The organism is Lutimaribacter saemankumensis (assembly GCF_900100005.1).
GTDB lineage: Bacteria > Pseudomonadota > Alphaproteobacteria > Rhodobacterales > Rhodobacteraceae > Lutimaribacter > Lutimaribacter saemankumensis.
Genome location: NZ_FNEB01000007.1, coordinates 168,609 through 223,954, shown reverse-complemented (window position 1 = coordinate 223,954; position 55,346 = coordinate 168,609). Strand labels below are relative to the sequence as shown.

The 55,346-nt window shown below is 62.9% G+C and carries 54 protein-coding genes and 3 tRNA genes (1 of these 57 only partly in view); 30 read left to right on the top strand and 27 right to left on the bottom strand.

What is annotated here, in order from left to right:
* The 3 genes in view from thiB to BLT50_RS14250 are tightly spaced (each overlapping or abutting the next) and all read left to right on the top strand, a layout consistent with a single transcriptional unit that may run on beyond the window.
* A protein-coding gene (gene thiB, locus BLT50_RS14260) for a thiamine ABC transporter substrate binding subunit (protein WP_090029375.1) crosses the window boundary here: on the top strand, nt 1-594 show its 3' portion. Its footprint begins 390 nt before the window's first position; only the last 594 of its 984 coding nucleotides appear in the window; its start codon lies beyond the left edge, outside the window; its stop codon occupies nt 592-594.
* The gene (locus BLT50_RS14255) at nt 554-2,143 is read left to right on the top strand and encodes a thiamine/thiamine pyrophosphate ABC transporter permease ThiP (protein ID WP_090029374.1); all 1,590 of its coding nucleotides are present in this window, start codon (nt 554-556) and stop codon (nt 2,141-2,143) included. Before thiB ends, BLT50_RS14255 begins: the two co-directional genes overlap by 41 nt.
* Nucleotides 2,130-2,825: a thiamine ABC transporter ATP-binding protein gene (locus BLT50_RS14250; protein ID WP_090029373.1), complete on the top strand. Its 696-nt coding sequence runs from the start codon at nt 2,130-2,132 to the stop codon at nt 2,823-2,825. Before BLT50_RS14255 ends, BLT50_RS14250 begins: the two co-directional genes overlap by 14 nt.
* Before the next feature lie 65 nt (nt 2,826-2,890).
* On the opposite strand, the gene BLT50_RS14245 is transcribed toward BLT50_RS14250, so the two are convergent.
* From BLT50_RS14245 to dapF, 7 genes are all read right to left on the bottom strand, one after another.
* Nucleotides 2,891-3,679: a cytochrome c1 gene (locus BLT50_RS14245; RefSeq protein ID WP_090029372.1), complete on the bottom strand. Its 789-nt coding sequence runs from the start codon at nt 3,677-3,679 to the stop codon at nt 2,891-2,893.
* A 16-nt stretch (nt 3,680-3,695) separates the two neighbouring features.
* Nucleotides 3,696-5,018, bottom strand: coding sequence for a cytochrome b (gene petB / locus BLT50_RS14240; RefSeq protein WP_090029371.1), 1,323 nt, complete (start codon nt 5,016-5,018; stop codon nt 3,696-3,698).
* A gap of 12 nt (nt 5,019-5,030) precedes the next feature.
* Nucleotides 5,031-5,591 (bottom strand): ubiquinol-cytochrome c reductase iron-sulfur subunit, encoded by a 561-nt coding sequence (petA, locus tag BLT50_RS14235; protein ID WP_090029370.1) that lies wholly within the window; start codon nt 5,589-5,591, stop codon nt 5,031-5,033.
* A 287-nt stretch (nt 5,592-5,878) separates the two neighbouring features.
* Entirely contained in the window at nt 5,879-6,484 is a 606-nt protein-coding gene (locus tag BLT50_RS14230; RefSeq protein ID WP_090029369.1) for a glutathione S-transferase, read from the bottom strand.
* 50 nt (nt 6,485-6,534) lie between these two features.
* A complete protein-coding gene (locus BLT50_RS14225; RefSeq protein WP_090029368.1) occupies nt 6,535-7,155 on the bottom strand; it encodes an FMN-binding negative transcriptional regulator in 621 nt (206 codons plus the stop codon).
* An 87-nt stretch (nt 7,156-7,242) separates the two neighbouring features.
* Complete coding sequence (mtaB, locus tag BLT50_RS14220; RefSeq protein ID WP_090029367.1) at nt 7,243-8,505, bottom strand: tRNA (N(6)-L-threonylcarbamoyladenosine(37)-C(2))-methylthiotransferase MtaB; 1,263 nt, start codon at nt 8,503-8,505, stop codon at nt 7,243-7,245.
* 2 nt (nt 8,506-8,507) lie between these two features.
* Nucleotides 8,508-9,290, bottom strand: coding sequence for a diaminopimelate epimerase (dapF, locus tag BLT50_RS14215; RefSeq protein ID WP_245723396.1), 783 nt, complete (start codon nt 9,288-9,290; stop codon nt 8,508-8,510).
* Nucleotides 9,291-9,426: 136 nt separating this feature from the next.
* On the opposite strand from dapF, the gene BLT50_RS14210 reads away from it, so the two are divergent.
* From BLT50_RS14210 to BLT50_RS14200, 3 genes are all read left to right on the top strand, one after another.
* Nucleotides 9,427-9,502: transfer RNA gene (locus BLT50_RS14210), tRNA-Lys, on the top strand.
* 434 nt (nt 9,503-9,936) lie between these two features.
* Complete coding sequence (locus BLT50_RS14205; protein WP_090029365.1) at nt 9,937-11,061, top strand: Hint domain-containing protein; 1,125 nt, start codon at nt 9,937-9,939, stop codon at nt 11,059-11,061.
* Nucleotides 11,062-11,305: 244 nt separating this feature from the next.
* The gene (locus BLT50_RS14200) at nt 11,306-13,198 is read left to right on the top strand and encodes a glycoside hydrolase 5 family protein (protein ID WP_090029401.1); all 1,893 of its coding nucleotides are present in this window, start codon (nt 11,306-11,308) and stop codon (nt 13,196-13,198) included.
* A 32-nt stretch (nt 13,199-13,230) separates the two neighbouring features.
* Here the strand turns inward: BLT50_RS14200 and BLT50_RS14195 are convergent, their stop codons facing one another.
* From BLT50_RS14195 to BLT50_RS14185, 3 genes are all read right to left on the bottom strand, one after another.
* Nucleotides 13,231-14,616, bottom strand: coding sequence for an aspartate aminotransferase family protein (locus BLT50_RS14195; protein ID WP_090029364.1), 1,386 nt, complete (start codon nt 14,614-14,616; stop codon nt 13,231-13,233).
* Between the two features lie 118 nt (nt 14,617-14,734).
* Nucleotides 14,735-15,223, bottom strand: coding sequence for a flavin reductase family protein (locus BLT50_RS14190; protein ID WP_090029363.1), 489 nt, complete (start codon nt 15,221-15,223; stop codon nt 14,735-14,737).
* Between the two features lie 234 nt (nt 15,224-15,457).
* Nucleotides 15,458-15,534 (bottom strand) — tRNA-Arg (locus tag BLT50_RS14185).
* Between the two features lie 91 nt (nt 15,535-15,625).
* On the opposite strand from BLT50_RS14185, the gene BLT50_RS14180 reads away from it, so the two are divergent.
* Nucleotides 15,626-16,651, top strand: coding sequence for a LacI family DNA-binding transcriptional regulator (locus BLT50_RS14180; RefSeq protein WP_090029362.1), 1,026 nt, complete (start codon nt 15,626-15,628; stop codon nt 16,649-16,651).
* Nucleotides 16,652-16,676: 25 nt separating this feature from the next.
* Here the strand turns inward: BLT50_RS14180 and BLT50_RS14175 are convergent, their stop codons facing one another.
* Nucleotides 16,677-17,048 (bottom strand): DUF805 domain-containing protein, encoded by a 372-nt coding sequence (locus BLT50_RS14175; protein ID WP_090029361.1) that lies wholly within the window; start codon nt 17,046-17,048, stop codon nt 16,677-16,679.
* A gap of 148 nt (nt 17,049-17,196) precedes the next feature.
* Nucleotides 17,197-17,607, bottom strand: a complete 411-nt coding sequence (locus BLT50_RS14170; RefSeq protein ID WP_425433969.1) for a hypothetical protein — start codon at nt 17,605-17,607, stop codon at nt 17,197-17,199.
* 59 nt (nt 17,608-17,666) lie between these two features.
* Between BLT50_RS14170 and BLT50_RS14165 the strand changes: the two genes are divergently transcribed.
* The 6 genes from BLT50_RS14165 to BLT50_RS14140 all read left to right on the top strand — a co-directional run bounded on the left by BLT50_RS14165 (nt 17,667) and on the right by BLT50_RS14140 (nt 23,254).
* Nucleotides 17,667-18,146, top strand: a complete 480-nt coding sequence (locus BLT50_RS14165; RefSeq protein ID WP_139170530.1) for a hypothetical protein — start codon at nt 17,667-17,669, stop codon at nt 18,144-18,146.
* A gap of 95 nt (nt 18,147-18,241) precedes the next feature.
* The gene (locus BLT50_RS14160; protein WP_090029358.1) at nt 18,242-18,874 is read left to right on the top strand and encodes a ribonuclease HII; all 633 of its coding nucleotides are present in this window, start codon (nt 18,242-18,244) and stop codon (nt 18,872-18,874) included.
* Between the two features lie 90 nt (nt 18,875-18,964).
* On the top strand, nt 18,965-20,068 hold the full coding sequence (locus BLT50_RS14155) for a site-specific DNA-methyltransferase (protein WP_090029357.1): 1,104 nt from the start codon (nt 18,965-18,967) through the stop codon (nt 20,066-20,068).
* A 198-nt stretch (nt 20,069-20,266) separates the two neighbouring features.
* Nucleotides 20,267-21,139 carry a glutathione-dependent disulfide-bond oxidoreductase gene (yghU, locus tag BLT50_RS14150; RefSeq protein WP_090029356.1) on the top strand — a complete coding sequence of 291 codons (873 nt, stop codon included), beginning with the start codon at nt 20,267-20,269 and terminating at the stop codon, nt 21,137-21,139.
* Between the two features lie 107 nt (nt 21,140-21,246).
* Entirely contained in the window at nt 21,247-22,041 is a 795-nt protein-coding gene (locus BLT50_RS14145; RefSeq protein ID WP_090029355.1) for an HAD-IIB family hydrolase, read from the top strand.
* Complete coding sequence (locus tag BLT50_RS14140) at nt 22,034-23,254, top strand: glycosyltransferase family protein (RefSeq protein ID WP_090029354.1); 1,221 nt, start codon at nt 22,034-22,036, stop codon at nt 23,252-23,254. Before BLT50_RS14145 ends, BLT50_RS14140 begins: the two co-directional genes overlap by 8 nt.
* On the opposite strand, the gene BLT50_RS14135 is transcribed toward BLT50_RS14140, so the two are convergent.
* The 3 genes from BLT50_RS14135 to BLT50_RS14125 form a co-directional block, all read right to left on the bottom strand.
* Complete coding sequence (locus tag BLT50_RS14135) at nt 23,236-25,005, bottom strand: sugar phosphorylase (protein WP_090029353.1); 1,770 nt, start codon at nt 25,003-25,005, stop codon at nt 23,236-23,238. The two genes, BLT50_RS14140 and BLT50_RS14135, sit on opposite strands and share 19 nt — an antisense overlap.
* Before the next feature lie 186 nt (nt 25,006-25,191).
* Nucleotides 25,192-25,267: transfer RNA gene (locus tag BLT50_RS14130), tRNA-Ala, on the bottom strand.
* A gap of 84 nt (nt 25,268-25,351) precedes the next feature.
* The gene (locus tag BLT50_RS14125; RefSeq protein ID WP_090029352.1) at nt 25,352-25,678 is read right to left on the bottom strand and encodes a TIGR02300 family protein; all 327 of its coding nucleotides are present in this window, start codon (nt 25,676-25,678) and stop codon (nt 25,352-25,354) included.
* 111 nt (nt 25,679-25,789) lie between these two features.
* Between BLT50_RS14125 and BLT50_RS14120 the strand changes: the two genes are divergently transcribed.
* Nucleotides 25,790-26,482 (top strand): M48 family metallopeptidase, encoded by a 693-nt coding sequence (locus BLT50_RS14120; RefSeq protein WP_090029351.1) that lies wholly within the window; start codon nt 25,790-25,792, stop codon nt 26,480-26,482.
* A gap of 31 nt (nt 26,483-26,513) precedes the next feature.
* Entirely contained in the window at nt 26,514-27,161 is a 648-nt protein-coding gene (locus tag BLT50_RS14115) for a GntR family transcriptional regulator (protein ID WP_090029350.1), read from the top strand.
* Here the strand turns inward: BLT50_RS14115 and lpxK are convergent.
* The 5 genes from lpxK to BLT50_RS14090 form a co-directional block, all read right to left on the bottom strand.
* A complete protein-coding gene (gene lpxK, locus BLT50_RS14110; RefSeq protein WP_175491483.1) occupies nt 27,158-28,147 on the bottom strand; it encodes a tetraacyldisaccharide 4'-kinase in 990 nt (329 codons plus the stop codon). The genes BLT50_RS14115 and lpxK overlap by 4 nt on opposite strands.
* Nucleotides 28,147-29,424 (bottom strand): 3-deoxy-D-manno-octulosonic acid transferase, encoded by a 1,278-nt coding sequence (locus BLT50_RS14105; protein WP_090029348.1) that lies wholly within the window; start codon nt 29,422-29,424, stop codon nt 28,147-28,149. Before BLT50_RS14105 ends, lpxK begins: the two co-directional genes overlap by 1 nt.
* Nucleotides 29,425-29,528: 104 nt before the next feature.
* The gene (locus BLT50_RS14100; protein ID WP_090029347.1) at nt 29,529-30,314 is read right to left on the bottom strand and encodes an inositol monophosphatase family protein; all 786 of its coding nucleotides are present in this window, start codon (nt 30,312-30,314) and stop codon (nt 29,529-29,531) included.
* Nucleotides 30,301-31,647 (bottom strand): TldD/PmbA family protein, encoded by a 1,347-nt coding sequence (locus tag BLT50_RS14095; protein ID WP_090029346.1) that lies wholly within the window; start codon nt 31,645-31,647, stop codon nt 30,301-30,303. Before BLT50_RS14095 ends, BLT50_RS14100 begins: the two co-directional genes overlap by 14 nt.
* A gap of 118 nt (nt 31,648-31,765) precedes the next feature.
* Nucleotides 31,766-33,229 (bottom strand): DUF2125 domain-containing protein, encoded by a 1,464-nt coding sequence (locus BLT50_RS14090; RefSeq protein ID WP_175491482.1) that lies wholly within the window; start codon nt 33,227-33,229, stop codon nt 31,766-31,768.
* Between the two features lie 176 nt (nt 33,230-33,405).
* Between BLT50_RS14090 and BLT50_RS14085 the strand changes: the two genes are divergently transcribed.
* Entirely contained in the window at nt 33,406-34,161 is a 756-nt protein-coding gene (locus tag BLT50_RS14085) for an SDR family oxidoreductase (RefSeq protein ID WP_090029344.1), read from the top strand.
* A complete protein-coding gene (locus tag BLT50_RS14080) occupies nt 34,158-34,772 on the top strand; it encodes an enoyl-CoA hydratase/isomerase family protein (protein WP_090029343.1) in 615 nt (204 codons plus the stop codon). Before BLT50_RS14085 ends, BLT50_RS14080 begins: the two co-directional genes overlap by 4 nt.
* A gap of 1 nt (nt 34,773) precedes the next feature.
* Here the strand turns inward: BLT50_RS14080 and BLT50_RS14075 are convergent, their stop codons facing one another.
* Nucleotides 34,774-35,097 (bottom strand): HNH endonuclease, encoded by a 324-nt coding sequence (locus tag BLT50_RS14075; RefSeq protein WP_090029342.1) that lies wholly within the window; start codon nt 35,095-35,097, stop codon nt 34,774-34,776.
* A 50-nt stretch (nt 35,098-35,147) separates the two neighbouring features.
* On the opposite strand from BLT50_RS14075, the gene BLT50_RS14070 reads away from it, so the two are divergent.
* Nucleotides 35,148-36,494 carry a mechanosensitive ion channel family protein gene (locus tag BLT50_RS14070; protein WP_090029341.1) on the top strand — a complete coding sequence of 449 codons (1,347 nt, stop codon included), beginning with the start codon at nt 35,148-35,150 and terminating at the stop codon, nt 36,492-36,494.
* Nucleotides 36,491-37,654 carry a TIGR03862 family flavoprotein gene (locus tag BLT50_RS14065; RefSeq protein WP_090029340.1) on the top strand — a complete coding sequence of 388 codons (1,164 nt, stop codon included), beginning with the start codon at nt 36,491-36,493 and terminating at the stop codon, nt 37,652-37,654. Before BLT50_RS14070 ends, BLT50_RS14065 begins: the two co-directional genes overlap by 4 nt.
* 103 nt (nt 37,655-37,757) lie before the next feature.
* Here the strand turns inward: BLT50_RS14065 and BLT50_RS14060 are convergent, their stop codons facing one another.
* Nucleotides 37,758-38,342: a glutathione S-transferase family protein gene (locus tag BLT50_RS14060; RefSeq protein ID WP_090029339.1), complete on the bottom strand. Its 585-nt coding sequence runs from the start codon at nt 38,340-38,342 to the stop codon at nt 37,758-37,760.
* Nucleotides 38,343-38,428: 86 nt separating this feature from the next.
* On the bottom strand, nt 38,429-39,649 hold the full coding sequence (locus tag BLT50_RS14055; protein ID WP_090029338.1) for an FAD-dependent monooxygenase: 1,221 nt from the start codon (nt 39,647-39,649) through the stop codon (nt 38,429-38,431).
* A gap of 87 nt (nt 39,650-39,736) precedes the next feature.
* Here BLT50_RS14055 and BLT50_RS14050 point away from each other — a divergent pair, with 87 nt between their 5' ends.
* The 5 genes from BLT50_RS14050 (at nt 39,737) to BLT50_RS14030 (ending at nt 44,354) form a co-directional block, all read left to right on the top strand.
* On the top strand, nt 39,737-41,065 hold the full coding sequence (locus BLT50_RS14050) for an amidase (RefSeq protein ID WP_090029337.1): 1,329 nt from the start codon (nt 39,737-39,739) through the stop codon (nt 41,063-41,065).
* Nucleotides 41,066-41,167: 102 nt separating this feature from the next.
* Nucleotides 41,168-42,358, top strand: coding sequence for a dual-specificity RNA methyltransferase RlmN (gene rlmN / locus BLT50_RS14045; RefSeq protein ID WP_090029336.1), 1,191 nt, complete (start codon nt 41,168-41,170; stop codon nt 42,356-42,358).
* A gap of 5 nt (nt 42,359-42,363) precedes the next feature.
* Nucleotides 42,364-43,314, top strand: a complete 951-nt coding sequence (locus BLT50_RS14040) for an amidoligase family protein (RefSeq protein WP_090029335.1) — start codon at nt 42,364-42,366, stop codon at nt 43,312-43,314.
* Entirely contained in the window at nt 43,311-44,030 is a 720-nt protein-coding gene (locus BLT50_RS14035) for a gamma-glutamyl-gamma-aminobutyrate hydrolase family protein (RefSeq protein WP_090029334.1), read from the top strand. Before BLT50_RS14040 ends, BLT50_RS14035 begins: the two co-directional genes overlap by 4 nt.
* 114 nt (nt 44,031-44,144) lie before the next feature.
* On the top strand, nt 44,145-44,354 hold the full coding sequence (locus BLT50_RS14030) for a hypothetical protein (protein WP_090029333.1): 210 nt from the start codon (nt 44,145-44,147) through the stop codon (nt 44,352-44,354).
* Here BLT50_RS14030 and BLT50_RS14025 read toward each other — a convergent pair.
* Nucleotides 44,351-44,779: an META domain-containing protein gene (locus tag BLT50_RS14025; RefSeq protein ID WP_090029332.1), complete on the bottom strand. Its 429-nt coding sequence runs from the start codon at nt 44,777-44,779 to the stop codon at nt 44,351-44,353. The genes BLT50_RS14030 and BLT50_RS14025 overlap by 4 nt on opposite strands.
* A 95-nt stretch (nt 44,780-44,874) precedes the next feature.
* Nucleotides 44,875-45,717, bottom strand: coding sequence for an LOG family protein (locus BLT50_RS14020; RefSeq protein WP_090029331.1), 843 nt, complete (start codon nt 45,715-45,717; stop codon nt 44,875-44,877).
* 81 nt (nt 45,718-45,798) lie between these two features.
* Between BLT50_RS14020 and BLT50_RS14015 the strand changes: the two genes are divergently transcribed.
* The 4 genes from BLT50_RS14015 to BLT50_RS14000 all read left to right on the top strand — a co-directional run bounded on the left by BLT50_RS14015 (nt 45,799) and on the right by BLT50_RS14000 (nt 48,781).
* Nucleotides 45,799-46,722 (top strand): threonine/serine dehydratase, encoded by a 924-nt coding sequence (locus BLT50_RS14015; RefSeq protein WP_090029330.1) that lies wholly within the window; start codon nt 45,799-45,801, stop codon nt 46,720-46,722.
* Nucleotides 46,723-47,078: 356 nt separating this feature from the next.
* On the top strand, nt 47,079-47,906 hold the full coding sequence (dapD, locus tag BLT50_RS14010; RefSeq protein ID WP_090029329.1) for a 2,3,4,5-tetrahydropyridine-2,6-dicarboxylate N-succinyltransferase: 828 nt from the start codon (nt 47,079-47,081) through the stop codon (nt 47,904-47,906).
* A 104-nt stretch (nt 47,907-48,010) separates the two neighbouring features.
* Nucleotides 48,011-48,409 carry a rhodanese-like domain-containing protein gene (locus BLT50_RS14005; protein WP_090029328.1) on the top strand — a complete coding sequence of 133 codons (399 nt, stop codon included), beginning with the start codon at nt 48,011-48,013 and terminating at the stop codon, nt 48,407-48,409.
* Nucleotides 48,410-48,457: 48 nt separating this feature from the next.
* Nucleotides 48,458-48,781: a hypothetical protein gene (locus BLT50_RS14000; protein WP_090029327.1), complete on the top strand. Its 324-nt coding sequence runs from the start codon at nt 48,458-48,460 to the stop codon at nt 48,779-48,781.
* Here BLT50_RS14000 and BLT50_RS13995 read toward each other — a convergent pair whose 3' ends face one another.
* Complete coding sequence (locus tag BLT50_RS13995) at nt 48,782-49,876, bottom strand: Hint domain-containing protein (protein ID WP_090029326.1); 1,095 nt, start codon at nt 49,874-49,876, stop codon at nt 48,782-48,784.
* The gene (locus tag BLT50_RS13990) at nt 49,876-51,456 is read right to left on the bottom strand and encodes a Hint domain-containing protein (protein WP_090029325.1); all 1,581 of its coding nucleotides are present in this window, start codon (nt 51,454-51,456) and stop codon (nt 49,876-49,878) included. Before BLT50_RS13990 ends, BLT50_RS13995 begins: the two co-directional genes overlap by 1 nt.
* Nucleotides 51,457-51,744: 288 nt before the next feature.
* Between BLT50_RS13990 and dapE the strand changes: the two genes are divergently transcribed.
* Nucleotides 51,745-52,911 (top strand): succinyl-diaminopimelate desuccinylase, encoded by a 1,167-nt coding sequence (gene dapE, locus BLT50_RS13985; RefSeq protein WP_090029324.1) that lies wholly within the window; start codon nt 51,745-51,747, stop codon nt 52,909-52,911.
* A 64-nt stretch (nt 52,912-52,975) separates the two neighbouring features.
* Nucleotides 52,976-55,252, top strand: coding sequence for a ribonuclease R (gene rnr, locus BLT50_RS13980; RefSeq protein ID WP_090029323.1), 2,277 nt, complete (start codon nt 52,976-52,978; stop codon nt 55,250-55,252).
* Nucleotides 55,253-55,346: the final 94 nt, after the last annotated feature.

The following is a 55,346-nucleotide window of genomic DNA, read 5'->3' as shown; positions in this document are numbered from 1 at the left end:
GCTGATGCCGATCTGCAAGCGCCCGGCGATTTCCGCGCATTGGGCGACAGCGATACCACGATCGTCATCCAGGACCCGCGCAGTTCCACCCCCGGGCTGGGGCTGGTGATGTGGGTCAAGGCGGCCTATGGCGACGAGGCGGGTGCCGTGTGGGAAGGTCTGGCCGACAACATCGTCACAGTCACCCCCGGCTGGTCCGAAGCCTATGGCCTTTTCCTGGAAGGTGAGGCCGACATGGTGCTGTCCTATACGACATCGCCCGCCTATCACCTGATCGCCGAGGACGATGCCACCAAGACGGCCGTCCAGATGGCAGAAGGGCATTACATGCAGGTCGAGGTCGCGGCCAAACTCGCGGGGACGGACCAGTCGGATCTGGCCGATCAGTTCCTGTCTTTCATGCTGACCGATGCCTTCCAATCGGTGATCCCCACAACCAACTGGATGTATCCCGCCAAAACGCCCGAAGCAGGACTGCCCGAAGGGTTCGAAACGCTGATCACGCCGGGCAAGGCGCTGCTTCTGAACCCGGAAGAGGCCCGTGCAATGCGCGATGCAGCCATCGCCGAATGGCAAGCCGCGCTGGCGCGCTAGTGTGACGCGGCGCACGTCCTTGCCCGATTGGCCCGGCCTGCTGGCCGGGCTGTTTCTGTGCGCGCTGATCCTAGGCCCGCTGGCCGCCGTGACATTGCGCGCGGGCGGCGGGGGCTGGCCCGTGGCGGCGGATTGGGCGGCGCTGCGCTTCACGGTTCTGCAGGCGGTTTTGTCGGCGGTGATTTCGGTCGCGCTTGCCGTACCCGTGGCGCGCGCATTGGCGCGGCGCCGGTTTCCCGGGCGTGGGGTTCTGATCACGCTGCTGGGCGCGCCTTTCATTTTGCCGGTGATCGTCGCAGTGCTCGGCCTGCTCGCGGTGTTCGGCCGGGGGGGCGTGTTGAACGATGCACTGCTGTGGCTGGGTCTGCCGCGCGTTCAGATCTATGGCCTGCATGGCGTCGTACTGGCGCATGTGTTCTTCAACTTGCCGCTTGCGACCCGCATGATCCTGCAAGGCTGGCAGGCGATCCCCGCCGAACGCTTCCGGCTGGCGGCCAGCCTTGGCATGTCGCCCGGAACGGTGCTGCGTATACTGGAATGGCCGATGCTGCGGACTGTGCTGCCCGGCGCGGCGCTGATCGTCTTTGCATTGTGCCTGTCGAGCTTTGCTGTCGCGCTGACACTCGGGGGCGGGCCTCGGGCCACGACGCTGGAGCTGGCGATCTACCAGGCGTTCCACTTCGACTTCGATCTGGGCCGGGCTGCCGTTCTGGCCGTCATGCAGCTTGTCCTTGTTATCGCAGCCGCCGCGCTGGCGTTGCGGGTCAACCCGGCTACGGGTTTCGGTGCAGGGCTTGACCGCATTCAGCGCCGGTGGGAGGCGGAAACGCCGCTTTTGCGGACGCAGGACGCGGTGCTTATCCTGCTGGCGGCCTTGTTCCTGCTGACACCACTTGCTGCGGTGGTCTGGCACGGTGCGGCCGGCCTCATGGAAATGCCGGCGCAGGTCTGGAATGCCGCCGCGGTGTCGCTGGCGGTGTCGCTTGTTGCAACGGTGCTGTGCCTGTCGCTGGCCATGGCGCTGGCAACGCTTGCCTTGCGCAGGCCGTGGGTGGAGGGTTTCGGCCTTATGGGTATCGCGATTTCACCACTGGTCATCGGCACCGGGTTGTTCCTGATCGTGAACCCCTGGGTCGATCCCGCGCGCTTGGCACTGGGTGTGACCGCGCTGGTGAATGCGGTGATGGCCTTGCCCTTTGCGTTGCGGATGATCCTGCTCCGCCTGCGGGAAATCGAAGAGACGCATGGCCGGTTGGCCACCTCGCTGGGGATGACGGGGGGTGTGCGGTTGCGGTGGCTCATCCTGCCAAGGCTGCGCCCCGTGCTGGGCTTTTCCGCCGGCTTGACCGCGGCGCTCTCGATGGGTGATCTGGGGGTGATCGCGCTGTTCGCAGACATGGAGAACGCAACCCTGCCGTTGCAAATCCTGCGGTTGATGGGCGCCTATCGCATGGATGCGGCGGCTGGCGCAGGTCTGTTGTTGCTGGCGCTCAGCCTTGCGCTGTTCTGGGTTTTCGACAAGGGAGGGCGCGACAATGCTTCGGTTTGACGCCGTGCGCATCGAACAGGGCGATTTTCGCATGGATGCGGACTTGTCGATAGACGCAGGCGCGCGCGTGGCCGTGATCGGCCCGAGTGGCGCGGGGAAATCGACCCTGCTGAACGCGCTGGCCGGATTTCTGGAGTTGTCCTCCGGCCGGCTGTCGTGGGACGGAACTGACATCACCGATGCCCCGCCTGCACGCCGTCCCGTTGCCATGCTGTTTCAGGACAACAACCTGTTCCCGCATTTGAGCGTTGCGCAGAATGTCGGGCTTGGCCTGCGCCCGGATCTGCGGCTTTCGCCCGAGGACCGGGCGCGCGTTGCGCAGGCTCTGGGGCGTGTCGGGCTCGATGGTATGGGGGAACGGCGCCCAGCGAACCTTTCGGGTGGGCAACAGGGACGCGCGGCGCTGGCGCGGGTGCTGGTTCAACGCAAACCCATCGTTCTGCTGGACGAACCCTTTGCCGCGCTTGGGCCCGCTCTCAAGACCGAGATGCTCGACCTCGTGGCCGAACTCGTGGCCGAAACCGGTGCGACCCTGCTGATGGTCAGCCACGACCCGGACGATGCAAGGCGGATATGCCCGCTGACGGTGCTGGTGGATGACGGGTGCGCAGCGCCGCCCGTCGCAACCGCGCCCCTGCTGGACAACCCGCCACCGGGGTTGCGCGCCTATCTGGGGAACTGACCTTCGGACAAAGAAAAACCCCGCCGGAACCGGCGGGGTTTCACAATCATTTACCTGCCTGGGGATCAGGCGGTTTTCTTGCCCTTCACCGGCGCCCAGATGCGCTTGTTGGTGAGGTAGAGAAGAACCGACAGCACCACAAGGAACAGAACCGCCACGAAACCGGCCTGTTTGCGCGCCATCATCTTGGGTTCAGCCGCCCACATCAGGAATGCGGACACGTCTTCGGCCATGTGATGGATCGAGTTGTCGTGCCCGTCATCGAATTCCACCGCTTCGTCGAACAGCGGCGGCGCCATGGCGATCCAGCCACCCGGGAAGGCAGTGTTTTCGTAATAGAGCGTTCCGGCCTCTTCCTTTTCCTCACCGGTGTAACCGGTCAGGAGCGAGACGATGTATTCCGGCCCGCCGATACCCTTGAACAGCTGGTTCAGACCCGTGCCATACGGCCCGTGGAACCCTGCGCGGGCCTTGGCCATCAGGCTGAGGTCCGGCGCGTTCTCGAGGCTGGAACCGGGGAAGTGGTCGGTCGGGTTGGCAGGACGGAAATCGTCCAGCTCGGGATCGAACACTTCGAAACGCTCGGCATAGGCGCGCACTTCGTCTTCGGAGTAGTGCGGGCCGCCTTCGTCACCCAGCGTGCGCAGCGGCACGTATTTCAGGCCGTGACAGGCCGAGCAGACCTCGGTGTACACCTTGAGGCCACGCTGCAGCTGGTTCTGGTCGAAAGTGCCGAACGGCCCCTCGAACGAGAAATCGACATCGTGCACATGGCCCTCGGCGCCGGCGGCCAGGGCCGCCCCACCCGAAAGGGCCAGGGCTGCCACTGCGGAGATCGCAAGTTTCTTCAGCATTTCCTTTGGTCCTTTCTTATTCAGCCGGAGTTTCGGCTTTGCCGTAATGGGCATTGAAGTCTTCCTCGATCGTGGCCGGCTGTTCGGTCGGCTTCTCGATCACGCCCAGAAGCGGCAGGATGACCAGGAAGTAGGCGAACCAGTAGGCCGATGCGATCAGCGAGAAGGTCGCATAAGGCTCTTCCGCGGGCATGGCGCCCAGCCACATCAGCACGACGAAGTCGACGCAGAGCAGCGCGAACCACCACTTGAACATCGGACGATACCGGCCCGAGCGCACGCGGCTGGTGTCCAGCCAGGGCGCCAGCGCCATGACGGCGATCGCACCGAACATCGCCAGAACACCAAAGAACTTGGCATCGACGATGCCGCCGGTGATCCAGTTGGCCGCGATCACGACCCAGACATCGCCGGTAAAGGCACGCAGGATCGCGTAGAACGGCAGGAAGTACCATTCAGGCACGATGTGCGCAGGCGTCGCCAGCGGGTTCGCTTCGATGTAGTTGTCGGGGTGGCCCAGGTAGTTGGGCATGAAGCCGACAATCGCGAAGAAGACCACCAGGATCACCGCCAGTGCGAACAGATCCTTGATCACGAAGTAGGGCCAGAAGGGAACGGTGTCTTTTTCCGCCTCTTCCTTGGAACCGCGGCGAACCTCGACCCCGGTGGGGTTGTTGTTGCCGGTGGTGTGGAAGGCCCAGATATGCACCGCAACCAGCGCCGCGATCACGAAGGGCAGCAGGTAATGGAGCGAGAAGAACCGGTTCAGCGTGGCGTTGTCCACGGCCGGGCCGCCCAGCAGCCAGGTCTGGATCGGTTCGCCGATGAACGGGATCGCGCCAAAGAGGCCGGTGATAACCGTTGCACCCCAGAACGACATCTGACCCCAGGGCAGAACGTAGCCCATGAAGGCGGTGCCCATCATGCAGAGATAGATCAACATGCCGATGATCCAGGTGATCTCGCGCGGGGCCTTGTAGGAGCCGTAATAGAGACCGCGGAAAATGTGCATGTAGACCGCGACGAAGAACAGCGATGCGCCGTTCGAGTGCAGGTAACGCAGCATGTGGCCGCCGTTCACGTTGCGCATGATGTGTTCGACACTGGCGAATGCCATGTCCACATGCGGCGTGTAGTGCATCACAAGAATGATGCCGGTGACGATCTGCAGTGCAAGGCAGAAGGTCAGGATGATGCCCCAGATCCACATCCAGTTCAGGTTCTTGGGTGTGGGGATCATGATGGTGTCATACAGAAGGCCGACGATGGGCAGGCGGCTGTGCAGCCACTTTTCGCCACCTGTTTTCGGCTCGTAATGATCGTGCGGAATTCCGGACATGAGCGCGTTTCCTTATCCCAGTTTGATCGTCGTCTCGTCGACGAATTCGGCGACGGGAATATCGAGGTTGCGCGGCGCGGGGCCCTTGCGGATGCGGCCGGCCTGATCGTAGTGCGACCCGTGGCAGGGGCAGAACCAGCCACCGAAATCGCCCGCGCCATTGCCGATCGGCACACAACCCAGGTGGGTGCAGACGCCGATCATGACCAGCCATTCACCGGCTTCGTCCATCGTGCGGTTGACGTCGCTTGCGTCGGTGCCGGGCTTGTTGGGGTTTTCCGAGTTCGGATCGGGCAGCTGGTCGACCTCGACCGAGCGGGCCGCTTCGATCTCTTCGGCGGTGCGGCGGCGAATGAACACCGGCTTGCCGAGGAATTTCACCGAAAGCTGCGAACCGACCGCAACGCCGGACACGTCGACGCGGATCGAGCTGAGCGCCTGCACGTCGGCGGAGGGGTTCATCTGATTGACCAGCGGCCAGACGGCCGCACCGGTGGCGACGGCACCTGCGCCAGCCGTGGCGTAGTAGAGGAAATCTCTGCGGGTGCCTTCGTGATCTTCTGCGTGGGACACGAGGTTCTCTCCTTCTTCAGCCGTAACCGGCCAATGCGGGTGGGGCCGCATGGGCTGCAGCCAATTCCGTGCGCGTGTTTAACCGTGCTTTTCCCTACAGTCCAGCGGACAATGCCGCGCAGTTTGATGCGCCGCACCTGTGTGCTGTCCGTATCAGGCAATGCCCGGTAATTCAGGCGAATTTGTTTCGCCTGAAGAAGGAATAGTCGGGTCCGACCGGGCCTCAAGGGATAGATTGCCGCAGGTGCATATTGCCATGATCAGCCGGGGCAAGGCGTCCGGCGCGATCAGTCGGTGGGTGCGGTCGCCTTCATCGATGGCCGCTGCGCGAAAGCCGCGAACCAATCATCCAAGGCCCCGCGCCCCTTGCGCCATTGCCGTGCGTCGTGGCGGAAATCGAGATAGCCAAGCGCGCACCCCACGGCGACCTGCCCCATGTCGAGAGGGCCGCTCAGATGGCTCATCCACATCTTGCCCAACGCGTCGAGCGAACGTTCGATCTTTGCCCACTGCGCCTCCATCCAATCCTCGGATTGCATGTTCTCGGGGCGAAAGCGTTTCTCGTAGACGATGCCGATCGCGGAATCGAGGATCCCGTCGGCTGTCGCTTCGAGCGTCAGAACCTCCCACAGGCGCGATTCGGGGTAGAGCCCGGCCTGAGCATGGGCATCGAGATACCGGCAGATCACGCGGCTGTCGTAGATTGCCGGGCCTTCGTCACGGATCAGCGCGGGGATCTTTCCCAGGGGATTCGCTGCCGCTACATCGGCGGCCGTGTCCATCGGCGTCGTCTTGACCGGCAGTTCCGTCACCTCGTCGCCAAGTCCGGCCTCGTGGATCAGAACGCGCACCTTGCGCACATAGGGCGATGCAGGAGAGGAAATCAGTTTCATTGGGCCACCCCGTTCGATTTTGTTTGCGAAACCCTACATCGCTTGTGCGCTTATGCAATGGGCTTGGCGTCCGGCGGGCTAAGCATCAGTGCCGACAGTTCGGGATCGGTGCCGGAAAGCGCCTCGGCCGCCCCGAGGCGCGCGGCCTCGGGCTTGTTCTGGCCCAGTTTCCAAGTGCTTTGCACGTCGTCGATCATCATGCGGAAAGGAAGAATCTGGCGCATCATCCTTTCCATGACACCGGGCGTCATCTTGTCGGTGCGCCAGCGCGGCTTGGGGTCTAGCGTGGCTTCGAAATGCTCGGACAGGTCATCCAGCATCGGATGCAGCGCGTCATCGGGCAACGGTTCGATGCGCCCGACGAGGTGCACGGCGACATAATTCCAGGTCGGCACCTGGTCTTCGACGCCATACCAATCGGGCGAGATATAGCCGTGCGGCCCCTGCACGGCGAGACGCGCAGGCACGCCCTGCCCCACCAACCGGCAGATCGGGTTCGACCGGACAAGGTGAAACGCGGCTTCGGTGCCCGCATCGTTCAGCAGAAAGGGAATGTGGCTGATCAGAGGGGCGTCCGGCGTCGACACGGCAAGGAGGCCAAAGCCCTGCTCGCGCGCGAAGGCGATGCTGCGATCGGTCGGCATTTGCCGGAAAGCTGGATTGGGATGCATCTGGGTGGTCCTTTGGCGGTTTGGGGAATCTAGCCACGAAGAAGCGCGCGATAACAGTGCAAAACCGCGCGGTTTCGGCGGGGTGGATCAGACAGCCGTCAGTTGCTGCCCTTGCAATCCGGTGATCGTCGCGGTGACGATCTGACCCTCGGGGCGGTCCTCGTCAAAGGTCACTTCGGTGAACTGCTCGGTCCGGCCCATGCGCGGGTTTTCCATCAGGACGCTGTGAACCCGCCCCTTTTGTGCGGCAAGATGGCGGGCGACCTGCGCATCCCCTGCGGCGCGCAGCCTTGCGGCGCGGTCCTTGATGATCTTTCCGTTCACCTGTTGCGGAATGCGTGCCGCCGGCGTTCCCTCGCGCCTGGAATACGGAAACACGTGCAGCCAGGTCAGGCCGCATTCATCCACGAGGCGCAGGGAGTTTTCGAAATGCGCGTCGGATTCGGTAGGGAAACCCGCGATGATGTCGGCGCCAAAGGTCATGTCAGGCCGCAGCCGGCGCGCCTCTTCGCAAAAGCGGATGGCATCGTCGCGCAGATGACGGCGTTTCATCCTTTTCAAAATCAGGTCGTCCCCGTGCTGCAACGACAAGTGCAGATGCGGCATCAGGCGCGGCTCGGACGCGATGGCCAGCATCAGATTCTCGTCGGCCTCGATCGAGTCGATCGAGGAGATCCGCAACCGCGGCAGATCGGGCACCAGCCGCAGGATACGCATCACCAGATCGCCCAGGCGGGGCCCGCCCGGCAGGTCGGCGCCCCAACTGGTCAGATCGACACCGGTCAGCACCACCTCGTTGTAGCCACGGTCGACCAGCCGCTTGATCTGGTCCACGACCACGCCGGCCGGCACGCTGCGTGAATTGCCGCGGCCATAGGGAATGATGCAAAAGGTGCAGCGATGATCGCAGCCGTTCTGCACCTGCACATAGGCGCGGCTGCGCGTGCCGAACCCGTCGATCAGGTGCCCGGCGGTTTCGCGCACGGACATGATGTCATCCACCTGCACCCGTTCGGTCTGCCCCACGAAATCCGGGGCCAGCCGGGCCCAGGTTTGCGGCTGCATCTTTTCGCTGTTGCCGATCACGTGATCGACTTCTTCCATGGCGGAAAACGTTTCCGGCTCGGTCTGGGCTGCGCAGCCTGTCACGATGATCCGTGCCGAGGGGTTGTCGCGGCGCAGTTTGCGGATTTCCTGTCGCGCCTTGCGCACCGCCTCGGCGGTGACGGCACAGGTATTGACCACCACGGCATCGGCGATCCCGGCCTGTTCGGCCAGATCCTTCATCGCTTCGGTCTCGTAGGCGTTCAGCCGGCAGCCGAGCGTTGCGAAAACAGGTGGCTTGGTCATGATCAGCCCCGCCAGACCCCGTCGAAGACATGCGCCGTCGGCCCGGTCATCCAGACGCCATCCTGGGCGATGCGTACCCGGATTTCACCACCGTCCAGGTGAATCGTGACATCCGGCCCGGTCAGCCCGCGACGGTGCGCGGCCACGGCCACGGCACAGGAGGACGACCCTGAGGCAAGCGTGACGCCCGTCCCCCTTTCCCACACGCGCATGCGCAGCACATCGGGCGCCATCACATGCACGAACTGCACATTCGTGCGTTCGGGGAAAAGCGGGTGATGCTCGATCTCGGGGCCGCGTGACTGAAGATCGACCGCCTCGGCATCGTCCACGAAAAAGGTGCAGTGCGGATTGCCCATGGACGTCGCGGTGGGCGACCCGTCGATCGGCAGGGCCAGCGTATCCACATCCTGCGCAAGCGGAATTTCGTCCCACCGGATCATCGCATGGCCCATATTCACCGCAGTCAGCCCCGCACCCGCATCCTTTGCGCGCAGGGTGCCGCGATCCGTTGTCAGGGTCAGTTCGGTCGCCCCGGTTTCATCCATGAGATGCCGGGCGATACAGCGGGTCGCGTTGCCACAGGCCGCCGAGAAAGAGCCGTCGGCATTGTAGAAAACCAGGTGCGCATCCGCGCTGCCGGAGGGTTCGATCACCGCAAGCTGGTCGAACCCGACCCCGCGATGCCGGTCGGCCATCGCCCGCGCCAGGTCGGGCGTCATGTCGATGCGCCGCGCGCGCATGTCGAGAACCACGAAATCGTTGCCGAGTCCGTGCATCTTCATGAAAGGAATATGGCCAGCGCGCGTAGTCATGGGCCGGCATATACGCCCGGTACAGAAATGAATCCAGAGATCGCGCGAAAAACCTGCTTTTCGGGGTTGACCCGGCAAGCGCGTCTTTCTAATTACGCCGCCTAGTGGGCCGTTAGCTCAGTTGGTAGAGCAACTGACTTTTAATCAGTGGGTCGCAGGTTCGAATCCTGCACGGCTCACCACTTCATACAAGTTGTCATTCCCCTGTTTGGGGTTGGTTTCGGATTTGGCAAGCCTCCCCGAGTGGCCTGCCGAATTGCGCTCGCCATTCGGGCGGGCGATCAGTTTCTCGATGGCGGAATCGGCCATGCCTTCACGGCCAGCGGCCTCGGTGTAGCGCTGCACAAAGGTCAGCGTTTCGCCCCCAGTGACCGCTACTGTGGCGTTGCTACAGCGCCCGACCTTGCTGCGAAACGATTCCGCGGCAGCGCTGGCCCCAAAAAAACGCTTTTGCAACAATATCCTGCCAAACGGATACCACTCCGGGGTGCCAAACCCGCGACATCGAGATGTCTGAAAATCTGGTATCGGCGGGCGCAACCTTTTTTCGACGCCGCGACCGCCGACAGCATCACGATAGTAACGAGTAAACGGTTAAATGGGATAGTTCGGTGCCATGGCATTCATTTCGGAGATAAATTTCGTAGGTCCAAACGGGGTTGCCGGCGGGGAATATGTCGAGATCGTGCTCGGCCCGGGCGAAGACCCGGCTGATTTCACACTAAGCGCATATGCGGACGATGGAACCCTGCACACAACCTCAGGCGGCCCCACAAACGGCACTGGCGAGGTCACTTTGTCGTCCCTCAGCGGGACGCCCGATCCCCAGAACCCCGGATATACGGTTTATGTCATCCCATTGGGTGTCAGGGCCGGTGTGAGCGATATCAACGAAGCTTCGGGGGTTGCCCTTACAAACACGGCGACAAGTACCGTCATCGATTTCTATTCAGCGGATAGGGGCATTGCCCCCATCACGGCGACAGAGGGGGCAGCGGCTGGCGCGACTTCAATCAACACCCTGGACAATACCGTGCCGGGCGCGGGAAACAGCTATCAGTGGAACATCTACGGCACGCTTACCTACGATCCCATTTCCTATGGCGATTCGGTTCTTTGCCTGACGGGCGGATGCCATGTCCGCACACCCAAAGGCAGCAGACGTGCCATGGATCTGCAGGTTGGCGATCTTGTTTGGACCCTCGACCACGGGCATCAGCCGATCATTTGGGTCGGCAAACGCGAATTGTCGGCTGCCGAGCTGGCGCGCAACCCGCGCCATGGGCCCATTCGTCTGGGCCCTTCGTCACTCGCAGAGGGTGTTCCCCGGCGGTCCACCATGCTTTCGCCCCAGCACAGGATCTTGATCGCTTCGCCAATCGCCCAACGCATTTACGGAAGCACCGAGGTGCTTGTCGCGGCCAAGAAACTGGTGAGCTTCGATGGCATCGAACAATTCGAGGCAAACGCGGTCCACTATGTGCATATCTTGTTCGAAAGACATGAGATCATCGAAGCGGACGGGGCACTGGTCGAGTCGCTGTTGCTAGGGGATGAGGCGAAGGGGACGCTCGCGTCCGGTGATTTCTTTCCTGCACTGGGCGATCCGCTTTCGAACAAGGCGCGCACACCTTGTCGACCGATTGCCGAAAGGAAGAAGGCGAAACGCCTTTTGGAGCGGATTCGAAAGTCGGGAAAACAGCTCCAGGAAGAACGGAGTCGGTCCGCGCTCAGGGCGTAGCAAACCTGCTTTGCGCCGGGATACGCAACGCGCCTTTGCGCGGATTCCGTTTTGATGTTTAGCTGGGGATGCTTCTTCAGGTGTCCCGTCTTTCAGACGGCCTGTCCTGCAGTTTCCGAAAGGTACCGCAACAGTGCTGCGCTTTTGCCTCAAACTCCTTGCTTTTGCACTGACGGTTGCGGCGCTCGTCAATTCCGCTTTCGCGCAAAGCGATCAGCACTCCGATGCTTGGCCCACGGACGCATTGGCCGATGACCCTTCCAACCCCGATCTGAGCTTTCTCAACCACGTCCCCGCGGGCAGCAGGGGGCGGGTGCGGGCGGTCGGGCCGGACCTTTTCTTTGAGGACGGCAGCAGGGCGGTCTTCTGGGGGGCCAACCTGCAGGCCTATGCATTGTTTCGGACCAGACCGGACAACATCAGGCGCCATGCCCGGCGCCTTGCGGCGCTAGGGTTCAACCTGGTGCGGGTGCATCATCACGATTCGCGCTGGGTCCGGCCGAACATCTTTGGCGACAAGGCCCCCGCGACGACGCAAATCGATCAGGGCGCGATGGCCAATCTGGACCTTTGGGTCGCCGCACTGAAGGCCGAGGGGATATATGTCTGGCTGGATTTGCATGTTGGCCGCGAAATGACCGCGCTCGATGGGATCGCCGATTTCGAAGAGATCGCCAAGGGCGAGGCCGATATTCGCGGCTTCAACTATGTATCCGATACGATCCGGCAGCGCATGGCCGAATTTCAGCGCGCGTATCTGGAGCATGTAAACCCGCATACCGGGATGCGCTATGCCGACGATCCCGCGATACTTGCCGTGCTGATCACAAACGAAAACGACGTCACCCATCATTTCGGGAATGCCCTACTGCCGAACAAGGGCGTGCCCGCGCATTCGGCCGCCTACATGGCGCTTGCCCGAGATTTCGCAGCGGACCACGACCTGCCCGCGCGGAAAACCTGGAAGGCGTGGGAGTTCGGTCCATCCAAGATTTTCCTAAACGATCTGGAGAAACGGTTTTTCGAACCGATGATCGCCGATATCCGGGCGACCGGGTTTGACGGGCTGATCGCGACGACGAACACATGGGGCGGCAACTCGGTTGCGGCGCTACCATCATTGACGCTTGGGTCGATCATCGACGTGCACGCATACGGTGTCCCGGGGGAGTTGCGGCAAAACCCGCGCGAGGCGGCCAGCTTCATCGACTGGGCGGCGGCGGCGCAGGTCGCCGGCAAACCGTTGAGCATCTCTGAATGGAACATCACCCGCTACCCTTCCGAGGACCGCTTTGCGGGGCCGGTGCGAATGGCGGCAAGCGCGGCGTTTCAAGGCTGGGATGCCCCTATGATATATGGGTATTCGCAAAGGCCCCTGAACGGGCCGACTGCCCACGGGCCATGGTCGGTGGCCTACGATCCGGCGGTTGTCGCGATGCTGCCAGCATCGGCGCTGCTTTTCCGGCAGGGTCATGTGCGCCCCGCGCAAGCCACATACGCGCTGCGCCTGACGCCTTCGCAGTTCTTCGGTCAGGGCATTCGACCGAAAACCGCTGCCGCCCTGCGCACGATAGCAGAGCAGAGCCGGCTGGTCGTCGAACTGCCCGCCACGCCCGAACTTGCCTGGCTGTCTGCCCTCAAGGCGGACCGCGCGGCCATTCCCGTCACCGATCCGGACGCGACTTTCCTGGACCAGGGGACCGGCCATATCATGTCTGACACGGGGCAAATCCGGCGCGATTTCCGGCGCGGGCTTTACACGGTGGATTCACCCAACAGCCAGCTTGCTGCCGGGACATTGGCAGGCGGGCGCATCGACCTGTCGTCGATTTCTCTGGAAAGCGATATGCCCATGGCGGCGATTGCGGTGCAAAGCCTGGATGGGCACGCCATCGCTGAATCGACACGGATAATGATTTCGCTCACGGGGCGCGCCATCCCGCTTGAGGACAAAGCGCTTGGCTATCGCGTGGAACCGATGCAAGGGCAGCTACGGATACGGGCCCCGAAAGACTTGCGGCTTACCGACGGGAGCGGCGCACCCTTGGCCGACGCCGGCGCGCATCGCATAAAGGATGGCGTCCACATCATCGAGCTGTCGCGCCTGCGAACAACACGCTGGTTGCTGCTGCAATAGGCCGGGCAGGCGGACCCGCCCGGCCTGATCGATCAGACCATGCCTTCGGACTTGGCGAACTCCAGGGTGCGGTCAAGGATCACGCCCATGATGCGGACGATTTCGGCGGCATCGTCTTCGGTGATGATCAACGGCGGGCACAGGGCCAGCGTGTCGCCGAGGTTGCGGCAGATCAGCCCCTCTTCGTGGCCGATCTCGAACGCCTTGCCGCCAAGCTTGCCAACCGGGTCGAAGGGGCGCTTCGTTTCCTTGTCGGCCACCATTTCCAGCGCGGCGATCAGGCCGGTTCCGCGCACCTCGCCGACCAGGGGGTGATCGGCGTATTTGCGCAACCCTTCCTGGAACGGACCGGACAGGCGCGCGGCATTGCCGATCAGATCGCGCTCTTCGATGATCTTGAGGTTTTCCAGACCCACCGCCGTGGCCACCGGGTGACCCGTGGCCGTGTAGCCATGGCCGAAAGTGCCGATTGCGTGGGTGTTGTCCGCGATCACGTCATAGACGGCCTCGGAGAACACGATCGCGGCCAGCGGCATGTAGGACGATGTGAGCTGCTTGGAGGTCACGAGAATATCCGGCTTGAAGCCCATTTTCTCGCAGCCGAACGTGGTGCCCAGACGGCCAAAGCCGTTGATCACCTCGTCCGACACCAAAAGGATATCGTACTTGCGACACAGCGCCTCGATCCCCGGCCAGTAGCCCTCGGGCGGAACCATGACGCCACCCGCGCCCATGACTGGCTCGCCGATGAAGGCGGCAATGGTTTCCGGGCCTTCGCGCAGGATGGTTTCCTCGGCCTCGGCCAGCAGGCGCTGGGTGAATTCCGCCTCGGTTTCTCCATCCTGGCCAAAGCGATAGAAATGCGGACAGGTGAGGTGCACGACAGGGATTGCCGGCAGGTCGAAATGCTTGTGGTTATAGGGCAGGCCCGTCAGGCTGCCCGAGGCAACGGTGATCCCGTGATATGCCTTTTCACGCGCAAGGAACTTTTTCTTTTCGGGACGGCCCAGCGCGTTGTTGTAGAACCAGACCATCTTGACCACGGTGTCGTTCGCCTCGGAACCCGACGAGGTATAGAAGACCCGTGTCAGGTGTTCGGGCGTCATCTCGACCAGCTTTTCGGCCAGCCTGATCGACGGCTCGTGCGATTTGTGGGCGAACGTGTGGTAGTAGGGCAGCTTTTGCATCTGCGCCATCGCGGCATCGCAAAGGCGCTGCTCGTTAAATCCGACGGCGACCGACCACAGACCCGAAAGCGCCTCGATATACTTCTTGCCGTTCGAGTCGTAGACATGGATGCCCTCGCCCCGGTCGATAACGATAGGCCCCTGTTTTTCATGCTTCCTGGCATCGGTGTAGGGGTGCAACGTGGTGCTGATATCGGCGATATGCAGCGAGTTCGAAAGCGGCGTGGTCATGGCACGACTCCCTTATGACATGGCGATTTGGGCCACATCCTTACGGATTGCCGCCGCCGGGGCCAGAGGAATCTGATCAAATTCGCACATGCCCGGCGAAACGGGCATTCCGCCTGGGTCAGGAACGCGCCGGACGGGCATAGCCCCTGTCGAAATAAATCAGCGGGCGTTCGTCACGCACAAGTCGCACGGCGGCGACCTCACCCACGAACACACGATGCGACCCGACAAGAATGTCATGCACCAGCCTGCAGTCGAAGGCCGCAATGGGATCATCCAGCATCGGGCAACCGGTTTCGCCGGAATGCCAATGCCCTGTTGCAAACTTCTCCTCGCCCGACAGGCCCGTGCGGCCGGCGAACACGTCGGAAATCTCGGCCTGATCCTCGGCCAGCAGGTTCGCACAGAAGGCACGGTTGGTGCGGATGCGGTCGCATGCCGATGAATCGCCATGGATGCAAACCAGAAGCGATGGCGTGGGGGTGTCGACCGAAACCGATGTCATTGCCGAAACTGTGACCCCCGATTTTCCACCGATCCCGTCCGTCGTCACCACACAGACCGACTGTGCCGCCTTTGCCATGCCTTGCAGGAATTCCGTTTTCATTTGTTTGTTCTTTCCAGTTCCAAGCCGTGGAGGCACAGATATCGACGTCAAAGGTCGTTTTCCCGTTACGGAGCACCGGGTCGCCCAATTCGGTGCGAATTTCAACCCATATGCCAACCATGCCAGGCCACGCACCCCGATAGCAGACCGCAGGGGCAAACACGCAGTCCCACCCTTGAAGCCGCCGCTAAAGATGGGTTGGCATCGCGGTTGGGCAAGCGGTTTTCGGAACGGTGGTGACCCCGGCAGGATTCGAACCTGCAACCTGCCCCTTAGGAGGGGGCTGCTCTATCCAGTTGAGCCACGGGGCCACAGTCGCCGTTCTATCGCCGCACCGATGCTTGAACAAGACACAAGGTTCGCGCTAACACTTGGGCATTCCAACCACAGGAACATCCCGAATTGTCGCGACCGCTCAACCGCCCCCTGACCCTGCGCGATGTCTCCGAGGCGTCCGGCGTATCCGAGATGACAGTCAGCCGCGTCCTGCGCAACCGCGGCGACGTCAGCGCGGCAACGCGTGAAAAGGTTCTCAAGGCGGCAAAGGCGCTGGGGTACGTGCCCAACCGAATTGCCGGATCGCTTGCCAGCCAGCGCGTGAACCTTGTGGCGGTGATCATCCCTTCAATGTCGAACATGGTTTTTCCTGAAGTCATGACAGGCATCAACAGCGTATTGGAAGACACGCCCTTGCAGCCGGTGGTCGGCATCACCGACTACCTGCCCGAGAAAGAAGAGAAGGTGCTCTACGAGATGCTGTCCTGGCGTCCGTCGGGCATCATCATCGCAGGGCTTGAACATTCGGATGCCAGCCGCGCCATGTTGCGGGCCAGCGGCATTCCGGTCGTCGAAATCATGGATACCGACGGCACGCCGGTGGATGCGATGGTGGGCATCAGCCACCGCCGCGCCGGAAGGGAAATGGCCGACGCGATCATCAAGGCCGGGTATCGCCGTATCGGGTTCATGGGAACCAAGATGGCGCTGGATCACCGGGCACGCAAACGGTTCGAAGGGTTCACCCAGGCACTGGCCAAGGCCGGGATCGAAATGGCCGACCAGGAGTTCTATTCCGGCGGGTCGGCCCTGTCCAAGGGGCGCGAGCTGACATCGGCGATGATGGCGCGAACGCCGGACCTGGATTTTCTGTATTACTCGAACGATCTGATCGGCGCGGGCGGCCTGCTTTGGCTGCTTGAACAGGGGTATGACATTCCCGGCCAGATCGGACTTGCGGGTTTCAACGGTGTCGAACTGTTGCAGGGGCTGCCGCGCCGCTTGGCGACAATGGATGCCTGCCGTGCCGAGATCGGGCGGCGCGCGGCCGAAATCATCGTCGCACGCACGTCGGAACCGGCGCAGGACATCGAAACGCTTGTCACCCTCGCCCCCACGATCGACCGAGGCGATACGCTGCGCATGCCGTAAAGCGGCCACAGCGTAACGCCGCTTGTCAAAGCGGATCTGGCCCGAACCGGTTTGTGCCGCTCGTGCCTTTCTGAATGAAAAAGAAAAGCAGTATCAGGCCACCGATCAACGGGATCAGAACCAGCAGATACCACCAGCCGGTTCTATCCAGGTCATGCAAACGACGAACGCCCACGGCAATGGTCGGCAATAGAACGGCGAGCGAAAACAGCGCACCCAGCACCGAAATCTCCTGCCCGTGTGCCACACCCCCGAACAGTATCCGGTCCAGAATACTGAACACCGCATTTCCAAGGAAAAGGAACAAGGTGAACCACCAGAACTCGGACCGCGCGGCGCGTCCTTCGAAGGTGGCATAGTTGGAAAGACATTTTCTTACTGCGTCCTGAAATCCCATTCTACAATCTCCCGCTCTTGGCGAAACCAGGCATGGCGTATGCGATTGACGCCTGGCGAACGCCTTCAGCATGAGCGTCAAAGGGCGATATGGCAACTCTGCACGGAGCGCAGGCTGACACGTTCTGCAGTTAATAGATGAAGCCTGTTCAGTAGCGCAGGAAAAAGCGGCCTGCTGCCTGCTTGCGGCTGGCAAGGCCCGAGTCGTCAAACACCTGCAGCACGTTCAGCAAACGCCAGCCATCTTGTCCAAGCCTGGGTGAAAGTTGGGCCTGGGCATTCGCCTTGGTGCAGGCACCGCTGATCTGCGCGACGCCGTAATGCAGTTCCAGCGGGTTGTCGCGGCGCGCCTTGTAGTCGGCATAGCACGCGGCCGAGGCCGGCAGGCCCAACCCGGCACCAAGCGCGAGTACGATTATGAAGGATGCGGTTTTCATGCCTGCGACAATGGAGAGGCGGCCCGCGATATTCAATATCGAACGCCGGTTCACTGGGGTGATATTGGATAACAACCCGGTGTTATTGCCTGTCGCGGCGCATCTGTCCGAGCCTGCCTCCATTGCAACCGAGTGCCCCCGTTACAGGGTGAACTCGCCAGATGGGAAAAGGAGAGATCAACATGTCCCGCAGATTTATCGCAACCATCCTTGCCGGCGCTATCGCCGTCACCGGTTTCACCTCCGCCCCTGCGCGGGCCGATGGAAGCGACCTGGCCAAAGCCATCGCCGGCATTGCGGCGCTCGCCATCATCGCCAAGGCGATTGACGACGACCGCAAGGAAAAACCGCGCAATCACGCTCCCGCCAAGGTCCATCCGGGCAAGCCAAAGCACAAGACATATGGCTATCACGACAGGGCCCCGCGCCCACTGCCGCAGCGGGTGGCCCGCAAACAACTGCCCGGCAACTGCATGGTGCGGGTCGAAACGCGGCGCGGCGTGCAGAACGCCTTTAGCCAGCGCTGCCTGCAGAACAATTATCGTCACGCGAACCGTTTGCCGCAGTCTTGTCAGATGCCGTCCCGTGGGCGTGGACCGCATCGCACATTCTATGACGCGCGGTGCCTCCGGTCTTATGGGTACAGCCTCGCCCGTTGGTAAGACGACCGGGCGATCCGGGGTGCGTGCGTAGACATGGGTCGCACGCGCCCCGGTTTTTTGTTGCCTTGCCGGGTGTTTCGCGATTTTACCAACCCATGACCATGCCTGATTTCACTTTCGAAACAGCCTTGCTGACGGCTGGCGCAAACCGGGTCGCAGGCGTCGACGAGGTCGGCCGCGGCCCCCTTGCCGGCCCGGTCGTGGCCGCCGCAGTCGTGCTGGACCCGGCCCGCCTGCCAGACGGGCTGAATGATTCAAAGAAACTGACGGCCAGGCGGCGCGAGGCGCTTTGCGCTGCGATCTGGGACATGGCGCAGGTCGGCATCGGTCAGGCCAGCGTCGAAGAAATCGACCGGATCAATATTCTCCGGGCCAGCCATCTTGCGATGGAGCGTGCGGTCGCCGCACTCCCCGAGGCGCCGGATCACCTGCTGATAGACGGCAACATGATCCCCCTTGGCCTGACCCTTCCGGCCGATGCCGTGGTCAAGGGGGATGGCCGATCTCTGAGCATTGCAGCGGCTTCAATTGTGGCAAAAACATGGCGCGATCGGTTGATGTGGGATTTGGCGCAACAGTTCCCCGGCTACGGCTGGGAGAGCAACGCCGGTTATCCGTCGAAAAGCCACAAAGAAGCGCTCCGAAATCTTGGGGTAACCCCACACCATAGACGTTCATTCAAGCCGGTGCACAATATATTGTATCAAGATAAATCTGTAAGTGACTGATTCAAAAAAGAATTTGACCACGAATCGGCTTTGACTCATCTTTGACCTCAATCACAGAGCGCGACCAAGCGCCGTGGACAGAGGCAGAGAATGACGACAATGACAAAGAACAAGGGCGCTGAAGCGCTCCCTCTCAACACGATTCTCGAAGGCGATTGCATCGAGGTCATGAACAGCCTTCCCGAGGGTTCGATCGACCTGATTTTCGCCGATCCACCCTATAACCTGCAGCTGCGCAGCGATCTGCACCGCCCGGACAATTCCAAGGTGGATGCGGTGGACGATGCGTGGGATCAGTTCAGTTCCTTCGCCGCATATGACGCCTTTACCCAAGACTGGTTGAAAGCGGCGCGCCGATTGCTCAAGCCCAACGGGGCAATCTGGGTGATCGGCTCTTATCACAACATCTTTCGGGTCGGTGCGGCGTTGCAGAACGCGGGCTTCTGGATCCTGAACGATGTGGTTTGGCGCAAGTCGAACCCGATGCCCAACTTCCGCGGCAAGCGGTTCACCAATGCACATGAAACGATGATCTGGGCCTCGAAAGAGGAAGGGGCGAAATACACCTTCAACTACGAAGCCCTGAAATCCCTGAACGAAGGCGTCCAGATGCGCAGCGACTGGGTGCTACCGATCTGCACCGGACACGAAAGGCTGAAGGACGACAACGGCGAAAAAGCCCATCCGACGCAAAAACCCGAGTCGCTTCTGCATCGCGTGCTGGTCGGATCGACAAATCCCGGTGACGTGGTGCTGGACCCGTTCTTCGGCACCGGAACGACCGGCGCCGTGGCCAAGATGCTGGGGCGCGATTTCATCGGGATCGAGCGCGAAGAGGCTTATCGCAAGGTCGCGCAAAAGCGTATCGACAATACCCGCCGCTTCGACCGCGAGGCGCTGACCGTGACCGCAAGCAAGCGCGCCGCTCCGCGCGTGCCTTTCGGCCAACTGGTCGAGCGCGGCATGCTCCGCCCTGGCGAAGAGCTGTTTTCACCGCGCGGAAAGATCGCAAAAGTGCGCGCCGACGGCACGCTGGTCGGCGATGACGTAAAGGGATCGATCCACCAGGTAGGCGCCGCTTTCGAAGGCGCGCCATCCTGCAACGGGTGGACCTACTGGCACTTCCGCCGCGACGGAAAAACCATTCCGATCGACCTGCTGCGCCAGCAGATCCGGTCCGAAATGGAAGCCTGACGGCCTTACCAAGACAAAGAACACCGCCCGGTGCCCGCGTCCTGACTTGCGCGGCACCGACTGCCCTGCCCCGCCCTCGTTGGCGGGGCCTTTTTGTTCTGCATGTCCGTCGCGCACATAGGCTGTGTCGCGGGTCACCTTGTTGTCGGATCGGATTTCCTGTTTGTTTTTCGCGAATGCGCAAACAGGAGATGAAAGATGGCCGACGACTACACACCGCCAAAGGTCTGGGAATGGAAACAGGAAAGCGGCGGACGTTTCGCAAGCATCAACCGACCCATCGCGGGCCCGACGCATGACAAGGAATTGCCGGTCGGCAAGCACCCCCTGCAGCTTTATTCGCTGGCCACACCGAACGGCGTGAAGGTGACCGTCATGCTGGAAGAGCTTTTGGCCAAGGGCCACGCGGGCGCCGAATACGATGCCTGGCTGATCAATATCGGTGAAGGCGACCAGTTCGGCAGCGGTTTCGTCGAGATCAACCCAAACTCGAAAATCCCGGCGCTGGCCGATCATTCGATGGACCCGCCGCTGCATGTGTTCGAAAGTGCGTCGATCCTTTTCTACCTCGCAGAGAAATTCGGAGAGTTCCTGCCGACCGACACCCGCGCCCGCACAGAGGTGATGAACTGGGTCATGTGGCAGATGGGCAGTGCACCCTACCTGGGCGGCGGTTTCGGGCATTTCTACGCCTACGCACCGGAAAAATGGCAGTATCCGATCGACCGTTTCGCGATGGAGACCAAGCGCCAGCTCGACGTGCTGAACCGTCACCTTGAGGGCCGCGACTTCATGGCCGGCGAGTATTCCATCGCGGACATGGCGATATGGCCTTGGTACGGCCAACTGGTTCTGGGGCGGCTCTACAGTGCGGCCGAGTTCCTGGACGTGGAAAGCTATGAGCATGTCATGCGTTGGGCGAAAGCAATCGACGCGCGTCCGGCCGTGCAACGCGGCCGCATGGTGAACCGCGCTTTCGGCGAGTTGCACACGCAACTTCGGGAACGCCACGACGCGAGCGATTTCGAAACGAAGACCCAGGACAAGATCGAGGCCGCCGAGAAAGGCTGAGCCCGTCCTGCACAAAAAGCAGGCGGTTTGCCCGGTTTTGCGCCCAAATACGCAAAAGCGGGCTCCGCCTGTTGGTGTGTCGGCTTTGCCCGGCCTACTGTTAGCGCATGACTGACTCTTTGCCGCTACTGGTTTTCTCGGATCTCGACGGCACCCTGCTGGATCACGACACCTACGAGTTCGCACCGGCATTGCCCGCGCTCAGGGCGCTTGGCCGGGTCGGCGCGGGGGTCGTTCTGGCAACCAGCAAAACCGCAGCCGAGGTCGCGCCGATCCGCAGCGCGATGGCTTTGGATGCATGGCCCGCCATCGTGGAAAACGGCGCCGGCATATTGGAACCGGGAACCGGTGGCACGGGAGATGACGGCACATACCGGAAGATCCGCGCTAAATTGCGCGCGCTGCCACCGGGGTTTGAAGGTTTCGGAGATCTGACCGCAACGGGTGTCGCCGCGCTGACCGGCCTCTCGCTGGAAGCCGCCCAGGCGGCCAAGGCCCGGCAGTTCAGTGAGCCGGGGCTTTGGAAGGGCGACCCCAGCCGGCTGGACGCGTTTATCCAGGCCGCATTGGCGTCGGACCTGCATGCAAGGCAAGGCGGGCGTTTTCTGACCCTTTCGATGGGCGGCACCAAGGCTGATCGAATGATTGAAATCGCCGAACGCTATGGCAAGCCTGCGACCGTCGCGCTTGGCGATGCCCCCAACGACGCCGAAATGATTGCCGCCGCCCATCACGGCGTCATCGTCTGCAACCCGCAGGCACCGCCGATGCCGCTGCTGGATGGCGAAAAGGCGAACCGGATCACCCGCACGACCCTGCCCGGCCCTGCTGGTTGGGCAGAGGCGATATTCGACATTCTTGAAATGCTGGGATTGAGCAAGGAGGCCGCAAGCCATGGCTGATTTTCACCAGAACGGCAACATCACCACATTGCACAATCTCCGCACCCAGTCGCTGGACGATCTGCAATACGAGTTGTCTGCCTTTTCGCAAACGCGCCGGATCGCGCTGATCCTGCCCAGTCTGTATTCCGAACTCGAAGGTCCGGCCCTGTCGCACATCCTGGACGAGCTGTCGAAAGTACCATACCTGCACCGGATCATCATCGGGCTGGACCAGGCGGACGAGGCGCAGTTCCGCCATGCGCGTCAGTTCTTTGCCCGGTTGCCGCAAACCCACACCGTGATCTGGAACGACAGCCCGCGGATGAAGGGGCTCGGGGCGCGGCTGGAAAGTCACGGACTTGCCCCGCAGGAGCCCGGCAAAGGCAAGAACGTCTGGTCCTGTATCGGCTACCTGATTGCGTGCGCGGACAGCACGGTCATGGCGATCCACGATTGCGACATCCTTACCTATGATCGCGAGATGCTGGCGCGCCTTGTCTATCCGGTGGCGAACCCGGCCTTCCCCTACCAGATGGCCAAGGGCTTTTACCCGCGCATCGGCGAGGGAAAGATCAATGGTCGGGTGACGCGGTTGCTTGTCAGCCCGCTGCTGATCGCGCTCAAACGGGTGATCGGGGACCGGGACTATATCGATTACCTGCGCAGTTTCCGCTATCCGCTTTCGGGCGAATTCGCGATGCGCACGCCGATACTGCCGGATCTGCGCATCCCCTCGGACTGGGGCCTGGAAATCGGCGTATTGTCAGAGGCATGGCGCAACCTTGCCCCCAAATCCGTGTGCCAGGTCGAGATTTCGGACGCGTATGACCACAAGCACCAGGATCTGTCGCCCGAAGATGCAAGCAAGGGGCTGAGCCGCATGTCCACCGACATCTGCAAGGCGATATTCCGCAAGCTGGCGGCGGACGGAACGGTGTTCACCCCGAACGTGTTTCGCACGCTGAAAGCGACATACTATCGCTCGGCGCTGGACCTGCTGGAAGGCTATTACAACGACGCCAAGATGAACGGCCTGTCCGTCGACCGCCACAAAGAGGAAAAGTCGATCGAGCTTTTCGCCGAGAACATCATACGCGCGGGGCAGGTGTTCCTGGACAACCCGCACGAGACACCCTTTATCCCGACCTGGAACCGCGTCCATGCGGCCGATCCGCAGTTCCTGTCCGATCTGCGTGCCGCCGTGGCGGCCGATCAGGAAGAATTTTCCTGACGCGCGCCATGGCGGTTGGCAATCCAGCGGCATTGATAGGGCGCAAACGGGATGCCCGGTCCGGTCGGATCAATGTGTTCGCCGGATATCAAGTCGATCCAGGTATCGCCTTCTATCAGGTTGATGGCCGAGGGGCTGACCGTGATCGTATCAGGGCTGACGTTATGGATGGCAAAGATCGACTGGTGCCGGTCCAGGCTTTGCCGCCACAGCCCGAAAAGCCGCTCCTCCAGCGCAAGCGTGAACTGCGTGGCGTTGGGGTGAAAGGCCGGTTGCCGCGCCCGCAGCCGAAGCAGACGGCTCAGCCCCTGCAGGGCGCGCGACTGATCCGAGGCAGGGTCGGCAAGACGCGCTTGCAGGGTCGGGTAGTCCCAGCGGTGCCTGTTGATCGCGCGGTTCATTCCCCGCCGTTCGACCGCATCGTGATCGTTCGGCGTGGCCAGCATCGAGTGGATGTAGAAGGCCGGGATTCCCTCGAGTGACATCACGATCGTCTGCGAACACAGGAACCGCTGCATGTGATGGTTGTCCTGGCCGTCGAAGGTTGCGCGCATCGCCTCGAACCAGCTGCAGTTCAACTCATAGGGTTCTTCAGCGCCATCGGTCGTGGCCCGCATCGACACCAGGCCGCCGATGCTGCGCACGGTTTCGATCATCTGCGCCTTTTCCTGCGGCGGCAGAACGCCTTCGGCCGGGCGCATCCCGATCCCGTCATGGGACGCGGTGAAATTCAGGTAGGCGCATCCCAGCTGCGCCGGGGGCATCCCCGCCTGCCATCGGTGCAGGTACCGCGCCGTGCCCGACATCATCGCATGCAGGATCAGCGGTGGCAGCGGAAAGTTGTAAACCGCGTGCGCCTCGTTCCGATTGCCCATGTAGCTCAGGTTCTCGGTCTTCGGCACGTTGGTTTCGGTCAGAAGAACCAGCGTTTCGGTGGCATAGTCGGCAAGCAACCGCATAAGCTGCACGATCGCGTGGGTTTGGGGCATGTGGATCGAAGGCGTCCCGGCCTCTTTCCAGAGGAAAGCCACCGCATCCAGCCGCAGAATCCGCACGCCCTGATCGACATGCAGCCGGATGATACGCAGCATTTCCAGCAACACTTCGGGGTTTCGGAAATCCAGATCGATCTGATCATGGCTGAAAGTGCACCACACATGGCGCGGACCGTTCGAGGTTTCCACCTCCTGCAAAAGAGGGGTGGTGCGCGGCCTGACGACGGCCGCCAGGTCGTCATCCGGCGACGCTTCAAAGAAAAAGCGGTCGTAGGGCGGCTGGCCCTGCCGGTACGCGTTAAACCAGGGGCCCTGACTGCTGACGTGGTTCAACACGAGATCCGACATAAGGTGAAAATCGCCGGCAATGCGGCGGATATCTGACCAGTCGCCCAGTTGCGGGTTGACGGCACGGTAGTCAGTGACTGCAAATCCGTCATCCGAGGTGAAGGGAAAGAATGGCAGGATATGCACGCCGTTCACAACGCCCCGCATGTGTTGCAGCAGAAAGTCGTGCAGCAGGTCCAACGGCTTGTGCGATCCGTCCTGGATCGTGTTGCCATAGGTGATCAGCACGGCATCGCGCTCGGACCAGAGATTGTTGCCAGGCGGTCGGGCGCGCTTGCGCCGGTGCGTCCCTTCGGGCCAGAACGCATCAACGATTTGGCTCGCCAGGATATCCGCATCAAGATGCGGATAAATCCGCCGCACCAACGCCGCAAGACGCTGGGAGAATGAAAGCGAAAGTTCACTCATCCGGTGCACCCTTGAAAACGGGCTGCGCGTTCATCGTCGAAACGGGTCATATCGCGTGACATCCTGGCCTGACCCCCATTTCTGCGCCACCACGCGGATCGGAGCAAGGGACAGCCCATCCCGAGAACGGACAAACGAAACCGACGCCCAAGAAACGAGCGGAGTTTTCGGGACGAAAAGAAGATTTGGTGGAGCCTAGGGGAGTCGAACCCCTGACCTCTTGCATGCCATGCAAGCGCTCTCCCAACTGAGCTAAGGCCCCATCCGGGCAGGCCCTGTGGCCTGTTCGCCGCTATCTAGGCAAAGGTGCGGGCGGGATCAAGCGGAAAATTCCGCCCGCGCACCATCAGCTGTCGTCGCCGTCGTCTGCGGCAACGTCGGTCAAATCGTCGAGCGAGACATTGTCGTCATCGTCGTCGTCAAGGATGTCGTCGTCGAGTTCGACATCGACGTCATCATCATCCAGCAGATCGTCGTCCGAGCTTGCTTCGGCTTCTTTCATCTTCTTGGTCTGCGAATCCTCGGCATCCGCGGCGATCATGCTGCGCTTGCCGGTTTCGACCTCGACCACTTCGCCCGTGTAGGGGCTGACGATCGGATTCTTGTTCAGGTCATAAAAGCGTTTGCCCGTGGTCGGGCACACACGCTTGACGCCCCATTCTTCCTTGGCCATTGAGATCCCTCTTTGCATCTCTGATCTTGTCGGCAATCCGCGTCCCCTGCCATAACGGCGGGGATGTGTCAAAGGCTATGTCGCGAGCGCGGCAACCGATCCGGAGGCGATATGGGACAGCACGTCCTTCCCGGCAACCCCCCAGTTGCACTGACGCTCAGGAAATCCACGCGAGCGCGGCGGATTTCCCTGCGCGTTTCGCAATTGGATGGGCGGGTCACGCTTACATGCCCGCGTGGCGTCAGCGAAGGCGCGGCGCTGGATTTTGCGCGCTCGAAGGGCGACTGGCTGCGCCGCACGCTGGCAAGGCAGGGGGCGCATATCCGCGTAGAACATGGGGCCGAGATCCCCGTTCTGGGCCAGATGCGGCTGGTTTCCGCCGGAACCGGGCGCACCGTTCATCTGCAGGATGATGCCTTGCAGGTTCCGGGGCCAGCGGATCGTTCAGGTGCGCGGGTTCAGGGATTTCTCAAGCAGCAGGCCCGCGACCGGCTGGCCGCCGCCGCTGACGGCTATGCCGATTCGCTCAAGCGGCCGTATGCCCGACTGACGCTCAGGGACACCCGATCGCGCTGGGGGTCGTGCACTGCTGATGGCGGACTGATGTTTTCCTGGCGCCTGATCATGGCACCGCCCGAGGTGCTGGATTACGTGGCTGCACACGAAGTTGCCCACTTGTCCGAGATGAACCATTCCGCTGCGTTCTGGGACGTTGTGCGCCAACTTTACGGAGATCATCGGGAAGCGCGAAGATGGCTCCGGGAACACGGCCACAGGCTGCATCGCTATCGCTTCACCGATTGACGGGGGCCGGGTTTGTGATCACAGATAGACCATGCTGATGAACACCCGCCCCGATCCGGCTCCTGCCGCCCATGACCGCGTTTATCGCGGGCTGCGGACCCGCATCATGCATGGCGAGATGGCACCGGGCCAGGCATTAACGCTCCGCGGCATCGGTACCGAATTCGGCGTATCGATGACGCCCGCCCGCGAAGCGGTTCGCAGGCTGGTCGCCGAAGGGGCGTTGACCCTGTCCAGCTCCGGCCGTGTTTCGACACCGGAATTGAGCAACGACCGGATCGAGGAGCTTGCAGCGCTGCGATCGCTGATCGAAGTCGAACTGGCCAGCCGCGCTTTGCCGCGCGCACACATGGCGCTGATCGAACGGATGACGGCGATCAATGGCACCGTATCCGAAATGATCGCGAAACAGGATGCCGTGGGCTACATCCGCACCAATCTTGAATTTCATCGTGCGCTCTATCTTCGCGCGCAGGCGCCGGCGATGCTGGCGATGGCGGAAACCGTCTGGCTTCAGCTTGGGCCGACGATGCGGGCGCTGTACGGACGTCTTCGCCAGAAGGAACCGCCGCACAATCACCGTCTGATCCTGTCTGCCCTCAAGGCCGGGGATGAGCCGGGCCTACGGCTTGCGGTGCGGTCGGATGTGACGCAGGGTCTGCGGATGCTCGCGCGCTAGAACAGCTTTGCCAGCGCTGCACGCAACGGCGCATCGTCCGAGAATCCAAGCCGCACCGGCAGGGTGATCACCTTCATGCGGAAGTCAGCAGGCAGACGCACCGCGTCCTTTTCGGTGGTTACCAGCTGTGCCCCCCTGACTTTCGCCTCGTTTTCCAGCCGGGTCATCAGGGTGCGCGTCAGCGGCTGGTGATCCTCCAGCGCCTCGGCCCGGACAAGCGTTGCGCCCAGACCGCGCAAGGTGGCGAAAAACTTTTCGGGATGACCGATACCGGCGAAGGCCAGGAAAGGTGTATCGGACCAGTCCATGCCTGTGTGCAGTGGCTCCAGCGTGCCGCGCAGATGCGGGATGTGGATCGCGTGCCCCCAAAGCGCATCGAACTGCGCTTGCGCATCGTCCCCGCCGATCGACAAAAGGACATCGGCCCTTGCCAGGCCGGTGTCGACCGGTTCGCGCAATGGCCCGGCCGGAAGGCACCTCCCGTTTCCGAACCCCTTGGCGGCATCGACCACGACGAGTTTGAGATCCTGAACAATCGACGGGTTCTGGAACCCGTCGTCCAGCACGATGGCTTGCGCACCCGCCTCCTGCGCGGCCCGCGCACCTGCTGCACGATCCCGCGCGACCCAGACGCGCGCGAATGCCGCAAGCAACAAGGGCTCGTCGCCCACATGTTTTGCGCTGTGCCGCGATGGATCGACCTCGATTGGGCCTTCGAGCGATCCACCGTATCCCCGCGATACGACGTGCGGTTCTATATGCAGGTCGCGCAGCATCTCGATCACCGCGATCACGGTCGGTGTCTTTCCGGTTCCGCCCGCGTTGATGTTTCCGACGCAGATCACCGGGACATCCATCCGTGCGCCGGCCCCTTTCGCCAGACGCCGTGCAGTGGCGTGTGCATAAAGCCTGCCAAGCGGCGAAAGCACCCTTGCCTGTATCGCCGGCCGGTCAGGAGCAGTGAACCAAAATCCTGGCGCGCGCATCATCCCTCGGCCTCCACAAGATCGAGCGTGTCCTCGATCAGCGCCAAAAGGCGGTCCGTCACCTCGGCCCCGTCCGAAATCACTTCCCATGCGGCGTGGGCCATTTGCGCCGCCCGGTCCGGCGCGATCAACTGCGATACCGCCGCGCCAAGCGTCGCAGCATCCTTGACGATACGCGCCGCCCCTGCCGCGGCAAGCCGGGAGTAGGCGCCGAGGTGGCGGCTGACATTCGGGCCATAAAGGATGGCGGAACCAAGCGCGGCCGACTCATAAGGGTCACGACCGCCCGCACCGGGGATCACCGAGCTTCCGATGAAACTCACCGGGGCGATCCGATACCAAAGCCCCAATTCTTCAACACCATCGGCCAGCAGGATCTGCGTTGTCTCGCCTGGTGTTTCACCCTTGGCCCAGCGCGCAACACGCCATCCCTCCTGATCCAGGGCAGCGGCAAAACCGGGTTCCTGTTCGGCATCGTCCGGCACGATCACCAGCAACAGCCTGTGGGCAAACCCCAGCGCCGCGCGGTGCGCTTCGGTGACAATCGGCAGTTCGTCGGCCTGGATGCGCGCGGCCAGCCAGACCGGCCGACCACCCAGCGCACTGCTCAGGTTTTCGCACGCGGCATCGTCACAGGGCAGTGCGGCACCGCCTTCCTGCAATGCGCCCGAAACCACGATATCATCTGGCGACACGCCCAGCCGGGTCAGCCTGTTGCGCACGGCCCCGTCACAGGCAAAGACCATGTCGAACACACCCAAGGTGCGCCGGACGAGATCCGGCAGCCAACGAAGGCTTCGGAATTCAAGCGCGTCGTCCCGCGTGTTCGCCAGAAACATGGCGACGCCCCGATCCGAGGCCGCGTGGATCAGCGCGGGGCGCAGGTGACCGCGCGTCCAGATGCAAATGTCCGGCAGCCAGTGTTCCAGAAAGTTCAGAATTGCATCCCGATTTTCGGCAGGAACGGGTTCGACACGATAGTGCATGCCGATTTCGTCAGGCAACGAGACTTCTGACAAATGCGTCACGAGAAACTGAACTTCCGGTCGGGCCTGGCGCAAACGCTCGAACAATCGCGCCAGGGATCTGGCATCCGAAGCAGAGGTTGCATGCCCCCAGACCAGCGGGCCGGACCCACGCGCCTGTACGGGCCTGTATGGTTCGGCCTTTCGCCGCGCGCTCAGCGCAAGATAGGCTGCAAGCCCCAGCGATCTTGCCATCACCGTCCATCCCTTTCCGCGCACTTCGGGATGCGCGTCACCGTATCGATCAAGCATGTCCTGCACTGACCACGGAACATATCGGGATCACTCCTTACTTGCGTCATATGCAGGGTAGGCGTTGCGTTCGGGTCATACAATGGACGGACGGATGCCGCATATCACGCCGGCCACTTCGCCAACTTATCCTGAAGTTGGCGGTGTAGCGCGGGGCCGGCGGCGACGACGCCGTTGACCTGCGGGTGGGCATTGTTGAACCGCAACCGCTCGCCCGTACGATCCGTCACTTCCGCGCCGGCCTCGGAAAGGATCAGGGCGCCGGCTGCAATGTCCCATTCCCAACTGGGGCGCAGGGTCAACATCGCGTCAAAGCGGCCTTCGGCGACCAGAGCAAGGCGGTAGGCCAGCGAAGGCCGGTATGTGCGATGCACATCGGGAACCGGGCCGCGCCAGTTGCTTGCATCGTAGTTCGGCTTTGCCGCAACGATGCTCGCCCCCGACAGCCGGGTCCGCCGCGATGCCCGGATCGGCTGGCCGTTCAGAAACGCACCATGCCCGAGCGCCGCCGAATAAAGCTTTTGTTTCACCGGCAGGAAAATAGCGGCAGCCACGGCACGTCCGCGTTCGACCACGGCGAGCGAATGCGCCCAAGACCCCGACCCTTCGATGAAGCTGCGCGTTCCGTCGATCGGATCGACGATAAAGGTGCGCTCGGTTTGCATCCGGGACGGGGTGTCCTCGGACTCTTCGGACAACCAGCCATAGTCCGGGCGCGCCTTGCGCAAGACATCATACAGTTTTGCGTTGACCGCGTGGTCGGCGTCCGTAACAGGCCCTGCGCCACCAGGCTTGTGTTCGACATCGAGATCTTGGCCGACATACCCAAGCGCCACCTCACCGGCGGCACGGGCAGCCTCGACCAGAAGTTCCATATCATGCGCCGGCAAGGGTCATCCCTTCGACCAGCAAGGACGGAACGACGCGCGACAGCCAGGGACGGGCATCATTTGCGGGAACGATCGACATCAGCATGTCGCGCAGATTTCCTGCAACGGTGCATTCATTCACGGGATAGGCGATCTCGCCGTTCTCTACCCAGAACCCGCTGGCCCCGCGCGAATAGTCGCCTGTGTTGGGGTTGATGGTCGATCCGATCATCGACGTGATCAGCAGCCCGGTGCCCATGTCGCGCAACAAGTCTTCGTGCGTTCTGTCGCCTTGCGTCAGCGCGACATTCCAGGTGCTTGGACTGGGCGGCGAGGAGGTGCCGCGCGCGGCGTTGCCGGTCGAGGGCATGCCCAGTTTGCGCCCGGTCGCGAGGTCCAGTGTCCAACCTGTCAGAACTCCGTTTTCCACGATGGCGCGGCGGCGCGTCGGCAGACCCTCGGCATCGAAGGGACGCGAGGCTGTCGCGCGCGGGCGATGCGGATCTTCGATCAGCGACAGGTGCGCGGGAAGAACCTGCTGGCCCAGCGCATCGCGCAACCAGGATGCGCCGCGCGCGATCGACGCCCCGTTCGACGCAGACAGAAGATGCCCGATCAGAGAGGCTGAAATACGCTCGTCATACATGACCGGATACCGGCCTGTCGGCGGTTTGCGCGCGCCCAGGGCGGCCACGGCGCGTTCGCCCGCGATACGCCCGATTTCTTCGGCGCTGCGGAGATCGTCCTGAAAGATCCGGCTGTCGCCGTCATGGTCGCGTTCCATACCGGTTCCGGTGCCGGCGATGGCAACGGCCGAGAGGCTGCGCTGGGTGCGGGTGTAGCCGTTGGAAAACCCGTTCGTGGCGGCCAGCCAAACATCCGTTCGACCATATCCGGCGTGGGCGCCCTGCACCTGCGTCACCCCATTGACGGCCATCGCCGCCGCTTCGGCTGTCAGCGCATCGTCCCTCAGTGTCTCGGGCGCAGGCTCGGGTGCCGGGTCCGCCAGCTCCAACGCCGCGATGTCGGGATCACGGACCAGCTGTTCGGGATCGGCCAGCCCCGCATAGGGGTCGGCCGGCGCCTCTCGGGCCATTGCGACCGCGCGTTCGGCCATTTCGGCAAGGGTTTCCGGCCGCGTGTCCGACGCCGAAACGTTTGCCTGCCTCTGACCGACGAAAACCCGCAGTCCGATGTCGGCGCCTTCTGACCGTTCCGCCTGTTCGAGTGCGCCCGCGCGCACGTCGATCGATACCGAAGTACCTGCAAGGGCGATGGTATCCGCCGCATCGGCCCCTGCGCGTTTCGCCGCCGCCAGAAGATCATCGCAAAGAACCCGCAAACTTTCGGACATGCCGTTTTTCTTTCCAAGTCAGAACTGGCTATCAGGTAGAGCCCGAAAGCCCGATGCACAAGACCATGAAAAAACGGGCCGCCGGCTCCGACAGCCCGTTTTCCGAAATGTCAGGCGTTCAGCGCAGGCGTTGGCCGTTGGCCAGAACATGCCCCTGTTCGTTCACTTCGATCCGAGAGGTAAGCGTGTCTTCCCCCTCGCCCGGAACGGCGAAAAGCCCCATCATCATGCGTACGCCCGTCGCCTGTTCCTGCGGGACGAACCCCATGGCAACCAGCGTGTCGAGCAGCGTGTTACCTCCGACCAGTTTCAGGTTCAGCGCGCCTTCGGGACGCGGCATGCCATCGAATGTGCTGGTGTCGGAGTTGTCGAAAGTGAAATCTCCGGCGCCCGTCAACTCGGCCCCGGCAAGACGCAGCACCAGATCGCCAATCGTCAGGGTGCGCAGTTCGCCCGGTGCTTCGGCGCTCTCCATCGCCTCCGGATCCATGATCGGCGCGTCCAGCCTGGCGGTGCCCGTCAGATCGACCGCGATTGTGGCCGGATCGCGCGGCAGTTGACCGGCGGGATCGAACATCGACCAGATCATGTCAGACATGACGAAATCGCCAAGTTTGATAGCCAGGGCGAAATCCTGCGGATCTTCGCTCGGCGTTACCGGCATCTCGAATTTAAGCTGGCTGTCCGCCATGGCCATCTCGACCGGGAAAGGCAGGTCCGAGGACGTGACATTCAGCGTTACGTCGTTCGACCCGACGGTATATCCAAGCTGTCCGGCATCCATGCGCACACCCAGCGAACCCGACTTCGAAACGACGGTGCCGGACACGGTGGACGCGTCTTCGTCAAAGCTGAATTCGGTCGTGCTGCCCGAATGGGTGAAATTGCCTTCGACGCCGAACCCGGATTCCAGCATGGCATTCATGTCGTTGGTGTCGACGGCTTCGGTCGGCGTGGTCGCGGTTCCCGCAAACTCGATCGCCGAAACTGCGCCCTTCATCACCAGGCGCCCGCTTCCGCCTTCGGGGTCGGCCATGTCGATGTCGTATCCCATCGACCCGGCCCGCATTGTTTGCTCTGTACGCCGCAGGTCGGTGACCTTGGAGTTGCTCTGCCCTTCGAGATTGCGCATTTCGACACGCGCGACAGCCACATCGACCGGCTTGCCGTCGACCATCAGGTTCTTGAACGCCATCTGCATGTCGGTGGCGCTGTAGTTGTAAACCATGTCACCCGGCGAACCGGACACCAGCATCACGAAGTCATTCTGGACAACGTCGATTTCACCACTGGAGTCACCCTCGCCCTCAACATCCACGTTGTAGGTCGTGGTCGACATGTTGGGCATGGTCATTTCAACCGAACCATCGCCGGTTTCCGAAAAGCTGAGTTCGGGAACCGTAACGCGCGCCGTGCCGGCGCCTTCGGGCATTTCCATGACCATGGTGACATTGGATACGGTCAGGCCATCGCCGGTTTGGGTTTCATCGGCCGTGATCTCATAGCCGAACCCCTGAAGATAGCTTTTGAAATCGCCCCAGACCTGCCCCGCCGTCACGTCTGCCAGTGCGGTTGTCCCCATGCACAGGCCCGCAACCGTGGCAGCCCCTCTAAAATACCTTGCAAATGTCATTGCCATCCCTTTCAAAAATCCGCCAACAGCTTCTGCCTTCGCTCCGGCGCGGTCAAGGGTCTGCAGGCTGGACCGCGCCGGATGGGCAGTTTACCACAAGACAAAAGCGGGAAGGAGACTGCGTCATGGGCACCCTGTCAGGAAAAACGGCACTCATCACCGGCGCAAGCCGCGGCATCGGCGAGGCCACGGCCCGCCTGTTCGCAGCTGAAGGCGCCAATGTGGTGCTGACGGCACGCGGAATTGACGACATCCGGCGCATCGCGGCCGAGATCGGCCCGCAGGCGCTGGCCGTACCGTGCGATGTTGCGGATTTCGCGCAGGTCGACACGGCGGTTCAGGCGGCGCTGTCCACATTTGGCGGTCTCGATATCCTGATCGGCAATGCCGGCGTTATCGAACCGGTGTCGCACCTCGCCGATGCGGACCCGGAAGGCTGGGGTCGCGCCATCGACATCAACCTAAAGGGTGTGTTTCACGGGATGCGCGCGGCGATGCCCGTGATGCAGTCCGCAGGCGGCGGCACGATCATCACGATCAGTTCGGGCGCGGCACACAGCCCGCTGGAAGGCTGGAGCCACTATTGCAGCTCCAAGGCAGGCGCTGCCATGCTGACCCGCTGCGCCGACATGGAAGGTCGCGACAAGGGGCTGCGCATCATGGGCCTTTCACCCGGCACCGTGGCCACCCAGATGCAGCGCGAAATCAAGGCGACCGGCATCAACCCGGTCAGTCAGCTTGACTGGTCCGACCACATCCCGCCCGAATGGCCCGCGCAGTGCCTGCTTTGGATGTGTACCCCCGACGCCGACGACTGGTTGGGGCAAGAGATATCGCTGCGTGACGAAAGCATCCGCAAAAGACTGGGACTGAGCCGATGATCGAACTGGAAAAAGACGGCGATCTTTGGATCGTGACCCTGAACCGGCCGGACAAGGCCAATTCGCTGACGCCTGAGATGCTCGAGCACCTATGCGAGATCGCGGAAAGCGCGGGCGAGGCGCGCGCGCTGATCCTGACCGGGAAAGGCAAGGTTTTCAGCGCCGGTGCCGATCTGGATGCAGCCAAGGCCGGACTTGCGGCCTCGCCCCTGTGGGAAAGGCTTTCGACGGCCATTGCCGCGCTGCCGGGACTGACCATCGCCGCAATGAACGGGACACTTGCCGGCGGCTCGAACGGGATGGCGCTAGCCTGCGACCTGCGGATCGCGGTGCCGGGGGCAAAGTTCTTTTACCCGGTGATGAAGCTGGGCTACCTGCCGCAACCCTCCGATCCCGGCCGGCTGGCTGCGCTGGTGGGACCCGCGCGGGCAAAGCTGATCCTCATGGGCGGCCAAAAGATCACGACGGACGAGGCCTATGCCTTTGGCCTGATCGACCGGATCGTGGCCCCCGAAGAGCTGCTGCAAACAGCCCGCGACCTGGCCGCCGACACGCTTTCCGCACGGCCCGAGATCGCCCGCGCGATCAAGGACATGTGCCGCACAGGATAGCCTATCGCTTGCGCCGTCCGCCGTTTGTCTTCGAAAGGAAACCCGGCGGGCGCTTGGCGACCCAGGCAATGAATTTTGCCAGGCGGGGATGGGCACGCAGCGCCTCGGGCGAGTTGAACTCACGCGCGAGTTCGGTCTCGGTCAGGGTGGCGTGAATTTCCTTGTGGCAGATGTGATGCAGCAAAACGGTCGGCCCACCCTTACCGCCCTTCAGCTTTGGAACGAGGTGGTGCAGCGATTGCGGCACGTCGGGTGGAATTTCCCGTCCGCAAAGCGCGCAAATCGGTCCGACCGCCCCGGCTGCCTCTTGTGTCGCAATGCCCATCGGGGCAAGAGAATGGGCTAAACTGCACGATTGGCAAGGGGTATCGGGTGATGAACTGGCTGGATCAGGACTGGCTGCAAACGCAGCCTCCCGTCGTGCAGCAGGCTGCGGGTTATGCGCAGCAAGGCTTGGATCTGGCGCGCGACTGGCTGATCAGCCCCGCCGCATGGTCGCAATTCGCATTGATCGTCGTGGCCTATGTGGCCGCGTTTTTCCTGGCCCGCCGTTTGCGCCCGATACTCACGCATTTGCTGACACCCGCGCCTGAGCAGTCAACGCCTCTGGCCAGGGTGCGGCGGCTGGTTCTGACGTTCCTGCCACTCATGGTGCCCCTTCTGGCCTATGTGCTGGCAGGCGCCGGCGAAACCGTCACGCGGTCCGTTTTCGGATCAGGGGCGGTCATCGCTTTTGGCAAACGGATCTTTCTGTTCCTCGCGATCCGCGCCTTCGCACGTGACATCCTGACCGACCCGCTGCTGCGGCTGTTGGGCAAGTTCGTTCTGATCCCGGTCGGCGCGGTCTATGCCCTGGGGCTGCTGGACGAGGTCACCGGCTGGTTGCGCGGCACCGTAGTCCCGCTGGGCGATCTGTCTTTCGACCTACTTTGGCTGATCCAGTTCATCGTCGTGGGTGGCGTCATCTTCTGGCTGGGACGCTGGTCGAACGACCAGACCGGCGAGTTCATCAAGAAACAGGAAGAGATGCGGCCCGCCACCCGGCAACTGGCGGAAAAGACGGCCGAGATCGCGATCTTCGGTGCTGCCTTTCTGATCCTGATGAACATCATGGGGATTTCGCTGACTTCGCTTGCCGTGCTGGGCGGCGCGATCGGCGTCGGGCTTGGCTTCGGCCTGCAGAAAATCGCGTCGAACTTCATCTCGGGCGTCATTCTGCTGCTGGAAGGGCAGGCGACGGTCGGCGACTATGTCGAACTGGACGGCGGCGAGGCTGGCACAATCGTCAAGATGACGGCGCGCGCCGCGATCCTGGAAACCTTCGACGGCCGCTGGATCGTTGTCCCGAACGAGGATTTCATCGTCACCCGCGTGGTCAACTATTCCGACGCCGGCAGCGCGAACCGCTACGAGGCACCGTTCAGCGTGTCCTACGACACCGATATCAACACCGTGCCCGACATCATTGAAAAGGCGGTGTCCGCCCTGCCCTTCGTTCTTCAGAATCCCGAAGGCCCCGACTGCGAGCTGCGCGGTTTCGGCGACTCGGGCGTCGATTTCTGCTGCGAATTCTGGGTCAACGGAATCGACGACGGGCGCAACAAGTATACCAGCCAGGTTCTGTTCGCGATCTGGAACGCGCTCAGGGACAATGGCATCGAAATCCCCTATCCGCATCGCGTGGTCGAAATCAAAGGCGCGGCGCCAGTCGACGCGGCATGACCGATGCGCTGGTCATAGGGGCCGGCCCCGCCGGGCTGATGGCCGCCGAAGCTCTGGCAAGGGCAGGCCGCAAGGTCACGATCGCCGAGGCAATGCCCTCCCCGGCCCGCAAATTCCTGATGGCGGGAAAATCGGGCCTGAACCTGACCAAGGACGAACCGTTCGACACCTTCCTTGCGGCCTATGGCAAGGCGGCCCCTCTGCTTGAACCGATGATCGCGGCCTTCGGCCCGGCCGAGGTGCAGGCCTGGGCCAGCGGCCTGGGGCAGGCGCTCTTCACCGGCTCGACGGGCCGCGTCTTTCCGACCGCCATTAAGGCATCGCCGCTCTTGCGCGCATGGATGGCGCGACTGGGGGACTTGGGCGTGACCCTGCAACGCCGCTGGCGCTGGACCGGGTGGGACGGCGACGCCGTGACCTTCGATACACCCGAGGGCCCGCGCGCGGTGACGCCCGCCGTCACCGTTCTGGCCTGTGGCGGGGCCAGCTGGGCGCGCCTCGGCTCGGATGGCGCCTGGGCCGGCTGGACGCCCGGCACCGTGCCGTTCCAACCGTCGAACGCCGCGATTGCCGTACCGTGGACGGATCACATGACCGCACATTTCGGCGCACCTCTGAAATCGGTCGAATGGCGTGCCGGCACCCTCGCTTCGCGGGGCGAGGCGGTGATCTCGGCGCGCGGACTGGAAGGCGGCGGGCTGTATTCCCTGACCCCCGCGCTGCGCGAAGGCGCGCCCCTGTCCGTCGATCTTGTTCCCGATCTTTCCCTTGAAAAGCTTTCGGCGCGCCTGCCTAAAACCGCGAAAAAGGGGGTGTCGCACTGGCTCAAGAATGGGCTGAAACTTCCACCAGCCAAGATCGCGCTGTTCTTCGAGATGACGAAAGGCGCAGGCCCCCTGCCGCAAACGGAGTGGGTGCAAAACGTGAAATCCCTGCCCATCCGCAACGCCACGCTGCGCCCGATGGACGAGGCGATTTCGACGGCTGGCGGGCTAAGTTTCGATGCTCTGGACGAAGGCCTGATGCTGCGCGGACGCCCCGGGACGTTCGCCGCCGGCGAAATGCTGGACTGGGAGGCCCCGACAGGCGGCTATCTGCTGACCGCGTGTTTCGCAACGGGCCTGTGGGCCGGAAAACACGCGGCGCAATACAGCCCCTGATCTTTCTCTTTCCGAAAATATCCCGGGGGTGAATGGGCCGCAGGCCCAGAGGGGGCAGCGCCCCCTGCCCGGGCGACGCGGGCAAAGCCCGCGGCGCAATCCCCTAGCGGCTTGCAGCGCGCTTGAACGCGTCGCGCCCGCGCATTGCCTTGCCGTAGGCAAGCAGGCGCTCGTCATCGAGCGGGAACTTGGCGGAATAGGCCCAGTTCAGGCAATGCGCGGCGACGATATCGGCGATCGTCATGGTCTCGCCCATCAGGAACGGCCCTTCGATGCGATCGGCCAGACGCTTGGCGTTCCGTTCGAATTCCCAACGCAGCGACTCCTTAATTTCAGGCAGCCGCCGTTCCTCGGGCAGCACGAAAGTGTGCCTTGCAGCGGTCCACAGAACCGCGTCGATTTCATCGAGGATCATGTGCAAAAGCCCGTCCTGACGCGCCCGCGCGATGGTGCCCGCCGGATGCGTCAGCGCCCCGTGCTTGTCCGCCAGGTAGGTGATGATCGCCGTCGAATCCGTCAGAACGTCGTCATCCACGCGCAATGCGGGGATCTTGCCCGACGGGTTGGCGGCCATCGCTTCGGGCGAATGCGGCTTGCACTCGATATGATCGTAGTTCTGGCCCAGTTCTTCCAGCGTCCACATGACGCGAAAGGCACGGCTCTGTACGCCACCTACAACCTGATACATGGTGTTCCCCTTTCTGTTCGCTTTGCGCGCAGCAAAGCGCAGATAAGGGGCAAATGCCAGAGGGCTCGGTGTGACGCAGCGTCAGATCAGCCGCGCATGAGATCGGGCAGATCGCCGGTCAGCCCGGCGGCCTCACGGATCAGACCACGGCGCAAGCCCGGCATGGCATTTACAGCCCCCATTCCCAGGTCGCGGGCAAAGCGCAACAGCGGGTTGTCGTTCGAAAACAGCCGGTTTGTCAGGTCGGTCGTCATCGCCAGTGTTGCAGTGTCGAACCGCCGCCACCCCTGGTAACGGTCCAAAACCGGAGAGGTTCCGATATCCTCGCCCCGTTGGCGCGCTTCGGATAGAACCTGGGCCAGCGCGGCGACATCCCGAAAGCCCGCGTTCAATCCCTGCCCCGCAATCGGATGCATGCCATGCGCCGCGTCCCCGATCAGGGCCAGCCGGTCACCGGCAAAGCTGTTCGCGACGGTCAGGTTCAGCGGATAGGAAAACCGCTTTCCGGCCAGCGCGATCTCGCCCAGGAAATCCCCGAAACGCGGGCGCAGCACCTCGAGGAAACCGGCATCGTCCAGCGCCATGAACCGCGCGGCGGTTTCGTGTGTTTCCGACCAGACGATCGACGACCGGTTCCCCGGCAGCGGCAAGATCGCCAAAGGCCCCGGCGGCATGAAGAACTGGTGCGCAACGCCACCGTGGGGCTTTTCATGCTCGATCGCACAGACCAGCGCAGTCTGACCGTAATCCCATCCGGTGCGGCGTATGCCGGCCCGTGCCGCCGTTCCCGATGCGCGGCCATCCGCCCCCACCAACAACTTCGCGGTCAGGGTCCGGCCCGATGCAAGCGTCACGCCGACGCCATGGGCATCCGCCTGTTGCGCGGTGACCGTTTCGCCGTTCAGCACGGTAATCCCGGGGTTTGCGGCCATCGCCTCGATCAGGGCCCGGCGCAGGTACCGGTCTTCCAGCATGTGGCCCATCGGGCCTTCCTCGATCTCGGCATGATCGAAATGCAGGAAAAACGGCGATAGCGGCCCCTCGCCCGCGCGGCCATCGCTAACCTTGATTTCCAGCATGGGCTGGGCGTGTTCGGAAACGGCATCCCATAGCCCCAGCTTGCGCAACATCCGCACGGAACCCAGCGCCAGCGCATAGGCGCGCCCGTCGAAATCGGCATCGGTCAGCGTGGTCTCGGGCTGGGCATCAACGACCGTCGACGACAGCCCTGCCTGCGCCGCGGCCGACGCCAATGCCGGCCCATTCAGGCCACCGCCGACAATCAGGATATCGCTGTCATATGTCATGCCCCAAATATGCGTGTGCAGACGGGATTGTCCATGCGCCCCTCTGCCGCTACCGTCGCGTCAAATCTTGGCAAGCGGGAGTGGGACATGAGCGATTGGCTGAAGATGAGCGCCGCCGATCTGGGGCGTGGTATCGGTGCGGGCGACATCGACCCTTTGGAACTGACACAAAGCTATCTCGATGCAATCGACGGGCATGAATACCGCGACCGCATCTATGCACGCACGATGCCGGATCGCGCCATGGCCGAGGCAGGCGCTGCCCGCGAGCGTGCCAAGCTGGGCCTGCGGCGTTCGCTGCTCGATGGTGTGCCGATCAGCTGGAAAGACCTGTTCGACACCGCCGGCACCGCGACCGAGGCGGGCAGCGCCCTGCTGAAAGGCCGTGTGCCGCAACGCGATGCGCGCGTTCTGCGCAATGCCACCGCGAACGGGCTGGTGTGCCTGGGCAAGACGCACATGACCGAGCTGGCGTTTTCCGGGCTGGGCGTGAATCCGGTGACCGCAACGCCCCCCAACGTGAATGACCCCGCGCTTGCGCCGGGAGGTTCGTCGTCGGGGGCAGCGACATCGGTCGCCTTTGGCCTGGCCGTGGCCGGCATCGGCAGCGACACCGGCGGGTCGGTCCGCGTCCCCGCCGCCTGGAACGATCTTGTCGGCCTGAAAACGACCGCGACGCGGCTATCGCTCGAAGGTGTGGTTCCGCTGGCTGAAAAATTCGACACGGTCGGCCCGCTCTGCCGCACGGTCGAGGATGCCGCCCTGCTGCTGGCAGCAATGGAAGGCGGCCGCGTGGCCGATCTCGACGATACCAGCCTGAAGGGCATGCGCCTTGCCGCGCTGCAGACCAGCGTCATGCAGGATGTGCGCGACACGCCGCTGGCCGCCTATCACGCCGCCGTCGAACGCCTGCGCAAGGCAGGCGCAACGGTCGAAACCGTCGAAGCCCCCGAACTGGCCGAAGCGATGACACTGGCCCCTGTCCTTTATACCGCCGAGGCTTATGGCCGCTGGCGCGAAAAGATCGAAGCGGCCCCCGATCTCATGCATGACCAGGTGCGCGAACGATTCCGGGCAGGCGCGAATTTCTCGGGCCCGGACTATGTCGAAGCATGGATCAAGCTTGAACAATACAGGGCCACCTGGGCTGCGCGCATGGCCGGGTTCGACGCGGTGATGTGTCCGTCGACGCCGAACCTGCCACCCGACGTGAAACGGCTGGAGACCGAACCCGACTATTTCGTCACCGAAAACCTGCTGACGCTGCGCAACACGCGGGCAGGCAATCTGATGGGGCTTTGCGCCGTGACGCTGCCGACCGGCACACCGAGCTGCGGCATCATGCTGATGGGCGCGCCCATGCAAGAGGATCGCATCCTGCGCGTCGCGAAAGCGGCCGAAGACGCGTTGGGTTAGGGCGCCGCACTGGCACCCGGTCATGTCCGCACTACTTGAATCCTTTGTCATACGGTACGATTTCCTGTAGGACGCCGCCCTGATTCAGGAAAACCGCGCGACATGACCGATAAACCGACCGCCCCGATCACGCAGGACGTGATGACCATTCCCCGCAAGCTGCCCGACGGGCCGACGAACATCGTCGGCCTGACGCGCGACCAGCTGCGCGCCGCCCTTATCGACATCGGTACGCCTGAAAAGCAGGCAAAGATGCGGGTCAACCAGATCTGGCAGTGGGTCTATTTCTGGGGCGTTCGCGATTTCGATGCGATGACGAACCTCGCCAAGGATTACCGGGCGAAACTTGCCAGGCATTTCACGATCGAAGTGCCCGAAATCGTCAGCAAGAATGTCAGTCTCGATGGCACCCGCAAGTATCTGGTCCGCATCAACGGCGGCCACGAGGTCGAGGTCGTCTACATCCCTGAAGAAGACCGGGGCACGCTTTGCATCTCGTCGCAGGTGGGCTGCACGCTGACCTGCTCGTTCTGCCACACCGGAACGCAGAAACTTGTGCGCAACCTGACCGCAGGCGAAATCGTGGGTCAGATCATGCTGGCACGCGACGACCTGGGTGAATGGCCCGAACAGGGCGAAGGCATGGGCCAGCGCCCGCGTCTGTTGTCGAACATCGTGCTGATGGGCATGGGCGAACCGCTCTACAATTTCGAAAACGTGCGCGATGCGATGAAGATCGCGATGGATGGTGAGGGCATCAGCCTCAGCCGCCGCCGGATCACGCTGTCGACTTCGGGTGTCGTGCCCGAAATCGCCCGCTGCGCAGAGGAAATCGGCTGCATGCTGGCGGTCAGCTTTCACGCCACCACCGACGAGGTGCGCGACAAGCTGGTGCCGATCAACAAGCGCTGGAATATCGAAACTCTTCTCGGGGCACTGCGCGAGTATCCCAAGGCATCGAACAGCGAGCGGATCACCTTTGAATACGTGATGCTGAAAGGCGTGAACGACACGGACGCCGATGCGCGCCGCCTGATCCAGCTGATCAAGGGCATCCCGGCCAAGATCAACCTGATCCCGTTCAACGAATGGCCGGGCGCACCCTATGAACGTTCGGATTGGGACCGGATCGAAAAATTCGCCGACATCATCTACAAGGCGGGATATGCCAGCCCGATCCGCACACCGCGGGGCGAAGACATCATGGCCGCCTGCGGGCAGCTCAAGTCCGCAACGGAACGCGCCCGAAAGTCGCGCGCCCAGATCGAGGCCGAGGCGGGGCTGCAGAGCTGATACTTATGGACAGCTTCACCCCCCTGCCCAACCCGAATGCCGAGGACGGCAAACCGCGCCTTGTCGGTGTCGAGATCGAGTTCGCCGGCCTGCCCGAAGACCGGGTGGCCAGTATCGTGAAAGAGACTTTGGGCGGGTCTGCCCGGCAGGGTGACGGACCGTTCTGGACAATTGAAGACACCGCGATCGGTGATCTCGAAGTCTATCTCGATACTTCGCTGCGCAAATTCGACCAGAGCGCGCTGCGCGACGAACTGCTGAAGTTGGGACGCGAAGTCATCCCCGTCGAGGTCGTCACCGATCCGATCCGCATGGATCAGATGCCCCATCTTCAGGATCTCGTGGCCGCCTTGCGCCAAGACGGAGCGAAAGGCAGCGGGGCGGGCGTCTTCTTTGGGTTCGGCATCCATTTCAACATCCAGATCGCCTCGGATCGGGTCGGAGACATCCACCGCCCGCTGCTTGCCTACGCCCTGATCGAAGACTGGCTGCGCAGTGCTATGCCGATTGATGAAACCCGTCGCGTACTGCCCTTTACCGATCCATATCCCACGGCTTTCGTCCGTGACCTGATCGATGCAGGGCAGAACATCGAACTGGCCGACCTGATCACGCTTTATCTCGATCACTGCCCATCCCGAAACTTCGGTTTGGACATGTTGCCTATCTTTGCACATTTCGACCCGAAAAAAGTGACCGAGAAGGTCGATGATTCCACATCGGCCCGACCCGCATTTCACTTTCGCTTGCCCGATTGCCGGATCGACGAGGCCGAATGGGGCCTGCCGACCGAATGGGACCGTTGGGTCGCGGTTGAAAAGGTTGCGGCTGACGATGCCCTGCTGACCCGGCTTGGCCAGGAATGGCAGGACGATCACGGCACAGTCACACTGTCCCGGCAAAGCTGGGCGGAACGGTCCGGCGCCATACTCGGGGACGCCGGGATATCGGCATGACCCGTCCAGTTATCGGCGTCACGACGTCCAACCGCTCGGGGTGGCGTGTGTTTCCCCTTGTCGCCTTCAACATATGGCTTGCCGGTGGCCGCGCCGTGCGCTGGGGCGCCGGGCGCGACGCTGAAATCGCGGAGGTGGACGGCGTCATCATCGGTGGCGGCGACGACATTTCGCCCGACCTTTACGGGGGTAAGCTGGTCGCATCGGCCCGGCTCGACCCGGATCGCGATGACCTGGAAAAATGCCTGATCGACAAGGCTTTGAGCCACGGCACACCGGTTCTTGGGATTTGCCGCGGCAGCCAGATGCTCAACGTGGTGCTTGGTGGCACGCTCCACCAGGATGCCTATGGCGTCTATCGCGGCAGCCGTTTCATTCGGACCATTCTGCCGCGCAAAACGGTCCTGATCGAACCGAACACGCGCCTCGCCAGGCTAAGCGGCACGCAGCCGATGCGCGTGAATGCCTTGCATACCCAGGCCGTCGACCATCTGGGTGACGACTTGCGCGTTGCCGCACTGGACGAAGGCGGCATGATCCAGGCGATTGAACGGGTGGTCGATCCCTTTGCCATTGGCGTGCAATGGCACCCGGAACACCTGTTTTATGCCAGGCGACAGCGCGCTTTGTTCCGGGCCCTTGTCGTCGCCGCCAGCGCCCGGCGCGAACATGCGGCACAAATCCCTGCGGTACGGCAGGATACACGCAAGGATTGAAGAAACGTCAACAATCCCGGCCACGCGCCCCGAAATTTCCCCAATCGTGAACAATAAAAGTCACGTTGCCTGTCGACTGTCTCTCTACTGACAGCAATTGAGAGGGTAGAGGACATGGTTGTTGGCAACGAAAAGATCGTCGATCGGGAAATCAGGGAATTCGTCACCGGCGAGCGACAGAAGTGCCTTTCGGATCGCGAATGGCGGCACCGCCTTGCAGGGTATGGCTATGACCTGCGCAAGGAGATCGATTGCTTCAAGCTGGTGACGCTTGGCCGGGGCGTCGAACTTTGCGATCTGCCGCTGGAACGCCCAGCCGCCTAATCTGCCGCAGGTTCCGCCACGATCAGGGCACGCCCTTCGGCATCCGACAGAGTCAGCATGCCCGCATCGTCGACGACGCCGTGCGCCACGTTGTCCATCGCTTCGGCAAATGTCGTTTCAATAGCCATGAGGTCGCCCGCGCAGGCCATTCTGGTCATCGCAAGCGGGCCGATCGTCAGCCGGTCAGATGTCACCTCGTATCCGCCGGTGTATCGGTTGCACGCGCCACGGCCGGAAACGCCCCCGGCGTCATCGAAACGGATCGTCACCCCGGCATCGTTGGCGACAGCCGTTCCGGCCATCTGCGTGACACTCCATTCCCCGCGCAGGGCAGCGGCCTCATGCTGGGCGGCAGCGGCCATCAACGTGGTCGCAAGTACCCCGGCAGACAAAACCGCCGTTATGAAACGTGATCTGACCGACATGGGCGCCTTCCCTACCTGTGCTTCCTGTCACTCAGATAGGAAGCCGGCGACGCCTCTTCACGGGCAATGCGTTCCAGTCGGCACCATTCCGCCCGTCACCTGCCGGGGATGTCCCCACGCGGGCTGGTATCGCCCCACCCTTCGATGATGGAAATCGCCTCGTCCGCGGTTTCGACAAAGCGGAAAAGGTCCAGATCGTCGGGGCTGATGGTGCCTGCGTCCTTCAACGCGTCCCAGTTGATGATCTTTTCCCAGAACGCCCGCCCGAACAGAAGGAAAGGCACACGCCGCATCCGTCCGGTCTGGATCAGGGTGAGGGATTCGAACATTTCGTCCAGCGTGCCGAAGCCGCCCGGGAAAATGCAGATCGCATTGGCGCGCATCAGGAAATGCATCTTGCGGATCGCAAAGTAGTGAAAGTTGAAGCACAAGTCCGGCGTCACGAATTCGTTCGGGGCCTGCTCGTGCGGAAGCACGATGTTCAGGCCGATCGAAATGCCGCCGGCTTCGGCCGCACCGTGGTTGCCCGCCTCCATCACGCCGGGGCCACCACCCGTGCAGATGATGTTCTTGTGCCCGCCCTCTTTCAGCGATGTCTCGGTGATGCGGCGGGCAAAGATACGCGCCTCTTCGTAATAGGACGACAGGTCGGCCAGCGTTTGGGTGCGCGCCTTGTCCTTGTCTTCGGGCTTGGGGATGCGCGCGCCGCCGAACAGTACAACCGTCGATTCAACCCCGTATTCATCAAGCAGCATCTGCGGCTTCAGCAATTCCAGCTGCAGGCGCACAGGGCGCAATTCATCCCGGCACAGGAACTCATCGTCGGCAAACGCCAAACGGTAGGCCGGGGCACGGGTCTGAGGCGTATCCGGTACCTCGGCCGCCGTCGTGCGGTCGGTGCCGGCATCGCGGAACGGGCTGGTGCGGTCGTCTTTCATCACTTGCTAAAATCCTCGGGTTGCGCGTCTGCGCCAGCCCTATAGGGTTTCGCGCAACTTTGCCAGAACAGGGGCCGCCGAATGGATTTGAAATCGGAGATCGCCAAAGCCGCGGAACGCATCGCCGGCCATGTGCGCCGCACGCCCGTCGGGACGCTGGACGGGCTTGGCCTTGCCTACCCCGTCGAGGTCAAGCTGGAACAGATGCAGCACACGGGCAGCTTCAAGGCGCGCGGTGCGTTCAACACGCTGTTGTCCGGCCCGGTGCCCCAAGCCGGGCTTGTCGCGGCCTCGGGCGGCAACCACGGCGCGGCCGTGGCGTATGCCGCGCGGGCATTGGGCCACAATGCCCGCATCTACGTGCCCGAGATCGCCGGGCCTTCGAAAATCGCGCTGATCCGCGACCTTGGCGCCGACCTCGTGGTCGTGCCCGGTGCCTATGCCGAGGCCGCCGACCGCGCCGCGGAATGGCAAGAGACAACAGGAGCCATGCAAATCCACGCCTATGACGCACCCGCCACGGTAACGGGACAGGGAACCTGCATGGCGGAATGGGAAGACCAGGGCTTGCAGGCCGATACCGTCCTGATCGCGGTGGGCGGCGGTGGCCTGATCGGCGGCGCGCTGGCCTGGCTGCAGGGCCGGCGCAAGGTCGTGGCTGTCGAACCGGAACGCGCACCAACCCTGAACGCGGCCCTCGCGGCGGGCAGGCCGGTTCCCGTCGATGTGTCGGGCGTCGCGGCCAACGCGTTGGGGGCCAGGCAGATCGGCAATATCTGTTTCGACCTGGCAAGCAGCCAGGGCATCGAAAGCGCACTTGTCAGCGATGACGCGATCATCGCCGCGCAAGCGACGCTTTGGAAATCCGCGCGCCAACTGGTCGAACCTGCCGGGGCGACCGCGCTGGCGGCCCTTACCTCGGGCGCATATGTACCGCAACCGGACGAGCGCGTTGCCGTGCTGATCTGCGGTGCCAATATCGCGCCGGACCCGCTTGCGAAGTAACCTGGAATGAACCGCGCAGGCGCCAGCCTGCGCAACATGACCCAAGTGACCGTTGCACTCGATCCGATGACGCTCGCGAAACACGGGCTTTGCCTTTCGCGAATCCGGTGGCGGCCTGGCGCTGTTTCGGCTCGATTGCGGGGACAAGGTCGCAAAGGCGTCCGAGCTTGGATTCAGCTACACGCGGTTGATGCGCCGCTTTGGCACACCGATGCCCGGCCACAGTCACGGCTACCTCGTGCGGAACATGCGCTGACCCGCCAGGAGCTGCGGCCAATCCCGCGCATTGCACGCGCGCCCTGCTGCCCTTATAGCGCTTGGTCAGACCGCAACAGGCGCCACGAGGGAGAGCCACGATGTCCAACGCCCAGCTCGAAGCTGCAATCGAAGCCGCGTGGGAAGCACGCGATACCATCACCCCCGCCACGACCGGCGAAACCCGCGAGGCGATCGAAGACACGCTGAACGCCCTGGATAGCGGCCAGTTGCGCGTGGCCGAGCGCCGCGAAAATGGCGACTGGCATGTGAACCAGTGGGCCAAAAAGGCGGTTCTTCTGGGCTTCCGCATCAAGGACATGGAAATCCAGTCCGGCGGCCCGCAGGATGGCGGCTGGTGGGACAAGGTGGACAGCAAGTTCGCCGGCTGGGGTGAAAACCAGTGGCGCGCCGCCGGGTTCCGCGCGGTCCCCAACTGCGTCGTTCGCAAATCGGCCTATATCGCGCCGGGCGTGGTGCTCATGCCCTCCTTCGTCAACCTGGGCGCCTATGTCGACGAGGGCACGATGGTCGACACCTGGGCGACCGTCGGCAGCTGCGCGCAGATCGGCAAGGGTGTGCATCTGTCGGGCGGCGTCGGCATCGGCGGCGTGCTGGAACCGATGCAGGCGGGGCCGACGATCATCGAGGACAACTGCTTTATCGGCGCCCGCTCCGAGGTGGTCGAGGGCTGCATCATCCGCGAAGGCTCGGTCCTGGGCATGGGGGTCTATATCGGTAAGTCGACCAAGATCGTCGACCGCGAAACCGGCGAAGTCATGTATGGCGAGGTGCCGCCCTATTCGGTGGTGGTGTCCGGCTCGATGCCGTCGAAGAACGGGATCAACCTCTATTGCGCGGTGATCGTGAAACGCGTCGATGAACAGACGCGCTCCAAGACCGGCATCAACGAACTGCTGCGCGACTGAGCCCGCAAATCGTTCCGAAACCGCCCGGCCCCTGCGTCCGGGCGGTTTTCTTTTGCGCCCGGCTCTGAGATGGTTACGCGCGCAAACAGGCAGGGAGAGATGACATGAAACGCGTATCCGACATGGTGGCAGCCGCGAACGAGGTGATCGACCACGCACCGGCAGCCGACCTACTGAACCTGCACGGCGCCGAGGGCGTGACCTTCGTCGATCTGCGCGACCCGCGCGAGTTGGAGCGCGACGGCATGATCCCAGGGGCCTTTCACTGCCCGCGCGGCATGCTGGAGTTCTGGATCGACCCGGAAAGCCCCTATGCCAAGCCGCAGTTCCAATCCGGTAACCGTTTCGTTTTCTATTGCGCATCGGGCTGGCGGTCTGCCTTGTCAGCAAAAGTGGCGCAGGAGATGGGGCTGCCGAATGTCAGCCACATCACCGACGGGTTCTCGGGCTGGAAGGCCGCTGGCGGGCCGGTCGGCGAGAAGCCACAGAAAACCGCGCGGTAAAGACACGAAACCGCGCGGTTTGCGCATGATCACAGGGACAGTTGGGACATGACCAAGGAAAAGAAACCGCAGCAGGTCTATACACTGGTCGTCGAACTGGGCCGCAAGGCCGGGGATGGGCTTCCCGACAAATCCACCGGCGCGGCGCTGATCTGCTATGCTTCGGGCGTCGACGAGTCCGAGGCGGTGCGCGAAACGGTGGCGATCCTCAAACAGGCGGATATGGCACCGCTCGACGTCACCGGCCACGGAACGCTGGCCGAACGTCAGGATGCGGGCGAGGATATCCCCGACGAAGAACGCGCGCTGATGGATCGCGCATTGGCCGAGAATGCCGTGATCGTGGCGCAGATGACCCCGTTTTTCGACTGATCAGGCGGCGCGGTTTTCGGCCAGTGTGATCGCTTCGAACGGGCGCAGCACCGGATAGGTGGAAAGCGCGTGCTCGGGCAACAGGTTGCGGTCGAACTCGGCCAGAAGGCTGGCATTCAACATCACCGGCTTGCGCCGGATACGCCCGACGAACATGGTTTCCAGATCGGCCCCAGCGGCGCGCACGGCTTCGCATCCGGGAAGGATGATGTCGTGATAGGTGATGGTCGTCGCGCTGTTCGCGTAGAACGCCGACACGCCGTTCACGAGGTGACGCGCCGGCACCAGAACGCAGGGCCGGTCGAACATGTATTCGACATCGGACCCGCTGAGCATTAGCCGCTGCTCAGGCGCGACGAGGATATCCCGCCGCAGCCCGAAGTAAGGGGCGCGCAGGCGGATCGGCCTGAACGAGCCGCGCGCAGGAACGACACGCCGCACGGTTTGCAGCACCGGCACACCAGACCCATCGCTGCCCAGCACGATATCGCCGCGCTTGAGTTGCGAGACTTCGGTCTGCCCGTTCGGAGTCGCGATGGGCAGGTGCGCAGTCATCGTGGGCATCGGACCGATCGGTTCGATCTCGGTCGAAATGGCCATGAACCTGACATGCCTGTCCATGTCGCGCGAACGCGGCTCGGATATCATGTGCCGCAACTCGGCCAGCGGCATGGGCATGGGCGCGCGCAGATCGGTCATGGCGATGTGGCCCGTTCCGATATGTTCCAGGGCCAGCCGTGCCCACCGTGCGGGCGCGTCCCAGGAATAGGTCACGCGCAACGGCGCCCCGGCTGTCACGCCTTCGAGCGTCGCGGCGGCATGAAGACGGTCGTTTCCGAGCCCGGTCACCAGCGCGACACCGCCACCGGGCAAAGCTTGCACCGACAGGCCGAACTGCCACGGGAATCCGCCCTGATAGTTGAACAGGCTCAGCGGTCTGCCATCGCTCGCAAGGAGCGTTTCGATCATCACCGAGCCGCGCGCCAGCAAACCGTCGTCGCCCAGGCGCGCGGTCGACGCGGTCCCGGCATCACATCCCAGCCCGGATTTCGAAAACCGCGCCTCTGCGTGGTCGGCCAATGCAATCCAGGCCATCAGGCCACCTTCCTTTCGGAAAGCCACAGCTGCGCTTCGTAGGCGCGCAGTGTTCTGCGTGCGGCAGGGCTGTAGCCTTCTCCCGTTTCTGGATCGAGCTCGGGGAAGAGGGCGCAGATTTCGGCGAGGGTCTCGGGGGCAAAGCTTCGTGCGGTTTGCGGCCCCGGCAGGAAGCTTTCGGTTTCCAGCCCTTCGGAGAACACGACCTGCTGCCGGTCGAACATGAGGTGAATGTATTCGACATCGCCGCCTTCGATGCGGCGGACCGAGTTGTCGTTCACAAGATGCTTGGCCGCGACCAGAACCTCGGAGTCACCGAACATCAACTCGGCAAGGCTGTCGCGTATGAGGATGCGGTGTTCGGGCGAGACCCAAAGCTCCTGATGCGTGCCAAAGGTGCCCGCGCGAATGCAGATGGGGGCGAACGCGCCTGTGGCCTGAACCTTGCGCCGCCCGATCCAGCGCAGCGGTTGCGGGCCGTCGTCGCGCGTCATCACCGGATCGCCCGGCTCCAGCCAGTCTACGGGCACATCGCCCGTGGGTGTTCGTATCAGCGTACCGGCGACGAAACAGGGGATCGAGTCGATGGTGACGAAACCGGTGTCGCTCTGACCCGTGCTGCTTTCGACCGTGTAGGTGAAGTTGATGGTTTCGATGTCGCCGTCGCCAGTGGCGGTCAGTGTGCCGTCGGCGTTGAGCGTGACAGTCTGACCGGACCCCAGGGTTATGGTGCTTCCGGCGGTGACCGGCTGGCCGTTGATATGCGTGATCGTCAGGCTGCCGCCGGTGGAGTTCACGTCATTGGCCAACACGTCGAGATTGACCGACCCGTTGGGATAGATCGAGTCGCTGTCGGCCTGCGCCACCAGGGTTGTCTGAACCGAGTTTCCGGCGATCAACAGCGTCGAGTCGTAGTTGGAGTCGACCACGTCCGCGACACCGATACGGATCGAGTTCACCTGCCCTGCGTTCACCGGGATGGTCAACGTCATGGTGATGGTGAAACCGTCCATCTCGGTGTTGTACTGATCGCCGGTATTGTCGACGAAAAGGTTACCGTTCGAACCGGCATTCAGGTTGTTCGGATCGATGTCGCCATCGCCGACTTCAAGATCGACCTGGGTGCCGTTGATCCAGACACCGACGAAGTCCTGGTAGGCGCCGTTTGCATATTCGGGATATTCCTCGGAGGCGAAGACGAACTGCATCGTCATGACGTCGCCGGTCGGAATGAAATCGACGTCCAGATAGGCCGCGTCGTATGTGTTCGATCCCGCTGCCGCGTTGAACTCGGCAACGTTGTTCGGCCCGCTGGAGGAGCTGGTCGTGTTCGAATTGAGGTTCGACTGCCACCGCGAATTGTTGGTGAAGCTGCGCAAATCACCGGTGGACAGCATCACACCGGTATCTCCGGGTGTCACACCTGGCGAAATGCTGTCGCCATCGCTGTAGATACCTGACGAGTCCCGATCACCGGTATAGGACGCGCTGACGACTGTGACACCGTCGCCGAAAATTTCTTGCGCCATCTGAACGGCGGACGCGTTTCTGTCGATTGGTATTTCAACACCCGCAACCATTGACCTGCCTCACGCAATCCTGTCGAGGCCGGGCACACGGGACAGCCGCGCAAAGCGCGGAAAATCCGTAAACTGCTCGTCTGGCGCGGGTCCGGTTTTCCGGTTTTTTCGCGCCTTTACCCTGCCTCTGGGTTTTTCATTGGCTTGAATAAGCACGATTTTTTTCTTTTTGTTAACCCTTTATGCACACCGAAAGCCCGTGATTGCCCCTTTCTTGCGTTTTTTTGGTCACATTTGCCTCGCCCCGCGTTCCGCGCTAGGCCAAGGCAGCTCATCAAGGAGACCCATATGCCAAAAGACCTGCCCGACCGGATCGATGCCGCCGACCTGACGGCCCGTCTGATACGCTGCCCCTCGGTCACGCCCGAAGAAGGCGGCGCGCTGGCACTGCTGCAAGACCTGCTGGAAGCGGCGGGGTTCGCGTGCGCCCGTGTCGACCGCGGCGACGTTTCGAACCTGTTCGCGCGCTGGGGCGCCAAGGGGCATGGCCGGACATTCGGATTCAACGGGCATACGGATGTGGTGCCCGTAGGCGACGCAGATGCCTGGTCAAAACCGCCGTTTTCCGGCGAGGTCGATGCCGACGGCGTGATCTGGGGCCGGGGCGCGACCGACATGAAATCGGGTGTTGCGGCCTTTGCCGCGGCCGCGGTGGATTTCGTGCGCGACACGCCACCGGACGGGGCGATCGTCCTGGCAATCACCGGCGACGAGGAAGGCGATGCCGTGGATGGCACGACGGCCTTGCTCGACTGGATGGAGGCGCAGGGCGAACGCATGAGCGTGTGCATTGTCGGCGAACCCACCTGCCCGAACCGTATGGGCGAGATGATCAAGATCGGGCGGCGCGGGTCGATGAACGCGCATTTCACGATTACCGGCGTGCAGGGGCATTCGGCCTATCCGCACCGCGCCAGGAACCCACTACCGGCGATGGCCCGGCTGATGGACCGTCTGGCCAGCCACGAACTGGATCAGGGCACCGAACATTTCGACGCCTCGACGCTGGCCGTGGTCACCATCGACACCGGCAACCCGGCGACCAACGTCATACCCGCCAGGTGCCGCAGCGCAGTGAACATCCGGTTCAACGACATCCACACCGGCGCAAGCCTGACCGACTGGCTGCAGCAGGAGACGGATCGCGTGGCCGAGGAATTCGGGGTCGGCATCGACATGCAGATCAAGATCTCGGGCGAGGCGTTTCTGACCCCGCCTGGGCCGCTGTCCGATCTGGTATCGAAGGCGGTCGAGGCGGAGACCGGCGTCGTGCCGGAGCTCAGCACCACGGGCGGCACCTCGGATGCGCGGTTCGTCAAAAGCCACTGCCCCGTGGTGGAATTCGGCCTGGTCGGCCACTTCATGCACCAGGTCGACGAACGCGTGCCCAGCGAACAGGTGCACCAGTTGAAAGGCATCTACACCCGTATTCTGCGGAACTATTTCGCCGCATGAGATCATCGGCGCGGGCCGCGTTTCCCGCATGACGCGCCTGCGCGGCTGTGATACGTCACGAGCCATGAGCAAGCTGCCCACCAAGGACGAGATCCTGCAATGGATCTCGGATAACCCGACCCTCACTTCGAAACGCGACATCGCCAAGGCCTTTGGTATCAAGGGGGCTGCGCGGATCGACCTCAAGCGCATCCTCAAGGAGCTTGAGGCCGAGGGGCATCTGAACAAGCGCAAGAAAACCTACCGCGACCCCGACAAGCTGCCGCCAGTGAGCGTCTTGCAGGTGAGCGAACCTTCGGCGGATGGCGATCTGTTTGCGCGTCCTCTGGAATGGCAGGGCGAGGGCAAGGAGCCGGTGGTGCTGGTCGTGCCGCGCGCCTCCGATCCGGCACTGGGCGAGGGCGACCGCATCCTTGCCCGCCTGCAAGAGGTGAAAGCCGAGGATCACCAGTACGAAGCCCGGCTGATCCGGCGCATCGGGCAGAATCCGCACAAGGTGCTTGGCGTCTTCCGCAAGGGTGCCGAGGGCGGGCGCATCCTGCCCATCGACAAGGGCGACGGCAAGGAATGGACGGTGCCTCCGGGTGCGACCGGCGGCGCCAAGGATGGCGAGCTGGTCGAGGCCGAACAATCGGGGCCAAAGGGTCGGATGGGCCTGCCCCGTGCGCGCATCGTCACCCGCCTGGGCGACCCGTCCGAGCCGCGCGCAGTCAGCCTGATCGCGATCCATCAGCATGGCATCCCCGACGATTTCCCCGACGACGTGATCGCCGAGGCCGACAAGATGAAACCCGCGGGCCTTTCCGGGCGCGAGGACATGCGCGACATGCCCCTGGTCACCATCGACCCGTCGGATGCGCGGGACCATGACGACGCCTGCTGGGCGCATGATGACGACGACCCGCGCAACGAGGGTGGCCACGTGATCTGGGTCGCCATCGCGGATGTGGCGCATTACGTGACACCCGGCAGCGCATTGGACCGCGAGGCGCGCAAGCGCGGCAATTCCAGCTACTTCCCCGACCGCGTGGTGCCGATGCTGCCCGACCGGCTGTCAGGCGACCTGTGTTCGCTGCATGAAGGCGTGCCGCGCGCCTGTATCGCCGTGCGCATGCAGATCAGCGCCGATGGCACCAAGATCGGGCACCGTTTCGTGCGCGGGCTGATGCGGTCTGTCGCTTCGCTGAACTACCAGGAGGTCCAGGCCGCGCGGGATGGCGACGCCAACGAAAAATGCGCGCCGCTGATGGATCAGGTGATCAATCCGCTTTACGACGCCTACGAGGCGCTGGTCGCCGCGCGCAAAAGACGTCAGCCGCTGGATCTGGACCTGCCGGAACGCAAGGTGATCCTGTCGGAGGAAGGCAAGGTCACATCGGTCGATTTCGCAGAGCGGCTGGACGCGCACCGCCTGATCGAAGAGTTCATGGTGCTGGCCAACGTGGCCGCCGCCGAAGAGCTGATCACCCGCAAATCGCCGCTGCTGTTCCGTGTCCACGAGGAACCCAGCCCCGAAAAGCTGGATGCGCTGCGCGAAACGGCGGAAAGTGCCGGGCTGGTCCTGGCCAAGGGGCAGGTTCTGAAAACCCAGCACCTGAACCGCCTGCTATCCCAGGCCGAAGGCACCGAACATGACGAGCTGATCAACATGTCGACGCTAAGGGCGATGACACAGGCCTATTACAGCCCCGCGAATTTCGGCCATTTCGGCCTGGCGCTTCAGGCCTATGCGCATTTCACATCGCCCATCCGGCGCTATTCCGACCTGATCGTGCACCGTGCGCTGATCACGGCGCACAAATGGGGCAAGGACGGGCTGAGCCCGCACGACATCGAAGACCTCGAACAGACGGCCACGCATATCAGCGAAACCGAGCGGCGCTCGATGATGGCCGAACGCGACACGACAGACCGCTACCTTGCGGCCTTTCTGTCGGAAAAGGTGGGCAGCACGTTCACCGGCCGGATCAGCGGCATCGCCAAGTTCGGCGTTTTCGTCAAGCTGGACGAAACCGGTGCGGACGGGCTGATCCCGATGCGAAACCTCGGGCAGGAATATTTCCATTTCGACCGCGATGCCGGGACGCTTCTGGGCGCTGACACCGGTACGGTGATTTCGCTGGGGCAGCGGGTGCGGGTGAAACTGGTCGAGGCGGCGCCGGTCAGCGGCGGCATCGCGCTGGAACTGCTGGAACTGGCCGGCAACGCAATGCCCGGAGCGCGCGGCGGCAGACCGGGGCGCGGGCGCGGCAAGGGTGGCGGACCAGTCAAGCGCCAGGCTGCCAAGGCCAAGCGCAAGGATGCCAAGGTCAAGCGAAAGCTCAAGCGGAAGGGCCGGTGACGACCGGGGGCTCTGCCCCCGAACCCCTGTAGGTATTACCGGCAATATGTAGCGGCGGGGTTTTGCCGTAATCGCCCGGCCAGCCAGAAAGCCG

What these genes read in the sequence shown, in the direction of transcription:
- dapD (WP_090029329.1), top strand. Translation starts at nt 47,079, where the DNA reads ATGTCCAACGCCCAGCTCGAAGCTGCAATCGAAGCCGCGTGGGAAGCA.
- BLT50_RS14065 (WP_090029340.1), top strand. Translation starts at nt 36,491, where the DNA reads ATGACCGATGCGCTGGTCATAGGGGCCGGCCCCGCCGGGCTGATGGCC.
- BLT50_RS14025 (WP_090029332.1), bottom strand. Translation starts at nt 44,779, where the DNA reads ATGTCGGTCAGATCACGTTTCATAACGGCGGTTTTGTCTGCCGGGGTA.
- rlmN (WP_090029336.1), top strand. Translation starts at nt 41,168, where the DNA reads ATGACCGATAAACCGACCGCCCCGATCACGCAGGACGTGATGACCATT.
- BLT50_RS14165 (WP_139170530.1), top strand. Translation starts at nt 17,667, where the DNA reads ATGTCCCGCAGATTTATCGCAACCATCCTTGCCGGCGCTATCGCCGTC.
- BLT50_RS14155 (WP_090029357.1), top strand. Translation starts at nt 18,965, where the DNA reads ATGACGACAATGACAAAGAACAAGGGCGCTGAAGCGCTCCCTCTCAAC.
- BLT50_RS14170 (WP_425433969.1), bottom strand. Translation starts at nt 17,607, where the DNA reads ATGGAGGCAGGCTCGGACAGATGCGCCGCGACAGGCAATAACACCGGG.
- dapE (WP_090029324.1), top strand. Translation starts at nt 51,745, where the DNA reads ATGCCAAAAGACCTGCCCGACCGGATCGATGCCGCCGACCTGACGGCC.
- BLT50_RS14095 (WP_090029346.1), bottom strand. Translation starts at nt 31,647, where the DNA reads ATGTCCGAAAGTTTGCGGGTTCTTTGCGATGATCTTCTGGCGGCGGCG.
- BLT50_RS14190 (WP_090029363.1), bottom strand. Translation starts at nt 15,223, where the DNA reads ATGAAAACGGAATTCCTGCAAGGCATGGCAAAGGCGGCACAGTCGGTC.
- BLT50_RS14040 (WP_090029335.1), top strand. Translation starts at nt 42,364, where the DNA reads ATGGACAGCTTCACCCCCCTGCCCAACCCGAATGCCGAGGACGGCAAA.
- lpxK (WP_175491483.1), bottom strand. Translation starts at nt 28,147, where the DNA reads ATGCGCGCGCCAGGATTTTGGTTCACTGCTCCTGACCGGCCGGCGATA.
- BLT50_RS14250 (WP_090029373.1), top strand. Translation starts at nt 2,130, where the DNA reads ATGCTTCGGTTTGACGCCGTGCGCATCGAACAGGGCGATTTTCGCATG.
- BLT50_RS14070 (WP_090029341.1), top strand. Translation starts at nt 35,148, where the DNA reads ATGAACTGGCTGGATCAGGACTGGCTGCAAACGCAGCCTCCCGTCGTG.
- BLT50_RS14140 (WP_090029354.1), top strand. Translation starts at nt 22,034, where the DNA reads ATGGCTGATTTTCACCAGAACGGCAACATCACCACATTGCACAATCTC.
- BLT50_RS14245 (WP_090029372.1), bottom strand. Translation starts at nt 3,679, where the DNA reads ATGCTGAAGAAACTTGCGATCTCCGCAGTGGCAGCCCTGGCCCTTTCG.
- BLT50_RS14060 (WP_090029339.1), bottom strand. Translation starts at nt 38,342, where the DNA reads ATGTATCAGGTTGTAGGTGGCGTACAGAGCCGTGCCTTTCGCGTCATG.
- BLT50_RS14050 (WP_090029337.1), top strand. Translation starts at nt 39,737, where the DNA reads ATGAGCGATTGGCTGAAGATGAGCGCCGCCGATCTGGGGCGTGGTATC.
- petB (WP_090029371.1), bottom strand. Translation starts at nt 5,018, where the DNA reads ATGTCCGGAATTCCGCACGATCATTACGAGCCGAAAACAGGTGGCGAA.
- BLT50_RS14135 (WP_090029353.1), bottom strand. Translation starts at nt 25,005, where the DNA reads ATGAGTGAACTTTCGCTTTCATTCTCCCAGCGTCTTGCGGCGTTGGTG.
- BLT50_RS14085 (WP_090029344.1), top strand. Translation starts at nt 33,406, where the DNA reads ATGGGCACCCTGTCAGGAAAAACGGCACTCATCACCGGCGCAAGCCGC.
- BLT50_RS14120 (WP_090029351.1), top strand. Translation starts at nt 25,790, where the DNA reads ATGGGACAGCACGTCCTTCCCGGCAACCCCCCAGTTGCACTGACGCTC.
- BLT50_RS14005 (WP_090029328.1), top strand. Translation starts at nt 48,011, where the DNA reads ATGAAACGCGTATCCGACATGGTGGCAGCCGCGAACGAGGTGATCGAC.
- BLT50_RS14030 (WP_090029333.1), top strand. Translation starts at nt 44,145, where the DNA reads ATGGTTGTTGGCAACGAAAAGATCGTCGATCGGGAAATCAGGGAATTC.
- BLT50_RS14175 (WP_090029361.1), bottom strand. Translation starts at nt 17,048, where the DNA reads ATGGGATTTCAGGACGCAGTAAGAAAATGTCTTTCCAACTATGCCACC.
- BLT50_RS14020 (WP_090029331.1), bottom strand. Translation starts at nt 45,717, where the DNA reads ATGAAAGACGACCGCACCAGCCCGTTCCGCGATGCCGGCACCGACCGC.
- BLT50_RS14055 (WP_090029338.1), bottom strand. Translation starts at nt 39,649, where the DNA reads ATGACATATGACAGCGATATCCTGATTGTCGGCGGTGGCCTGAATGGG.
- BLT50_RS14225 (WP_090029368.1), bottom strand. Translation starts at nt 7,155, where the DNA reads ATGCATCCCAATCCAGCTTTCCGGCAAATGCCGACCGATCGCAGCATC.
- BLT50_RS14080 (WP_090029343.1), top strand. Translation starts at nt 34,158, where the DNA reads ATGATCGAACTGGAAAAAGACGGCGATCTTTGGATCGTGACCCTGAAC.
- rnr (WP_090029323.1), top strand. Translation starts at nt 52,976, where the DNA reads ATGAGCAAGCTGCCCACCAAGGACGAGATCCTGCAATGGATCTCGGAT.
- BLT50_RS14115 (WP_090029350.1), top strand. Translation starts at nt 26,514, where the DNA reads ATGCTGATGAACACCCGCCCCGATCCGGCTCCTGCCGCCCATGACCGC.
- BLT50_RS14160 (WP_090029358.1), top strand. Translation starts at nt 18,242, where the DNA reads ATGACCATGCCTGATTTCACTTTCGAAACAGCCTTGCTGACGGCTGGC.
- BLT50_RS14230 (WP_090029369.1), bottom strand. Translation starts at nt 6,484, where the DNA reads ATGAAACTGATTTCCTCTCCTGCATCGCCCTATGTGCGCAAGGTGCGC.
- mtaB (WP_090029367.1), bottom strand. Translation starts at nt 8,505, where the DNA reads ATGACCAAGCCACCTGTTTTCGCAACGCTCGGCTGCCGGCTGAACGCC.
- BLT50_RS14075 (WP_090029342.1), bottom strand. Translation starts at nt 35,097, where the DNA reads ATGGGCATTGCGACACAAGAGGCAGCCGGGGCGGTCGGACCGATTTGC.
- BLT50_RS14125 (WP_090029352.1), bottom strand. Translation starts at nt 25,678, where the DNA reads ATGGCCAAGGAAGAATGGGGCGTCAAGCGTGTGTGCCCGACCACGGGC.
- BLT50_RS14105 (WP_090029348.1), bottom strand. Translation starts at nt 29,424, where the DNA reads ATGCTTGATCGATACGGTGACGCGCATCCCGAAGTGCGCGGAAAGGGA.
- dapF (WP_245723396.1), bottom strand. Translation starts at nt 9,290, where the DNA reads ATGAAGATGCACGGACTCGGCAACGATTTCGTGGTTCTCGACATGCGC.
- BLT50_RS14255 (WP_090029374.1), top strand. Translation starts at nt 554, where the DNA reads ATGCAGCCATCGCCGAATGGCAAGCCGCGCTGGCGCGCTAGTGTGACG.
- BLT50_RS14015 (WP_090029330.1), top strand. Translation starts at nt 45,799, where the DNA reads ATGGATTTGAAATCGGAGATCGCCAAAGCCGCGGAACGCATCGCCGGC.
- BLT50_RS14195 (WP_090029364.1), bottom strand. Translation starts at nt 14,616, where the DNA reads ATGACCACGCCGCTTTCGAACTCGCTGCATATCGCCGATATCAGCACC.
- BLT50_RS14000 (WP_090029327.1), top strand. Translation starts at nt 48,458, where the DNA reads ATGACCAAGGAAAAGAAACCGCAGCAGGTCTATACACTGGTCGTCGAA.
- BLT50_RS13995 (WP_090029326.1), bottom strand. Translation starts at nt 49,876, where the DNA reads ATGGCCTGGATTGCATTGGCCGACCACGCAGAGGCGCGGTTTTCGAAA.
- BLT50_RS14205 (WP_090029365.1), top strand. Translation starts at nt 9,937, where the DNA reads ATGGCATTCATTTCGGAGATAAATTTCGTAGGTCCAAACGGGGTTGCC.
- BLT50_RS13990 (WP_090029325.1), bottom strand. Translation starts at nt 51,456, where the DNA reads ATGGTTGCGGGTGTTGAAATACCAATCGACAGAAACGCGTCCGCCGTT.
- yghU (WP_090029356.1), top strand. Translation starts at nt 20,267, where the DNA reads ATGGCCGACGACTACACACCGCCAAAGGTCTGGGAATGGAAACAGGAA.
- BLT50_RS14090 (WP_175491482.1), bottom strand. Translation starts at nt 33,229, where the DNA reads ATGGGGACAACCGCACTGGCAGACGTGACGGCGGGGCAGGTCTGGGGC.
- BLT50_RS14145 (WP_090029355.1), top strand. Translation starts at nt 21,247, where the DNA reads ATGACTGACTCTTTGCCGCTACTGGTTTTCTCGGATCTCGACGGCACC.
- BLT50_RS14035 (WP_090029334.1), top strand. Translation starts at nt 43,311, where the DNA reads ATGACCCGTCCAGTTATCGGCGTCACGACGTCCAACCGCTCGGGGTGG.